Origin of the sequence: Staphylococcus sp. CWZ226 (genome assembly GCF_018986355.1) — a bacterium.
Classification (GTDB): Bacteria; Bacillota; Bacilli; order Staphylococcales; family Staphylococcaceae; genus Staphylococcus; species Staphylococcus simulans.
Window position 1 is genome coordinate 57672 of the sequence record NZ_JAHMSB010000009.1, and the last position, 49609, is coordinate 107280.

At 36.1% G+C, this 49609-nt stretch carries 48 protein-coding genes, 1 other RNA gene, 1 pseudogene and 2 other annotated features (1 of these 52 running past the window's edge); of the genes and pseudogenes, 7 read left to right on the plus strand and 43 right to left on the minus strand.

The features are described from left to right. The 13 genes from greA to KRR19_RS08500 all read right to left on the minus strand — a co-directional run. Positions 1-174, minus strand: the 5' end (the start) of a protein-coding gene (gene greA / locus KRR19_RS08440; RefSeq protein WP_002481095.1) for a transcription elongation factor GreA. It extends 309 nt beyond the left edge of the window; only the first 174 of its 483 coding nucleotides appear in the window; its start codon is at positions 172-174; the stop codon falls past the left edge of the window. 25 nt (positions 175-199) lie between these two features. Beyond that, positions 200-826, minus strand: coding sequence for a uridine kinase (gene udk, locus KRR19_RS08445; RefSeq protein WP_156666499.1), 627 nt, complete (start codon positions 824-826; stop codon positions 200-202). Further along, positions 826-2097, minus strand: a complete 1272-nt coding sequence (locus tag KRR19_RS08450; RefSeq protein ID WP_105977996.1) for a peptidase U32 family protein — start codon at positions 2095-2097, stop codon at positions 826-828. Before KRR19_RS08450 ends, udk begins: the two co-directional genes overlap by 1 nt. Positions 2098-2109: 12 nt before the next feature. Then, positions 2110-3033 carry a peptidase U32 family protein gene (locus KRR19_RS08455; protein ID WP_156666497.1) on the minus strand — a complete coding sequence of 308 codons (924 nt, stop codon included), beginning with the start codon at positions 3031-3033 and terminating at the stop codon, positions 2110-2112. Continuing rightward, the gene (locus KRR19_RS08460) at positions 3030-3671 is read right to left on the minus strand and encodes an O-methyltransferase (RefSeq protein ID WP_156666496.1); all 642 of its coding nucleotides are present in this window, start codon (positions 3669-3671) and stop codon (positions 3030-3032) included. The genes KRR19_RS08455 and KRR19_RS08460 overlap by 4 nt, the downstream gene beginning before the upstream one ends. 242 nt (positions 3672-3913) lie before the next feature. After that, complete coding sequence (locus KRR19_RS08465) at positions 3914-4225, minus strand: DUF1292 domain-containing protein (protein ID WP_002481100.1); 312 nt, start codon at positions 4223-4225, stop codon at positions 3914-3916. Positions 4226-4249: 24 nt separating this feature from the next. Next, positions 4250-4675, minus strand: coding sequence for a Holliday junction resolvase RuvX (gene ruvX / locus KRR19_RS08470; RefSeq protein WP_002481101.1), 426 nt, complete (start codon positions 4673-4675; stop codon positions 4250-4252). A 3-nt stretch (positions 4676-4678) separates the two neighbouring features. Beyond that, positions 4679-4942, minus strand: coding sequence for an IreB family regulatory phosphoprotein (locus KRR19_RS08475; protein ID WP_023015119.1), 264 nt, complete (start codon positions 4940-4942; stop codon positions 4679-4681). A 68-nt stretch (positions 4943-5010) separates the two neighbouring features. Beyond that, a complete protein-coding gene (gene alaS / locus KRR19_RS08480) occupies positions 5011-7641 on the minus strand; it encodes an alanine--tRNA ligase (RefSeq protein WP_107593443.1) in 2631 nt (876 codons plus the stop codon). A 310-nt stretch (positions 7642-7951) separates the two neighbouring features. Further along, positions 7952-10366, minus strand: coding sequence for an SF1B family DNA helicase RecD2 (recD2, locus tag KRR19_RS08485; RefSeq protein WP_119563850.1), 2415 nt, complete (start codon positions 10364-10366; stop codon positions 7952-7954). A 2-nt stretch (positions 10367-10368) separates the two neighbouring features. Continuing rightward, positions 10369-11037 carry a tetratricopeptide repeat protein gene (locus tag KRR19_RS08490; protein ID WP_057510445.1) on the minus strand — a complete coding sequence of 223 codons (669 nt, stop codon included), beginning with the start codon at positions 11035-11037 and terminating at the stop codon, positions 10369-10371. 101 nt (positions 11038-11138) lie between these two features. Further along, positions 11139-12251, minus strand: coding sequence for a tRNA 2-thiouridine(34) synthase MnmA (gene mnmA / locus KRR19_RS08495; RefSeq protein ID WP_156666495.1), 1113 nt, complete (start codon positions 12249-12251; stop codon positions 11139-11141). Between the two features lie 2 nt (positions 12252-12253). Beyond that, positions 12254-13396: a cysteine desulfurase family protein gene (locus KRR19_RS08500; protein WP_216733588.1), complete on the minus strand. Its 1143-nt coding sequence runs from the start codon at positions 13394-13396 to the stop codon at positions 12254-12256. 182 nt (positions 13397-13578) lie between these two features. On the opposite strand from KRR19_RS08500, the gene KRR19_RS08505 reads away from it, so the two are divergent. Continuing rightward, complete coding sequence (locus KRR19_RS08505) at positions 13579-14583, plus strand: LLM class flavin-dependent oxidoreductase (RefSeq protein WP_216733589.1); 1005 nt, start codon at positions 13579-13581, stop codon at positions 14581-14583. Between the two features lie 94 nt (positions 14584-14677). Here the strand turns inward: KRR19_RS08505 and KRR19_RS08510 are convergent. Further along, positions 14678-14857, minus strand: a pseudogene (locus tag KRR19_RS08510) (CsbD family protein); the annotation flags it as partial. Between the two features lie 156 nt (positions 14858-15013). Then, a complete protein-coding gene (cymR, locus tag KRR19_RS08515; RefSeq protein WP_002481110.1) occupies positions 15014-15433 on the minus strand; it encodes a cysteine metabolism transcriptional regulator CymR in 420 nt (139 codons plus the stop codon). Positions 15434-15519: 86 nt separating this feature from the next. Here cymR and KRR19_RS08520 point away from each other — a divergent pair, with 86 nt between their 5' ends. Continuing rightward, positions 15520-16800 (plus strand): replication-associated recombination protein A, encoded by a 1281-nt coding sequence (locus KRR19_RS08520; protein WP_105977990.1) that lies wholly within the window; start codon positions 15520-15522, stop codon positions 16798-16800. Between the two features lie 51 nt (positions 16801-16851). On the opposite strand, the gene KRR19_RS08525 is transcribed toward KRR19_RS08520, so the two are convergent. The 24 genes from KRR19_RS08525 to KRR19_RS08635 form a co-directional block, all read right to left on the minus strand. Next, complete coding sequence (locus tag KRR19_RS08525; protein ID WP_023016063.1) at positions 16852-17628, minus strand: tRNA threonylcarbamoyladenosine dehydratase; 777 nt, start codon at positions 17626-17628, stop codon at positions 16852-16854. A gap of 134 nt (positions 17629-17762) precedes the next feature. Further along, positions 17763-17953, minus strand: a non-coding RNA gene (gene ssrS, locus KRR19_RS08530) — 6S RNA. A 72-nt stretch (positions 17954-18025) separates the two neighbouring features. After that, the gene (aspS, locus tag KRR19_RS08535; protein ID WP_002481113.1) at positions 18026-19792 is read right to left on the minus strand and encodes an aspartate--tRNA ligase; all 1767 of its coding nucleotides are present in this window, start codon (positions 19790-19792) and stop codon (positions 18026-18028) included. Positions 19793-19807: 15 nt separating this feature from the next. Further along, positions 19808-21082: a histidine--tRNA ligase gene (hisS, locus tag KRR19_RS08540; RefSeq protein WP_002481114.1), complete on the minus strand. Its 1275-nt coding sequence runs from the start codon at positions 21080-21082 to the stop codon at positions 19808-19810. Between the two features lie 325 nt (positions 21083-21407). Further along, on the minus strand, positions 21408-22283 hold the full coding sequence (locus KRR19_RS08545; protein WP_216733590.1) for an N-acetylmuramoyl-L-alanine amidase family protein: 876 nt from the start codon (positions 22281-22283) through the stop codon (positions 21408-21410). After that, the gene (dtd, locus tag KRR19_RS08550; RefSeq protein WP_156666490.1) at positions 22280-22732 is read right to left on the minus strand and encodes a D-aminoacyl-tRNA deacylase; all 453 of its coding nucleotides are present in this window, start codon (positions 22730-22732) and stop codon (positions 22280-22282) included. The genes KRR19_RS08545 and dtd overlap by 4 nt, the downstream gene beginning before the upstream one ends. 15 nt (positions 22733-22747) lie before the next feature. Beyond that, positions 22748-24937, minus strand: a complete 2190-nt coding sequence (locus KRR19_RS08555; RefSeq protein ID WP_002481117.1) for a RelA/SpoT family protein — start codon at positions 24935-24937, stop codon at positions 22748-22750. A 351-nt stretch (positions 24938-25288) separates the two neighbouring features. Next, a complete protein-coding gene (locus tag KRR19_RS08560) occupies positions 25289-25807 on the minus strand; it encodes an adenine phosphoribosyltransferase (protein ID WP_023016066.1) in 519 nt (172 codons plus the stop codon). An 18-nt stretch (positions 25808-25825) separates the two neighbouring features. Continuing rightward, complete coding sequence (recJ, locus tag KRR19_RS08565; RefSeq protein WP_156666489.1) at positions 25826-28099, minus strand: single-stranded-DNA-specific exonuclease RecJ; 2274 nt, start codon at positions 28097-28099, stop codon at positions 25826-25828. A gap of 138 nt (positions 28100-28237) precedes the next feature. Then, on the minus strand, positions 28238-30514 hold the full coding sequence (gene secDF, locus KRR19_RS08570; protein WP_002481120.1) for a protein translocase subunit SecDF: 2277 nt from the start codon (positions 30512-30514) through the stop codon (positions 28238-28240). A gap of 432 nt (positions 30515-30946) precedes the next feature. Beyond that, positions 30947-31207, minus strand: coding sequence for a preprotein translocase subunit YajC (gene yajC / locus KRR19_RS08575; RefSeq protein ID WP_002481121.1), 261 nt, complete (start codon positions 31205-31207; stop codon positions 30947-30949). 17 nt (positions 31208-31224) lie between these two features. After that, positions 31225-32364 (minus strand): tRNA guanosine(34) transglycosylase Tgt, encoded by a 1140-nt coding sequence (gene tgt / locus KRR19_RS08580; RefSeq protein ID WP_002481122.1) that lies wholly within the window; start codon positions 32362-32364, stop codon positions 31225-31227. A gap of 18 nt (positions 32365-32382) precedes the next feature. Beyond that, positions 32383-33408, minus strand: coding sequence for a tRNA preQ1(34) S-adenosylmethionine ribosyltransferase-isomerase QueA (gene queA, locus KRR19_RS08585; protein ID WP_060804783.1), 1026 nt, complete (start codon positions 33406-33408; stop codon positions 32383-32385). Then, positions 33398-34414 (minus strand): Holliday junction branch migration DNA helicase RuvB, encoded by a 1017-nt coding sequence (ruvB, locus tag KRR19_RS08590; RefSeq protein WP_023016070.1) that lies wholly within the window; start codon positions 34412-34414, stop codon positions 33398-33400. Before ruvB ends, queA begins: the two co-directional genes overlap by 11 nt. A gap of 25 nt (positions 34415-34439) precedes the next feature. Next, positions 34440-35045 carry a Holliday junction branch migration protein RuvA gene (gene ruvA, locus KRR19_RS08595; protein WP_156666488.1) on the minus strand — a complete coding sequence of 202 codons (606 nt, stop codon included), beginning with the start codon at positions 35043-35045 and terminating at the stop codon, positions 34440-34442. A gap of 12 nt (positions 35046-35057) precedes the next feature. After that, entirely contained in the window at positions 35058-35513 is a 456-nt protein-coding gene (locus KRR19_RS08600) for an ACT domain-containing protein (RefSeq protein WP_002481126.1), read from the minus strand. Between the two features lie 10 nt (positions 35514-35523). Next, positions 35524-36816, minus strand: a complete 1293-nt coding sequence (obgE, locus tag KRR19_RS08605) for a GTPase ObgE (RefSeq protein WP_023016071.1) — start codon at positions 36814-36816, stop codon at positions 35524-35526. Between the two features lie 131 nt (positions 36817-36947). Beyond that, positions 36948-37232 carry a 50S ribosomal protein L27 gene (rpmA, locus tag KRR19_RS08610; RefSeq protein WP_002481128.1) on the minus strand — a complete coding sequence of 95 codons (285 nt, stop codon included), beginning with the start codon at positions 37230-37232 and terminating at the stop codon, positions 36948-36950. Between the two features lie 11 nt (positions 37233-37243). Then, entirely contained in the window at positions 37244-37564 is a 321-nt protein-coding gene (locus tag KRR19_RS08615; RefSeq protein WP_002481129.1) for a ribosomal-processing cysteine protease Prp, read from the minus strand. A gap of 2 nt (positions 37565-37566) precedes the next feature. Beyond that, positions 37567-37875 carry a 50S ribosomal protein L21 gene (gene rplU / locus KRR19_RS08620; RefSeq protein ID WP_002481130.1) on the minus strand — a complete coding sequence of 103 codons (309 nt, stop codon included), beginning with the start codon at positions 37873-37875 and terminating at the stop codon, positions 37567-37569. Positions 37876-37887: 12 nt separating this feature from the next. Beyond that, positions 37888-37964, minus strand: a sequence feature (ribosomal protein L21 leader region). Positions 37965-37996: 32 nt separating this feature from the next. Then, on the minus strand, positions 37997-38518 hold the full coding sequence (gene mreD / locus KRR19_RS08625) for a rod shape-determining protein MreD (RefSeq protein ID WP_060804784.1): 522 nt from the start codon (positions 38516-38518) through the stop codon (positions 37997-37999). After that, a complete protein-coding gene (gene mreC, locus KRR19_RS08630; protein ID WP_002481132.1) occupies positions 38518-39357 on the minus strand; it encodes a rod shape-determining protein MreC in 840 nt (279 codons plus the stop codon). The genes mreD and mreC overlap by 1 nt, the downstream gene beginning before the upstream one ends. Positions 39358-39572: 215 nt before the next feature. Next, entirely contained in the window at positions 39573-39698 is a 126-nt protein-coding gene (locus KRR19_RS12335; protein ID WP_002481133.1) for a hypothetical protein, read from the minus strand. Positions 39699-39792: 94 nt separating this feature from the next. Beyond that, the gene (locus KRR19_RS08635) at positions 39793-40260 is read right to left on the minus strand and encodes a DUF4930 family protein (RefSeq protein ID WP_002481134.1); all 468 of its coding nucleotides are present in this window, start codon (positions 40258-40260) and stop codon (positions 39793-39795) included. Between the two features lie 147 nt (positions 40261-40407). Between KRR19_RS08635 and KRR19_RS08640 the strand changes: the two genes are divergently transcribed. Further along, on the plus strand, positions 40408-40578 hold the full coding sequence (locus KRR19_RS08640; RefSeq protein ID WP_199183473.1) for a hypothetical protein: 171 nt from the start codon (positions 40408-40410) through the stop codon (positions 40576-40578). Positions 40579-40633: 55 nt separating this feature from the next. On the opposite strand, the gene radC is transcribed toward KRR19_RS08640, so the two are convergent. The 4 genes from radC to KRR19_RS08660 form a co-directional block, all read right to left on the minus strand. Beyond that, on the minus strand, positions 40634-41314 hold the full coding sequence (radC, locus tag KRR19_RS08645; protein WP_002481136.1) for a RadC family protein: 681 nt from the start codon (positions 41312-41314) through the stop codon (positions 40634-40636). 14 nt (positions 41315-41328) lie between these two features. Further along, positions 41329-42048 (minus strand): prepilin peptidase, encoded by a 720-nt coding sequence (locus KRR19_RS08650; protein WP_083326820.1) that lies wholly within the window; start codon positions 42046-42048, stop codon positions 41329-41331. Between the two features lie 210 nt (positions 42049-42258). After that, entirely contained in the window at positions 42259-43527 is a 1269-nt protein-coding gene (locus KRR19_RS08655) for a bifunctional folylpolyglutamate synthase/dihydrofolate synthase (protein WP_070864713.1), read from the minus strand. An 11-nt stretch (positions 43528-43538) separates the two neighbouring features. Then, positions 43539-46169, minus strand: a complete 2631-nt coding sequence (locus tag KRR19_RS08660) for a valine--tRNA ligase (RefSeq protein ID WP_216733591.1) — start codon at positions 46167-46169, stop codon at positions 43539-43541. 40 nt (positions 46170-46209) lie between these two features. Beyond that, positions 46210-46423: a binding site (T-box leader), on the minus strand. Between the two features lie 62 nt (positions 46424-46485). Between KRR19_RS08660 and KRR19_RS08665 the strand changes: the two genes are divergently transcribed. The 4 genes from KRR19_RS08665 to pcp all read left to right on the plus strand — a co-directional run bounded on the left by KRR19_RS08665 (position 46486) and on the right by pcp (position 49439). Next, positions 46486-47046 (plus strand): DNA-3-methyladenine glycosylase I, encoded by a 561-nt coding sequence (locus tag KRR19_RS08665; RefSeq protein ID WP_002481139.1) that lies wholly within the window; start codon positions 46486-46488, stop codon positions 47044-47046. A 105-nt stretch (positions 47047-47151) separates the two neighbouring features. Further along, the gene (locus KRR19_RS08670; RefSeq protein ID WP_023016078.1) at positions 47152-47850 is read left to right on the plus strand and encodes a DUF969 domain-containing protein; all 699 of its coding nucleotides are present in this window, start codon (positions 47152-47154) and stop codon (positions 47848-47850) included. Continuing rightward, the gene (locus tag KRR19_RS08675; RefSeq protein WP_216733592.1) at positions 47847-48773 is read left to right on the plus strand and encodes a DUF979 domain-containing protein; all 927 of its coding nucleotides are present in this window, start codon (positions 47847-47849) and stop codon (positions 48771-48773) included. The genes KRR19_RS08670 and KRR19_RS08675 overlap by 4 nt, the downstream gene beginning before the upstream one ends. A gap of 24 nt (positions 48774-48797) precedes the next feature. Continuing rightward, complete coding sequence (gene pcp, locus KRR19_RS08680; RefSeq protein ID WP_002481142.1) at positions 48798-49439, plus strand: pyroglutamyl-peptidase I; 642 nt, start codon at positions 48798-48800, stop codon at positions 49437-49439. Positions 49440-49609: the final 170 nt, after the last annotated feature.

A 49609-nucleotide genomic window follows, 5' to 3' on the forward strand; every position in this document is an offset into this window, starting at 1 on the left:
TTGTTCATCTTTCGCTGCATCATACTCAGAGTTCTCAGATAAGTCCCCGAAAGAACGTGCAACTTTGATTTTTTCTACGACTTCAGGTCGTTTGACAGTTTTTAATTCTTCAAGTTCTTGTTCTAGCTTTTCAAAACCTTCTTGGGTCATTGGATATTGTTTTTGGTTTTCCATATTTTCATCTTCCTTTACTCAAGTGTTACTGTTGATTTTGTATTAATGATTGGATTTTTGTCGTCATTATATCGATAGCAACTTTATTACTGCCGCCTTCAGGGATAATAATATCCGCATAACGTTTAGTCGGTTCGATGAATTGATTATGCATCGGACGTACGACAGACATATATTGATCAATGACAGATTCCATAGAGCGACCTCGCTCTTTCGTATCACGCATCAAGCGTCTTAAGATACGTAAATCTGCATCGGTATCGACATAAATCTTAACATCCATTAAATCACGTAATGTTTTGTTTTCTAGTGCAAATATTCCTTCTACGATAATAACATCTTTCGGTTGAAATGCAATGGTTTCAGGGCTTCTCGTATGATTGACATAATCATACGTCGGTACCTCTACAGGTATACCATTGCGTAAATTGATTAGATTTTGAATCAATAAATCATTATCGAACGCAAACGGATGGTCATAATTCGTTTGTAAGCGTTCTTCAAATGTTAAATGTGATTGGTCTTTATAATAGTAGTCTTGTGCAATTAATGCAACACTATGACCTTCTAAATTATGCAGAATTTCGTTTGTGACTGATGTTTTACCTGATCCAGAACCGCCTGCAATGCCTATAATGGTAGTGGCTTTCATTATCCTATTTCCTTTCGCATCATGTTGTTTGGATAAATATCATGATCCACTTTAAATTGAACAATTTGAAGTGGGTGACGTGCAGCATCTAATTCATTGCCTTCTTCGTCATAAATCGCTTCGACGACTTGTGTAAAGTTATCGATTTCAGGACCGAAGAATTCAATTTCTTGTCCAGGTTTAAAGTGATTACGCTGTTGTATTGTCGCCATTTTTGTTTCTTTGTCATAGTCTAACACTAAACCGCAGAAATCATATGGTGTTTTCTTATTAGATTCATTACCGAACATTTGTTGTTGATAACCTGGTGTGCCTTCAAAGAATGAAGAAGCAGTGTCTCTGTTAGCACATTTATCTAATTCTATTAACCACTCTGGTTTAATTTTAAAGTTGTCAGGGTCTGCTGCATAAGCATCAATCACTTTACGATAGACAGAAACAACAGTCGCAATATAGTGAATTGATTTCATACGTCCTTCGATTTTAAGTGAATCAATACCGATATCCATCATGTTTGGAATAGATTCGATTAACTTCAAGTCTTTAGGACTCATCGCAAATGGAACGACTTCTTCTTCTTTATAAAACAAGTCTAAGTCGCCATCTTCATCGACTTCTAATAAGTCATAATCCCAACGACAGCTTTGGCAGCATCCGCCGCGGTTAGAGTCACGTGCTGTCATATGATTACTTAAAGTACAGCGGCCGGAATATGCGATACACATTGCGCCATGGATAAAAGCTTCGATTTCGATATCTACTTTTTCTTTCATCTCTTTCATTTCCATTGCGCCTGTTTCACGTGCAAGTACAACACGATCTAAACCTTCTTCTTTCCAATACTCTACTGCTTTATAGTTACTTAGTGATTGTTGTGTTGATAAATGAATTTCAAGTTTAGGTGCGACACGTTTACATGTTTCAATAATCAATGGGTCCGCAACAATAATTCCTGTTGCGCCTGTGGCTTCTAGATTTCTTAAATAATCTTCTAAACCATCCATATTTTCATCATGCGCGATGATATTTGTTGTGACATAAATTTTTGCACCGTATTGTGATGCGAATTCAACGCCTTCTTTGATTTCTTCCATTGTGAAGTTATCAGCATTAGAACGGAGTCCATATTCTTGTCCGCCTAAAAAGACTGCGTCTGCCCCATAATGTACAGCAATTTTCAGTTTTTCCAAGTTACCTGCAGGTGCAAGCAACTCTGGCTTTTTCACTTGGCGTTTAGCTTGTGTTTTTACTTCTTTAACTTGAGTAACCAAGATTTTTCCTCCTTAATAAACGGTATGTTTGAATAAGAATCCTTCATCGAATGGTCGATGGTCTGGTTGAATGGCTTCAATCGGATCAACGAGCATGAATTTTTCATCTTCATAAGCTTCAGGGTCTTCATGATATAAATCAATGGCTTCTCTATATTGTTCTGTACATACGTTAATATATTCTTCTGTATGTAATACACCATCAATTTTCAAGCTGTCGATGCCCGCTTCAAGCAACGGCTCTAGCTCTTCAATCAAGCAGATATCATTCGGTGACATAATATGTGTGCCGTTATAATCTTCAAACACCGGATATTGATTTTCGCGTTCTTCATCATATAACAATAAATCCTTGTCTGTTTCATTACGTTTTATCTTCATTTGTCTGTCTTGGAATGTATAATAATTGCCGAGCAGCATACGTTTTGATTGGAACATACATGTCATACCATGGACTTGTACTTCAATTTCAACATCCGCATGTGCTTTAATGTTCAAGATTTCTTCTAAATTCAATTCGCGCGCAAGTACAGCACGTTTCGCACCACGTTTACCCCAGTAATTGCACTGGAAGTAGTTTGTGACTAATGCTTCAGCGTCCCAGTTCAAAGCAATTGGGTTTTGTTGTGCTTTAACATACATCACGACTGCCGGGTCACCGAAGATAATGCGATCTACTCTGATTTCGTGTAAGAAATCAATATAATCTTCTACAGCGTTTAAGTGATAGTTATGAAAAATACCGTTAACAGCCGCATATGCTTTTTTGCCATGTGCATGAATGATATCGACCGCTTCTATCATCGCAGTACGATCAAATTCACCTGCTAAGCGTAAACCGAACTTTTGTTCGCCTATCACAAAAGCATCAGCACCTTTTTCAATTAAAGTCTCAATATGTGCGACTGATTTAGGTGTCACGAGTAATTCTGTCATTTCGAGTCTCCTTTTACGGCTATTGCTAAACCGTCTTCTATATCTAAAAAGTTTGTTTGATATGCTTCGTTATCATTTAACCATGCGTTGAACTTTTGAATCTTCTTCACCATTTGTTTAATATTTCTGCTGCGAACTACATCAATATCAGCAACAAAATCATGATATAAAATGTTATCAATGACGACTAAACCGCCTTCTCTAAGCATGGGGGTATACAGTTCAAAGAATTTCTTTGTTTGTGCTTTTGCCGCATCGATAAATATCATATCGAACAGTGTATCAGAGACTTGGTCAAATGTTTCTCTCGCATCTCCATAAATCATATGAATTTGCGTTTGATATCCAAAGTCTTCAATGTTTTGTTCAGCTTGTTGATACATGTTTTTATCACGTTCAATCGTCCATATATGCACAGAAGGATCAACAGACGCAAAATGCATAGCGCTATAGCCAATAGCAGTACCGATTTCTAAAATACGCTTAGGCTGATGGATGCGTATCAACTGTTTGATCATATCTAATGATAAAGGATGAATAATCGGTACCTCATGTTCTATCGCATAAGGTCTTAATCTTTCTAATGGATGGGAATGCTTTTGTGATAACGCAACTAAATAACTTTCATTTTTGCTCATATTTCTCTTCCTTTATCCATACAATGTACAAAAGAATAAAAATAAATCAGTCGCAGTTTGACTGATTCTTATATCGCTGTTGCACATATCATTATTTAACTTTACATATTTTACCATAAAACCTATTGAATATTAAGTACTCAGAATGAATATCTGCAAAATACTTTGTTATGAGTCAAGTGCAAATTGTATTTCGAGGCACGAAAAAAGCGGAGGATAACCTCCGCTTCATAACTGCTCATTTATTCCATTTCAGTGTTAACGATTTCTTCAATCATGTCCCACTCTTCTTCAGTTTCAACTGGTAAGAATTTACCGCCGTCACCAGACTCATCTGGGACATTGATCATCGGAATTAATTCAATCATATCATCGTCGTCTGACGCTTCGCCTTCTTCAGCTAAAATGACATATTCTTTGTCAAATTCAGGATGATAAAATTCTAATACTTTACGATAAAGGACTTCATTGCCTTCTTCATCGAATAAAGTTAATAATTCCTCATCGTTATTGATTTGTAATTCCGCTTCTTGATTTTGATTTTTCTCTGACATAAATAACGCTCCTTTTACGGTAAATTAAAGTGAATCTAAATAGCCTTGTAAGATAAACACAGCTGCCATTTTATCGATGACCTTGCTGCGTTTTTTTCTAGAAACATCTGCTTCTAACAATGACCTTTCAGCTGCCATTGTACTTAGGCGCTCATCCCACATTACCACTTTAAGATCTGGTAATGCTTCAAGGAGTGCTTCTTTGTATTTTAACGAAGCTTCGCCTCTAAATCCAATAGAATTATTCATGTTCTTCGGTAATCCTATCACGACAGTATCTGCATCCTCTTGTTTGATGATAGCTGCCAAGCGGTCTATACCTAATTCATTTTCTTCTTCATTGATTCGGAGTGTATCTAAGCCTTGAGCAGTCCAACCCATTAAGTCGCTCACAGCAACGCCGACTGTTTTGCTGCCAACATCTAATCCGATAATTTTATGTGATAACATTGATTATTCTTTATCTGATACCTTCAAATAATTAGAAACAAGTTCTTCCATGATATCATCACGATCGATACGTCTGATTTGATTTCTTGCTTCGTTATGACGTGGGATATACGCAGGATCTCCTGAAAGTAAATATCCTACAATTTGGTTTACTGGATTGTAACCACGTTCTTCAAGGGTACGATACACATTAGTCAGCACGGATTTAACATCATCTTTTGGTACTTCTTCAATATTGAAACGCATTGTTTTATCAAAATTGTTCATTTTACTACACACTCCTTCTACTATAGTAGGCTGATACATCCTCTATTCTACATGAGAGTGCAAGGAGATTATAGTGATTTAATGTAGTTTTTAATGAATTGTAATGCATCTGTTATCTTACTTGGCTCGCTGCCGCCGCCTTGTGCCATATCTGGACGACCGCCGCCTTTACCGCCGACAACAGGTGCCATTTCTTTAATAATGTCGCCTGCTTTGACTTTATTTGTCTCTGATTTCGGTACCGTCGCAACTAAAGCAACTTTACCACCGACATCACTTGCTAAAATGATGACCGCATCTTGTAATTTAGATTTGAAATCATCCATAGTTTGTCTTAAGGCTTTCGCATTGTCTGCTTCTACTTGTAACGCTAATACTTTCAACCCGTTAATGTCTTCAACTTGATCATCTAAGCTGCCCATTTTTAGTGCAGTGATTTCTTGGTTACGTTGTTCTAATTGTTTGTGTAATTGTTTTTCGCTGTCAATCACGTGCGTTACTTTTTCAGCCACTTGTGTATCGTCTTTAGCTTTCACTAAGTGTTTCACTTCATTGAATTTATCTTGGATACCTTCAAGGTATAAGAATGCTGCTTTACCTGTTAAGGCTTCAATACGTCTGACACCAGCACCTGTACCTGATTCGCTGACAATTTTAAATAAACCGATTTCTGATGTGTTTTGAACATGAATACCGCCGCATAATTCAATTGAGAATGGTTTCATATCTACAACACGGACAATATCGCCATATTTTTCACCGAATAATGCCATTGCACCTGAAGCTTTGGCTTCTTCAATCGGCATTTCTTTGATTGAAACATTGATGCCGTTCCAGATTTGTTCATTGACACGACGTTCAATTTGTTCTAATTCTTCTTTAGTCACAGGACCGAAATGTGAGAAGTCAAAACGTAAACGTTCGCCTTCAACGAGTGAACCTGCTTGATTGACATGGTCACCTAACACTTCTTTCAGCGCAGCATGTAATAAGTGGGTTGCACTATGGTTTTTCGTAATAGCACGGCGTTCTTCTTGGTTAACTGAAGCGTCGACTTGTGCACCTTTTGTGACTTGACCGAATTGCACGATACCTTTATGCAAGTTTTGACCATTTGGTGCTTTCGTTACTTCAGTCACTTCAATTTCGAAGTTGTCATTGCCGACTGTACCTTGGTCAGCCACTTGTCCGCCTGAAACAGCATAGAATGGTGTTTGTCTTAAAATAAAGTAAACTGTTTCACCCGCATCTGCTTGTTCTACCGCTTCGCCATTATAAATTAAGTCTGTTAACTCCGTTTGATAATCTGTATGTGTATAACCGACAAATTCACTATCTGTCGTGATATTTTTCAACACTTCACTTTGAATCTGCATTGATTGTGAATTTTGACGTGCTTGACGTGCACGATCTCTTTGTTGCTGCATTTCTGTTTCGAATGTTGCCATATCGACACTTAAACCTTCGTTACCAGCGATTTCTTCAGTCAATTCAACTGGGAAACCATACGTATCATATAATTTGAACGCATCTTCACCTTTAATCATTTTATCGCCGTTTTTAGCTGTTTTGATAAATTGATTTAAAATTGCTAAGCCTTCTTCTAATGTTTCGTGGAAACGTTCTTCTTCAGATTTAATGACACGTTTAATGAAATCTGCTTTTTGTTTTACTTCTGGATAGTAAGGTTCCATAATGTCTGCCACTGTATCGACAAGTTCATACATAAATGGTTTGTTGATATCTAAAGATTGGCTGAAACGAACTGCACGACGTAATAAACGGCGTAAGACATAACCGCGACCTTCATTTGCTGGTAAAGCGCCATCACCGATTGCGAATGCGATGGTTCTGATATGATCCGCAATGACTTTGAATGCAACATCTTGCGTAGCATCTTGTTGATATTTCTTACCTGAAATTTGTTCAACTTCTTCAATGATTGGGATAAATAGGTCAGTTTCATAGTTAGTACGTACATTTTGCGCAATCGATGCCATACGTTCTAGACCCATGCCGGTATCAATGTTTTTATTTGGAAGTGGTGTATACGTATGATCTGGATTATGGTTGAATTCACTGAATACTAAGTTCCAAACTTCTAAGTAACGTTCGTTTTCGCCACCTGGATACATTTCTTCAGCCGGATCATCTTGACCATAGTCTGGACCACGGTCATAGAAGATTTCTGTGTTCGGACCTGATGGACCTTCACCGATATCCCAGAAGTTGCCTTCAATACGAATAATACGGCTTTCATCTAAACCGATGACATCGTGCCATAAATCGAAAGCTTCCATATCTTCAGGGTGAATGGTCACGTATAATTTTTCAGGTTCCATACCCATCCAACGATCACTAGTTAAGAATTCCCAAGCAAATTCAATCGCTTCACGTTTGAAATAATCACCAATAGAAAAGTTCCCTAACATTTCAAAGAAAGTATGGTGGCGTGCAGTAAAACCAACGTTTTCAATATCGTTTGTACGAATCGCTTTTTGCGCGTTCACGATACGTGGTTTTTTTGGAATTTCTCGTCCATCAAAGTATTTTTTTAATGTCGCAACACCTGAGTTGATCCATAATAATGAATCATCATCAATCGGTACTAAAGGTGCAGAAGGTTCGACCATATGTCCATTTTCTTTAAAGTAATCAATGAAATTTTGTCTGATTTCACTCGCTTTTAATCGCTTCATAAATAACTCACTCCTAATATACATATTTAAAACATTGCCGTATAGGTTCTTTCACAAAATAAAAATGCATTCATCCTCAAAGGGACGAATGCATCGCGGTACCACCCTAGTTATGCAGCAAATTATCCTGCATCACTCTTGTTCTTATACGGACTGACATAAAGTAGCGTTCAGCAAATGATGCGATACCTTACACCACCCGGTACCTCTCTTAGGCATAACGATTTGCTTACTCGGCTTTATGCGAATTAATTTTATTTTAGTCTGACAGACTTTAAAAGTCAACATATATCATACTTCACACAACACTTTATTCATGATTAAAAGTATAAGGTGTGACCTTACCCATACCAATCATCGGGTCAATTTCATAAATCGTTGCTTCTGTTAATTCTACGAGTTGTTGTGCAGGTGCTGAGGTTGTTTGATCATTTATTTGTTCATCTGCTTGTTCTTCATTTGTTTCACTCTCATGACCGAAGTAATCTCTGAGCAATTGTGCGAGTCTCGTCATACGAACTTGGCCATGGGTCTTCATACCGATGTCAAAGGCTTGGCTGTCACCAAGAAAAACTAAAGATTGTTTGGCACGTGTAAGTCCTGTATAGATAATCGGACGCTGCAACATGCGATAATATTGTTTTACAATCGGCATAATAACAATTGGAAACTCTGAACCTTGTGCTTTATGAATGGAAGTGCAATAAGCATGTGTTAACTCCATCATATCTTGTTTGGTAAATGTAATTTCATTGCCTTCAAAATCGACGACAAGTATATCTTTATTTAATTCGTTTTCACGTGCCCAGAAGATACCGACAATCACACCGATATCGCCATTGAAAATATTATCATTAGGACGATTCACAAGTTGTAAGACTTTGTCGCCCTTTCTAAAGACCGCTTCTCCGAACTCAATCTCTCTTGCATCTTCAGCTTTAGGATTCAAGATATCTTGTAATACTTTATTTAAACGCTTAATGCCGGCACTGCCGCGATACATCGGAGCCAAGACTTGAATATCGCTCATATCGTAGCCTTTTTTAACAGCAGAACTCACCACTTTATTGACTACATCTGGTATTTGTTCAGCTGTACAAGGAATAAAGCTGCGATCGTGGAATCGCTCAGTAATGTCTATCGGCTGACCTAATTTCATTTTATGTGCGAGTTCAATGATACTAGAACCATCTTGTTGACGGTAAACTTCAGTTAAATTAACACGTGGAATGACTTTCGCATCAATTAAATCTTTAAACACTTGTCCTGGGCCGACTGATGGTAATTGGTCTTCATCTCCGACTAAAATGATTTGTGCATCAATCGGTACTGCATTCAAGAACTGATGAAACAACCATGTATCTACCATTGACATTTCATCAATAATGATGAGCTTAGCAGTAATTTCATTTTCTAAGACATCTTCAGGCTTGGTATCTTGACTCCAGCCGATTAAACGGTGGATAGTCATTGCTTCAAGTCCAGTTGATTCTTGTAAACGTTTGGCTGCACGTCCTGTAGGTGCAGCAAGCGCTATCGGATAATCATCTTCTTGGTAATCGTCATAGGATAAGGATAAACCATGCGTTTCCGCATAGAGTTCAACGATGCCTTTGATAACCGTTGTTTTACCGGTACCTGGACCACCTGTCAGCAGCATGACTTTTGAATTAATCGCTGTTTCAAGTGCTTCTTTTTGAGAAGATGCGTAGTTGACTCCATTCATTTCCTCGATTTCACCAATATTGATTTGTAAGTCAGATTGTTCAATATTCTCTAATTTAGCTTGATGTGACGCAATACGATACAGGTTCTGCACACTTTTGACTTCTGAATAATATAAGCTTGGGATAGAAAGTGTTTCATCCGCTTCCACCAACTTACTTTCTTCTGTCAATTCAAGTATCATTTTTTCTAACATACTGGCATCTATCGTTTGGTCATATCCCTTGCTTAACATCTCTAACGAAGTTTCTAATACATAATCTTTAGGTAAAAATGTATGACCTTGTTTAATACACTCTTCTTCTATCGTATAAAGCAGACCTGCTTTTAAGCGTTCAGGGGCATTATATTCTATGCCTAAATTCTTAGCTAAAGTATCTGCTTTATGGAAACCGACACCACGTACATCATAGACAAGATCATATGGATTTTTCTCTATCGTTTGTAAGGTGTCACTTTGATAAACTTGATAGATGCTCATCGCTAATTTCGGACCGAAGCCTAAATCATGAAGTCTGATCATAATTTTTTCTACTTCTTGATTACTGTAGATTTGATCTGCGATTTGACTTTGTTTCTTTTTAGATAAATTCGGTACATCTTCTAAGACTGAACGATCATCTAAAATTTTATTGATGGTATTTTCACCAAGTGTATTTACGATATTTTCAGCCGTTTTCTTACCGACACCTTTAAATAAATCACTTGATAAGTAACTGATAATCGCATCTTTTGTTTGCGGTACTTCTTTTTCGAAAGTTTCAGCTTTTAATTGTTTGCCGTATCTAGGGTGTGTCACAGCTTGACCTTTGAAGGTATAAACATCGCCTTCAGCAATTTCAGGAAAGAACCCCACAATTGTAGGCATATTATCAAAATCTTCATTGGTTTCAATCGGATCTACTTTTAATACGGTATAGAAATTATCTTTATTTTGAAATAAGATTGCTTCTACTGTTCCTTTGACCATCGAATAGTCAAACAATGTAGGGTTCTCCAAATTTATTCCTCCTCTGCATCAAATTGGGTGAATGTTTTAAGTGCATGCTGACTTAATAAATGTTCTGGATCAATCTCTATTGCTTTTTCAAAGTATGGGATTGCTTCATAGATTTCTTCAGTAAACATATAACCCGCTAAACCACGGTTATATAATGCGTCTGTATGTTTGGGATTTATATTTAACACGATATCTAACTGTTTGACAGCTTGGTCAAACAATTCCAAATGACATAGGACTAAACCGTATTGGAATTGAATTTCTTCATCTTTATTTTGATCTAATTCTGCAGCACGCATAAGGAAAGGTAATGCAGATTTATAGTCACCTAAGTTATTAAATGACATCCCTATCATATAATTGGTATCCGCTTCATCGACACCTGTTTTGAGTGCTTGTTGATAAAGTTTAATCGCATCATTAAAACTTTCTGCATTATAATAAACATTAGCTAAATTATAATAAATCGCACCGTTGTTCGGATCGATAGTTAAAGCTTTTTGGAAAAATTTCTCAGCTTTTTCAATTTCACCTGCTTCCGCAAGCAGAATACCTGAATTAATGTAGTTTTCAATGTCTTCAGGATGTGCATCAATATTTTCAAACAGTGCTTTTAACGCTGTTTCAAATTGACCTTCTTTAATTAACTGATAAATTTCTTCTTGTTTCATGCTTAGTCCTCATTTCTTTCTTATTCAACTCTTTATTTTATCAGAAAAACTTGAAACTATGTAAAAAAGAGACTAGGAAAGTCCTAGTCCCTGATTAAAATTTAGACAACATATGTGAGTTGACCTTCATTTTTATAAACATCATCAATTGTTGCGCCACCTAAGCAAACGTCGCCATCATATAATACAACGGCTTGTCCAGGTGTGATTGCACGTACTGGTTCATCAAAATCAACACGGATTTGATCATCACCGATTTGTGTCACTGTCACCCCTGTATCTTTTTGACGATATCTAAATTTTGCGGTACAACGATAACCTTGTGATAAGTCGATATCGTTCACAAGTGAAACGTCAGAAGCGATCAAATAATCACTGTACAATGCATCATGATGGAAACCTTGTTCTACATATAACACATTATCTTCAAGGTTTTTACCTACAACAAACCATGGATCTCCATCGCCGCCGATACCTAGACCATGACGTTGACCGATTGTGTAATACATTAAACCGCCGTGTGTTCCCATTTTTTTACCGTTTAATGTGCGCATATCACCAGATTTTGCTGGTAAATAATTAGATAAGAAATCTTTGAAGTTTCGTTCACCGATAAAGCAGATTCCTGTCGAATCTTTTTTCTTCGCAGTTGCTAAATCTTGTGCTAACGCGATTTCTCTGACTTCTGATTTCTCCATGTCGCCAAGTGGAAACATTACTTTAGATAGTTGTTCATGTGTCAGTTGATTTAAGAAATATGTTTGGTCTTTATTATTATCCACACCACGCAGCATTTCTACTGTGCCATCTTCATTGCGTCTTACTTGTGCATAATGGCCTGTCGCCACATAATCTGCACCGAGTTTCATAGCATGGTTTAAAAATGCTTTGAACTTAATTTCTTTATTACACATCACATCAGGATTTGGTGTGCGTCCTTTTTTATATTCATCTAGGAAGTAAGTAAAGACTTTATCCCAGTATTCTTTTTCGAAGTTTACCGCATAATACGGTATACCGATTTGGTTACAAACAGCAATCACGTCATTATAGTCTTCTGTCGCGGTACAAACGCCATTTTCATCAGTGTCATCCCAGTTTTTCATGAAAATGCCGATGACGTCATAGCCTTGTTCTTTTAAAAGATAGGCAGTCACTGAGCTGTCTACGCCGCCAGACATTCCTACTACAACACGAGTATCTTGGTTGCTCACGCTTATTCCTCCTTAAATTTCAAATAAATTTTCTGTATTTCTGCTACGATATATTTAATGTCACGTTCAGTTGTTAATTCGTTAAAACTGAACCGGATAGATTGTTTTGTTCTAGGGTCGTCATCACCATACATGGCTGCTAAGACATGTGATGGTGTAGTTGAACCTGCAGTACATGCAGAGCCTGATGAGACTGCAATATTCGCTAAATCAAGCAAAGTTAACATCGTTTCCACATCGATGAATGGGAAGTACAAGTTTAAGATATGTCCTGTTGTATCGGTCATTGAACCGTTCACTTCAAATGGAATACTGCGTTCTTGCAAGTTAACTAAAAATGTTTCTTTAAGATTCATTAAATGAATGTTGTTTTCATCACGATGTTCTGTAGCTAATTTTAATGCTTCAGCCATTCCCGCAATTTGCGGTACATTTTCTGTTCCTGCACGACGTTTTGTTTCTTGTTCACCGCCAAGTTGTGAAAATTGAATAGGTGTCTTCGGTTTAACTAACAATGCACCGACACCTTTAGGTCCACCGAATTTATGTGCTGTTATACTCATTGTATCGAATTTAAAATCATCAAATTCAATCAGCAGATGTTCAACTGCTTGTACAGCATCCACATGTAAATAAGCATCATGTGCTTTAACGATGTCTTCTATATCATACATCGGCTGTACGGTACCTACTTCATTGTTCACAAACATGATAGAAACAAGAATAGTTTCATCACTCATAGCTGCCTTTAATTGTTCTAAATCGATGATACCTTCACGATCAACATCTAAATACGTAACGTGAAAGCCTTCACGCTCTAGTTGTTCAAATACATGCAAGACAGAATGATGTTCAATTTTTGATGTAATTAAATGCTTTCCTTTATGTTGATTAGCATATGCTAACCCTTTAATCGCAGTATTATTAGATTCAGTTGCCCCACTAGTGAAAATCACTTCATTAGGCATTGCGCTTAATAATGACGCAATTTCTCTACGTGATGCATCTAAATATTGTCTGGCATCTCTACCTACACGATGAATGGATGAAGGATTGCCATAATGCTTCGCATACAATTCCATCATCTTATCAATTACTTCTTCTTTTACTGGAGTTGTTGCTGCATAATCTGCATATACTTCCATTTGTCAGACACTTCCTCACAATTTTATCAATGTTCCAATTCTAGCACCAACACTACAATTTTTCTAGTACTCTGTTCCACAAATATTATAACATGCAAAGCACATGCTTTAAGCAATAAAATTCTTTCTAATATTTGTTCTTGTTATAATTAATATATCATTCAAAACGAGGAGGTCTTTATGTGAGTGAAATTAAAGTTTCTGCACTCAATTTAGTACCTGTTAAATCAGGTGAAGATGAGAAGCAAGCCATCGATAATATGGTGGACTTAGCTCAACATCTAGATGAATTAGGATATGAACGATATTGGATTGCAGAACATCATAACGCTCCGAATTTAGTGAGTTCTGCGACAGCGTTATTGATTCAACACACATTAGAACATACGAAAAACATCCATGTCGGTTCAGGCGGTATTATGTTGCCAAACCATGCACCATTAGTCGTAGCTGAACAATTCGGTACATTAGAAACAATGTTTAAAAACCGAGTCGATTTAGGCTTAGGCCGTGCACCGGGTACAGATATGATGACAGCGAGCGCATTACGCAGAGATCAACATAATGGTGTTTATGCGTTCCCTGAAGAAGTTGCACAACTACAAAAATACTTCGGACCAGAAAACCAACAAGACTACGTACGTGCATATCCTGCTGTTGATAAAAACGTTCCGTTATATATTTTAGGTTCTTCTACAGACTCTGCACATCTCGCTGCAAGAATGGGCTTACCTTATGTATTTGCTGGTCACTTTGCACCGCAACAAATGAGAGAAGCTATGTCCATTTATAAAGAATTATTCGAACCATCTGAAGTATTAGACAAACCATATATGATTGTATGCTTGAATGCGATTGTTGCTGAAACAGATGAAGAAGCTGAAAAATTAGCAACAACATTAGCACAAGTTACAGTGAGCATTACACGCGGCAGAATGGAACCGCTGCAACCACCAATTGATAATTTAGCAGATGTGCTTACTCCTGCAGAATTACAAATGGCAAAAGGTCGCTTAGGTGTTTCATTAGTAGGTTCAGAAGAAACTGTTAAACAACAAATCGAAAAATTCATGGATATCTACGGCGAGTTTGATGAATTGATGGCAATCAGTTATATCTATGATCAAGAAAAACAAAAAGAATCATTCGAACGCTTACAACGTGTTATGAAACAAGTTCGTAAATAAATATATATACGTTGATCAGTATTTTGGTTAAAACACAAATAACGGGCAGAACCTTAAATGATTCTGCCCGTTATTTCTATTTATTGATTGATAATTATTTATCTTTATTGAATTTATCTTTTAATTTGCCAGCTGCATCTTTTGCTTTGTCTGCAGCATCATTGATTTTTTCATCAACTTTACCTGAAGCTTTATCTGCTTTACCTTCATTTTCTAATTTTTTATTATCAGTAGCATTACCTACTGTTTCTTTAACGTTGCCTTTTGCTTGTTCTTATTTGTCTTCACCTTTATTTGCCATAATCGATTCCTCCAATTATTTCAAATCTAGTTATATTATATGAATACCACATGTGAAATTGAATAAACATATCCATATTACGCATTAAAAAATGCAGTCCAACAACCTGTAGTTGAACTGCAATACTTATTAAATATAGAACATGTAATTATCGCGTTTATCAGTATCGTTAAAGTCTGCTAAATATTTTAACGTTGTGCCATCTAATACTTCTCTGACTGCGTCTCTCATGCGCAACCAAAGTTCTTGTTGTGCTGGCGGCTCTGAATCTATACTTTCAACGAATGAAATCGGACCTTCAAGCAGGCGAATAATATCTCCGGCTTTAATTTCATCAGCTGGGACACGGAGTTGGTATCCACCTTTAGCACCGCGTACACTACGAATCAATCCGGCATTTCTTAAAGGTCCTACTAATTGTTCTAGGTATAGATCACTTAATTTATTTTCTTCTGCAATAGTTTTTAACGATACGCAACCTTGACCTTCCCTCTTAGCAAGAGAAATCATTAAGGTTAAGCCATATCTCCCTTTTGTTGAAATTTTCATTTTATTACCTCGCTTAATCCGATTTTATTTTATTCAATTCTAGCATTTTTTACGTTAATATAGTAATAGAAAGGTGTGACTCTATCTTGACTAACGAACCTTTAGCATCTAGAATGCGTCCGCAAAACCTAGATGAAATCATATCACAACAACACTTAGTTGGTCCAAAAGGTATCATTAGAAGAATGGTTGAATCCAAACGACTGACTTCAATGATTTTTTATGGACCTCCTGGTATTGGAAAAACCAGTATTGCGAAAGCCATCGCAGGTTCTACACAGTTTAAGTTCAGACAATTAAACGCTGTGACAAATACCAAAAAAGACATGCAAATGGTGGTTGAAGAAGCGAAAATGTCTGGTCAAGTCATTTTACTGCTTGATGAAATCCATCGTTTAGATAAAGCTAAACAAGATTTCTTGTTACCTCACTTAGAGAACGGAAAAATAGTACTTATTGGTGCGACAACATCAAATCCGTACCATGCGATTAATCCTGCTATTCGTTCACGAGCACAGATATTTGAACTCTATCCTCTGACAGAAGAAGATGTTGCTGTAGCATTAGAACGCGCTTTAGCTGATGAAGAACGCGGTCTTGCTTCCTATCATGCAACAGTTGATCATGATGCAATGCAATACTTCTCTACTCAAAGTCACGGTGATGTGCGCAGTGCTTTAAACGCCTTAGAACTTTCAGTACTAAGTGCAAAACCTGATGAGAATGACAAAATTCACGTTTCTTCAGAAGATGCCAAAGATTGTATGCAAAAAGGCAGCTTTGTCAGTGATAAAGATGGTGACATGCACTATGATGTCATGAGTGCTTTCCAAAAATCAATTCGAGGCAGTGATACTGATGCCGCATTACATTATCTTGCACGACTGATTGAAGCAGGAGATCTCCCAACCATCGCGAGAAGATTACTAGTGATCAGCTATGAAGATATCGGTTTAGCATCCCCTGGTGCCGGGCAACGTACACTCGCTGCAATTGAATCTGCAGAACGTTTAGGATTTCCAGAAGCACGCATTCCGCTCAGTCAAGCAGTTATTGAATTATGCTTATCACCTAAATCAAATTCAGGTATCAAAGCCATTGACGCTGCTTTATCTGATATTAGAAAAGGTCATGTCGGCCAAGTGCCTAATCATCTTAAAGATGGTCATTATAAAGGCGCTAAAGAATTAGGTCATGCAATTGGTTATCAATATCCGCATGATTCTGAGAATGGCTTTATACCACAGCAATATCTGCCGGATAAACTTAAAAACAGACATTATTACCATCCTAAAACAACATCTAAAACTGAACAGCAACTTAAACAAATCTATGACAATATTACTAAGCAGCAAAACAAGCGTTAATTAAGGTTGATAGAAGAATCGTAGTCAGTCTACGATTCTACATCAGCCTTTTTATTTTTGGTTTTTATCTTTAATTCTAGTCACAGGTATATCTTTTAAGACATCGTTGATGACATAACTTGCACAAATTAAGCCTACTACACTTGGCACAAATGCATTTGAAGATGGTGGCATTTGACCTTTACGCGTTGCCGCATTTTTATCGCCGACTGTTTCTTTAACATCTTCTCTGATGACGATTGGACTTTCATCTGAAAAAACAACTGGAATCCCTTTTTTAATACCTTCTTTTTTCAATTTTTGTCTAATTATTTTTGCGATAGGATCTGTATTCGTTTTAGAAATATCGGCAATTTGGAAACGTGTTGGATCTGTTTTATTTGCAGCACCCATACTAGAAATGATTTTAATGCCGCGTTTCAAACATTCTTTCATCAAATGCACTTTATAAATAATTGTGTCGCTCGCATCAATAATGTAATCAATATCATAATCATTGAACAGTTGTTCATACGTTTCTTCGGTATAGAACATATGTAAAGAAGTTACTTTACAATCTGGATTGATTAATTTGATACGTTCTTCCATCAATGTCACTTTACTTTGACCGATAGTCGTTGTAAGTGCGTGTAATTGACGGTTCACATTAGTAATGTCCACATCATCTTTATCAATTAAAATGATATGGCCGATATTTGTTCTAGCTAAAGCTTCTGCTGCAAAAGACCCAACGCCCCCAACGCCAAGTACTGCAACTGTTTGTTGTTTTAATAAATCAAGTCCCTCTTTACCGTATGCCAATTCATTACGTGAAAATTGATGTTTCATCAAATCTATACTCCTTTAATCTAACTTTACTACCATATACCATTATAACAAATTTAGATAATATTATTTCGTGAAAAAAGCCAAACTTTGAAAAGAAAATAAAAAAAATACGTAGGACCGAAGTCCTACGTACGATAGAATCCGTTGTACCGTAGTTATTAGAGCTTGATCATTTTGGCCTGCTAATTACAGGTGGGTGCCCTGTTTCTTGTTTTGCAAGTCCTCCTTAAGAGGCGTGTGCGCTGCAAGAAAACCTATTGGACTCCCTGATCAAAGAGTGTTAGGTCAAAATACATACAGCAAACTACGAGTATTTCAGACGACTATCTTATACTTAGATATTACCACATAAAATGGTAATTGCAAATATAAACACTCTCAAAGTGTAATTTTTCTATTAATGACGAATGCGCAATGCTAATTCTTCTAATTGTTTATTAGAAACTTCACTTGGTGCTTGTGTCATTAATGATACAGCTGACGCAGTTTTAGGGAATGCGATTGTATCACGTAAGTTTGTACGTCCTGTTAATAACATGACGAAGCGGTCAAGACCTAATGCGATACCGCCATGTGGTGGTGCACCATATTTGAATGCATCAAGTAAGAAGCCGAATTGATCTTGTGCTTCTTCTTTTGTAAAGCCTAAGACTTCAAACATTTTTTCTTGAATATCACCATTGTGGATTCTGATTGAACCGCCGCCTAATTCATAACCGTTTAATACGATATCGTACGCTTTCGCTTGTGCTCTTTCTGGTTCAGAATCTAATTTGTCTAAATCTTCATCTTTAGGTGATGTGAAAGGATGGTGCGCTGCTACATAGCGTTTTTCATCTTCATCATATTCAAGTAACGGCCAATCTGTTACCCATAAGAAGTTTAATTTATCTTCATCAATTAAGCCTAACTCATGCGCTAATTTTACACGTAATGCACCTAAACTTTGTGCGACAACACTTGGTTTATCTGCAACAAATAATACTAAATCTCCTGCTTCTGCATCTGTTAAAGATTTTAATGTTTCAACATTTTCATCTTCAAAGAATCTTGCGATTGGTCCGCTTAAGCCATCTTCAACAACTTTGACCCAAGCTAATCCTTTTGCGCCATAGATATTCACAAACTCAGTTAATTTATCAATATCTTTACGTGTATATTTGTCTGAAGCACCTTTCGCAACTAATGCTTTTACTTCTCCGCCTTTTTCTACTGTATCTTTAAAGACTTTGAAGTCCATTGTTTCTCCTAGTTTTGAAACATCCAATAACTCCATGTCAAAACGTGTATCTGGTTTATCAGAACCATAACGTGACATAGCTTCTGCGTATGTCATACGTGGGAATTGTTCAGTCAATTCAACACCTTTAACATCTTTTACAACACTTTTCAGCATATCTTCACCAAGTTCCATAACATCTTCTTGGTCTACGAAACTCATTTCAATATCGACTTGCGTGAATTCAGGTTGTCTGTCTGCACGTAAGTCTTCGTCACGGAAACATTTTACGATTTGGTAATATTTATCGAAGCCGCTGATCATCAATAATTGTTTGAACAATTGTGGTGATTGCGGTAGCGCATAGAATTTACCTTCATGCACACGAGATGGTACTAAATAGTCACGTGCACCTTCTGGTGTTGATTTAGTTAAGAAAGGTGTTTCGATATCTAAGAAACCTTCTTTATCTAAATATTCATGAATTGCGCGTGTAATGTGATGACGCATTTTAATTGTTTGCGCAAGTTCTTGTCTTCTTAAATCTAAATAACGATATTTTAAACGGATATTTTCATCCACTTGTTGTGAATCATCATTTATTGAAAATGGCGGAGTTTGTGCTTTGTTGATGATATTGATTTTATCAACTTGTACTTCAACATTACCTGTTTTAATTTTAGGGTTTACAGTTTCAGGATCACGTTTTGTTACTGTACCTTCAACTTCAATCACGTATTCAGAACGGATAGATTCCGCAACTTCTAATGCCTCTTTAGAAAAGTCTGGGTTGAAGACGATTTGTACATAGCCTTCACGGTCACGTAAATCAACAAAGATTAATCCACCTAAGTCACGACGATTGTGTACCCATCCTTTTAAAGTGACGTGTTGTCCTAAAAGGTCTTCCGTTACAAGACCACAATAAGTTGTTCTTTTACTCATAATTACTCTCTCCTCTTATTTCGCTTTCTTCTCTTCAAAATATGAAACTAAATCCGTGAGTTGAATCGCTTCTGATTCTCCGCTCTCCATATGTTTGATATTGATATTTCCATCTTCAAGTTCTTGGTCGCCGATTACAATCGTATATTCAGCTCCTACACGGTTCGCTTGCTTCATTTGACCTTTAATTTTACGTTTCAAGTAATCTTTATCTGCTTTAATACCGTGATGGCGTAAATCATTTAATAATTTAACTGCGTAACGGTCCGCTTTCTCACCCATCGTTACAATAAATAAATCTAAATGATCTTCATCTTCGATTTCGATACCTTCTTCTTCTAACGCCAGTAGTAAACGTTCAATGCTTAATGCGAAACCAATACCTGTTTGTTTTGGTCCATCTAGTAATTCTAATAAACCATTGTAACGTCCGCCGCCGCAAAGTGTTGTGATTGCACCATCATAATCTGGACTGTCAATCATTAATTCAAAAGCCGTATGTGTATAATAATCTAGACCACGAACTAAGTTTGGATCTTCCACATAAGGAATACCTAATTCATCTAAATAACTTTTAACTTGTTCATAATAAGCTTTTGATTCTTCGTTTAAATATTCTGTGATGCGTGGTGCAGTTTTAACCGCTTCTTTATCTCTATCCACTTTACAATCCAAAATACGCATTGGATTCGTATACAAGCGAGATTGGCAGTCACTACAGAACGTATCAATGACAGGTTCAAAGTGCTTAATTAACGCTTCGTTATATTCCTTACGAGAATCAAAGTCACCCACACTATTAATCACAAGTTTCAAGTGTTTTAAGCCGAATGATTCATAGATATGCATTACCATTGCTAAAACTTCAGCATCAATACTTGGATCTTCGGCACCGATTGCTTCTACACCGAATTGATTAAATTGACGATAACGCCCTTTTTGTTTACGTTCATATCTGAACATCGGACCATTATAGTAAAGCTTAATCGGTTGGTTCGGATCACCTTGCATTTTATTTTCAATGTATGAACGAACTACTGCTGCAGTACCTTCTGGTCTTAATGTAATACTGCGATCACCTTTATCTTTGAATGTATACATTTCTTTTTGTACAACATCTGTTGAATCGCCGACACCTCTTGCGAATAAGTCAGTGCTTTCAAAAATAGGTGTGCGAATTTCTTTATAATTATAAAGTTCCATTAATTCATCTAATTTTGTTTCAATATATCTCCATTTTCTGCTTTGATCAGGCAGAATATCTTGTGTACCACGTGGGATTTTAATCATATCGTCACTTCCTTTTAGAAATAAAAAAGCCCCTTGTATGATATCACTATCACACAAGGGACGAATTTTCCGTGTTGCCACCCTAATTGAACTGTATAGCACAGTTCCACTTTAAACATTTAACGTATGTTGTACGGAAGATAAACAGTAACTATTTACCTTCACCTCTTCTTGTGTTCAATAATGACAAAATTACTCTGAATAATCTTTCAGCCTAGGATTATTTCTCTTGTATCATTTCGTAATGTCTATTCAAGAATCGTAACGGTTTTAATTATTTTATTCAGATACTATCATAACGATTTTAAGCATTGATTGCAACTATTTAAGCTGAAAAATACATACGTAAACCATCAACAATAGACTGTTCTAATATTTGACGATGCAATTTATCTCGTATCATCATCTCATCTGTTGGATTACTGATATACCCTAGTTCAATTAACACAGCTGGTATTTTAGATTGACGCAATACTTGATAATTTTCCTGTCTTGCACCTTTTGGTGACAGCAAACCTTTTTTCTGTATACTCCTACTTAAAACTTGTGCTAAATCTTCTTGTTTTTTCTTGTACCAATATACTGTTGCGCCATTTGCTTCAGGAGACTCCAAAGCGTCATTATGTAAGCTGATAAACGCATCACCTTTAAGTTTTCTATCTTTCAGTTTGACGTAATTATCATTGTCACGCGTCATTTTAACAGTTGCGCCTTCTTGCTCAAGTTTCTTTTTTAACTCCAATCCAGTTTTTAAAGTATAAACTTTTTCTAAAGATTTATACTTAGTGCCACTGGCTGCTCCCTGGTCACCACCGCCATGACCAGGGTCCAGTACAATCACTTTGCCTTTTAACGGCTTAGCATTCGGATCATTATCTGGCGGAATATCTAAATCCGTATGCCATCCAGCCACCCATCCTTTTTGCTTGCCATTACTCGTTTCAACATAAATCCATTTACCTTTTTTATCAAGTTTATGGAATGTTTCACCTTTTTCAGCAGGAAAAATCTCAGGATAGACGGCGTTAGGACCCGTTCTTAATTCTGCATCTTCTTTCATTGTTACACTATCATCATGTTTATCTTGATAATTGGCAACGAGAATTATCGTAAATACAACAATAATAATTAAGAGTGCAGCAATGAGTACGGGAATCGGTTTAAGTCTATGCTTTTTAAACCACCGTTCTATTCGGTTCATATCACTTTGCCGTCCTGACTTTCATAAATAATCGTCACAGGACCGTCATTTGCGATATCCACTAACATATCAGTACCGAATTCACCTGTCTTAACTTCTAAGTCATAAGTACGTAATGTATCGTTCAATTCTTCGTATAAGCGATTTGCTTCATCTGGAGATTTAGAATTTGAAAAGCCAGGTCTATTGCCTTTTTTAACATCAGCATATAACGTGAATTGAGATATAGATAATATCTCACCCCCGATTTGCTGAACATTCAAATTCATTTTTCCTTCTTCATCTTCAAAGATTCTTGCATTGGCTATCTTTTTTGCCACTACTTGCACATCTGCTTCAGTCGAATCTTTACCGACACCAACTAACAAACATAAACCTTTTCCAATTTGATTATTTAACGTTTCATTTGTTACAGATGCTTGTTTGACACGTTGTACTACTACTCTCATTTATATACACCTCAGTTAGTTCCAAACTCTTGTTACTGTATAGACGTCTCCTAGTTGTTTAATACGTTCTACGACTTTAAATACTTCGTTGACGTTTTTAACCATCACACTTAAATTAATAATAGCATTTTTTTCAACATCAGATTTACCTGATACTTTAACTAAATTACTGTCAGTTGCGTTAACCGCTTGCAGTACTTCATTAAGTAATCCGTTGCGGTCATAGGCAGTGACTTCTAAATCAACTTGATAACGTTGTGTAGAGTCTTTAGATTTCACCCACTCTACGCTGATCAAACGTTCTTTTTCATTTCGGATATTCGGACAATCTGTACGGTGTACTTTAATACCATGGCCTTTAGTAATATAACCTACAATATCGTCACCTGGAATCGGATTACAGCATTTAGATAATTTGATCAATACGTTTTCAATACCTTCAACATAAACACCGCTGTCTGTGGTGATATTGTCTTTAATCGGTACAGATTTTGTGACTTCTTGCGCTTCATTCAATGCACGTTGCTTGTCAAGAATACGTTGTTTTTCCGTTAACTTGTTAACGATTTGTGATGATGTCACACCGCCAAAACCTACTGCCGCAAATAAATCATCTTCATTTGAGAAATTATATTTTTGATTGACGATATCTATATTCGCTTCTGTCAATACTTCATCAACTTTAAAGCCTTGTTCCTTAATTTCCGCTTCTACCATAAACTTACCTTTTTCAATGTTTGAAGAACGGTCTTGTTTTTTGAAGAAGCTTTTAATTTTGCTTTTTGCACTGGAAGAACGAACAATTTTCAACCAGTCTCTGCTTGGTCCATAGGAATGTTTGCTTGTTCGTATTTCAACAATATCTCCAGTTTGCAATACGTAATCAATCGGTTCGATTTTACCATTGACCTTTGCACCGATCATTTTGTTGCCGACTTCACTGTGTACGGCATAGGCGAAGTCAATCGGAACTGCACCATAAGGTAATTCAATCACATCACTTTGTGGTGTGAAGGCATATACTTTATCACTTTGTAAATCGAACTTCAATGATTCCATAAATTCTTGTGCATCATTCGCTGTTTTATCCGCTTCTGCCAAGTCTTTCAACCATGATAGTTTCTTAGCATAACTTGAATTATCATCAGTGACTTTCTTGCCTTCTTTATAAGCCCAATGCGCCGCAACCCCGTGTTCAGCAATTTCATGCATTTCATGTGTTCTGATTTGAATTTCTAAAGGATCGCCATTAGGACCTACAACAGTGGTATGCAACGATTGATACATGTTTTGTTTAGGCATCGCAATATAGTCTTTGAATCTGCCAGGCATCGGTTTCCATAAAGTATGTACTAAACCTAATACCGCATAACAATCTTTAATTGAATCAACAATAATACGCACTGCTAATAAATCAAAGATTTGATCGAATTGTTTCTTTTGTTTCATCATTTTACGATAGATACTGTAAATATGTTTAGGACGGCCGTTAATCTCACCTGAAATATGCATTTTATCCATTTCAGCACGTATATTGTCTATCGCGTTTGCAATATAAGCTTCACGCTCACTACGTTTTTTCTTCATGAGATTGACGATACGGAAGTACTGTACACCATCGATATAACGAAGCGCTATATCTTCAAGTTCCCATTTGATTGTATTAATCCCTAAACGGTGTGCAAGAGGTGCGTAAATCTCTAATGTTTCTTTAGAAATTCTAATTTGTTTTTCTCTCGGCATCGCTTTTAAAGTACGCATATTATGCAGTCTATCTGCTAATTTAACTAAGATAACACGTACATCTTTGGCAATCGCAATAAATAACTTTCTATGGTTCTCAGCTTGTTGTTCTTCTTTAGAACGATATTTGACTTTCTTTAATTTCGTAACCCCTTCAACAATCATGGCTACTTCATCGTTAAACATCGCTTTTACGTCATCAAATGTGTAAGGAGTATCCTCAATTACATCATGTAAGAAGCCTGCAACAATAGTCGGTCCGTCAAGATGCATCTCAGTTAAAATACCAGCTACTTGAATCGGGTGCATAATATAAGGCAAACCATTTTTTCTGAATTGGCCTTGATGCGCTTCATATGCGATATGATAGCTTTTCAAGACATGTTCATACTCCTCTTTGGATAAGTAGGATTTTGCTTTATATAAGACTTCATCTGCGCTGTATGGATATTCATTATTCACATTAGACACCCCCACATCTTCTTTTTAAGTACATTTTATTTTATAAACTGCTTGTCAGTTTGTTTGAATATTTCGTATTTCGACAATAGTTATATAGGTTACCAGCCTATTTTCAACTCGTTCCTTTTATCACAACTTACATTTATATTAAATAATATATCTATTCTACTATACATTGACAGATAATTGAACCACTATACTTCGACGTATTGTGTGAACTTTCGCAATTATCTTGTCAGTGTCGTTTACAAGCTTACCTTGTAGAATTAACTTTTATTTTAAAAACAAAAAACAAATTTTGCAAATAAATAAATGTATCGCTTACCCTTCACTAGTAAGCGATACATTATTTTACTCATCATATGAAATTAAGCTTAATACTTCGTAGTCTTTAATCTTTTCATAACCATGTAAATATTTTAATTCGATGATAAAGGCAATACCAGCCACAATACCTCCTAGTTCTTCAACGAGTTTGATTGTAGCTTCAATCGTGCCGCCTGTCGCTAGCAAATCATCAGTAATTAAGACGCGTTGTCCTGGTTTAATAGCATCCTTATGCATAGTTAAAACGTTAGTACCATATTCCAAGTTGTACTCATATTTGATGACTTCTCTAGGAAGTTTACCTTCTTTACGTACTGGTGCAAATCCGATTCCCATTGAATATGCTACAGGACAACCGATGATAAAGCCACGTGCTTCAGGACCTACAACGATATCTACTTCTTTTTCTCTAGCAAATTCAACGATTTGATCTGTCGCATAACCATAAGCTTCCCCATTATCCATAATCGTTGTGATATCTTTGAAATTGACGCCTTCTTTAGGCCAATCTTGTACTTCTGAAACATATTGTTTTAAATCCATTTATTTATTTCCTCCTAATTACTTAGCTAGCTGTTCTTTAATCCAAAGTTTCACCTTTGAAAAGTCATCATATAACAAGAATTTCTCAACATCTATCCGTTTAAGTCTTGCTTGATAAAGCTTACTAGAAGTAATGTCCTTTTTATCTACATTTTTATTCACTTTAATTATACCATGATTATTCTCAATAAAATCTAATTCATTAAAGACTTTGAGCATAAATATCAATAAAGGCGGTTTGATTTTTAAATAGTTGCATAACTGCATTCCATCTTGTTCTAAGTTGATTTCATCTTTCATAAATAAGGCTTTATAGCACGCCTTAAAATGGTTCATTTGCGGCATGCCGTCAAAATAAATAGAGTGTTGATGGTTCAACTCTAAAATAATTTGACTGGCTTGAATTGACTTTAATGTTTGTGCCATGGTTTCTAAATCCAATGGTAACTCTTTAAAGATATATCTGTCATAAACTTGTTCAATTATATCTCCATAGAAATATTGATGTTCATGTGCTTTTTCAGCCTGTGCATTGATAATTTCTGCAGTCGATGCATTATCATGCATCTCATGTTGACGTGCTTTGCCTCTGAAGTCTAAAATTTGCAGCTGTTCTGAAGCCATATCTTGTACCATGAATTGAGGTGATTGATTACCATTCCATTCATTTATTTGTAAGGTCCCGATTAAATTTAAGGGCTCGTTCGGTTCTAGTTGGTGTGCATATGCACCATTTTGCCAATAAAGGGCTTGTAACTTAGAATCACCTAGTGTCATTTTTAAATGTTTGCCTTCTTGACCAATCCCTTTAGATTGTTTGACTTGAATCCCATCTAATTCAAACACAGGACTAGTAAAGTCTGTACCGAATGGTCGTAACTTTTCAATATCTGAAATATTTTTAACCGTAATATCAGATTCGCTTAATACTAAATCTACTTTTTTCCTAGGTGTTAAATCTTCGTGTTTTGCGAGTTCTGCCATATGAGCATTTAACGCTGTTTTAAGCTTTTCTATATTCTCAATTGGTAAAGTCATTCCCGCTGCCATATGATGCCCACCGAATTTTGAAATCAATGGTCTTTCTTTATCTAGCATCTCATACATTGAAACTTGTTCAATACTGCGTGCAGAACCTTTCGCAAAATCTTGTGCAGTATCAATATTTAGAATGATCGTCGGCAAGCCATATGTTTCAACAATTCGTGAGGCAACGATGCCAAGAACACCTTCATGCCAATTTTCTTGGGCAAGGATTAAGAAGCGGTTTCCAGCTTCTACTTCCGCTTGTGCCATTTCAAGTGCTTCGTCTGCAATCTCTTGAACAATATCTTTTCGTTCTTGATTAAAATGTTCAACTTGCTCAGCTAAGAATTCCGCTTCTTCCGCACTTTCACACATTAACAATTCCGCTGCTAAACTTGCATCATCTAGACGGCCTACTGCATTCAAACGCGGTCCTATTATAAAACCAATCGTTTCTTCGTTTATCGCGTCGTTATACCCTGCTTGACTTAGCAGCGCTTTGATGGCAACTGATGGATGATTGTTCATAACTTTTATACCTTGTTGTACAATAGCACGGTTTTCGTCTGTTAATGAGACCAAATCAGCAACTGTACCGATGGCTGCCAAAGCTGTAAATTCAGGTGCAGGATGATCAAGTAATGCTTGAGCAATTTTTAATGCGACCCCTGCACCGCTTAAGTATTTAAATGGATAGTCAAAATCTGGATGCATCGGATGCACAATCGCATAAGCTTCCGGTAACGTTTCACCAATTTCATGGTGATCTGTAATAATCACATCTATGTCTAATTCTTTAGCCACTAGCATTTCATGATGACCTTGGATACCATTATCAACTGTAATAATCAAGTCGATACCTTCATCCGCTGCATTTCTAAAGGCTGCTTCATTTGGTCCATATCCTTCAGTAAATCGATTTGGAATATACCATCCGACTTCTGCACCAAGTTCTCTTAATGCACTGACTAATATAGATGTAGATGTTACCCCATCAGCATCATAATCTCCATAAACTAAAATACGTTCTTTTTTATCAAGTGCTTGATTGATACGTTCGATAGCTTTCTTCATATCACTTAACGCATAAGGGTCATGCTGAATTTGAGATGGTTCTAGTAATTGTTTGATTTCAGAAGACGCTATTACACCTTTGCTTTGTAATATTTTTTGTACGATAGGTGTAAGCTTTAATGCTTTAGCGTCATCTGATGTGATTTCTGATATATTCGATTGTAAATCCCATTTATACTTAGCTTTAATCATATAACGACTTCCCTCTTTTCCACATGTCATTATACAGAAGAACTCATAAAATAAAAAGCAACTTCTACCAAACATAGCGTTTTACATCATAAAAAAACTCCCAGACTAAAAAGTCCAGGAGTTAATACTCTCGTTCTATTAAACCAGAATTTTATCTTCGTTTTTACGTTTTTCACGATAAACGACAAGTTTATGATTTGGTGCTTTTTTAAGCTGTTGTTTTTTCATCATGCCCCATAAAGGTACAGCGATGAACACAGATGAGAATACACCAGAAACTAAACCAATTAATAATGCAAGTGCAAAGTTGAAGATACTTGATGCACCGAAGATTAATAATGCGACTACAACAATCACAACTGTTAATACAGTGTTGATTGAACGTGTCAGTGTTTGTCTGATTGAACGGTTTACAATTTTGTCAATCTGTTCTGGTTTAGTAATCACCCTGATTTTATGCAAGTTCTCACGTACACGGTCAAACGTAACGATTGTATCGTTAATAGAGTAACCGATAATTGTTAGAACTGCTGCGATAAATGTTACATCTACTTCAATTCTGAACAAGCTGAATACCGCTACAATCATAAAGGCATCATGCAGTAATGCGATGATAGATGATAAGCCCATTCGCCATTCGAATCGTAATGAAATGTATATAATCATACCGATTGATGCGTAAATCAATGAAAGTAATGCGTTTTTCGCAATTTCTTGACCAATCACCGGTGAAACTGTGTTAACAGTAGGTTCATTACCGAATTCTTTTTTCATCACATTTTTAACTTTAGCAACTTCGTCTTTGCTCAAATCATTTTTAAATTGAACAGAAGCGCTATCGTTATTACCAGATAATGAAATACGGTCAGGCTTCATATGCGCTTTGTCTAATTGTTTTGTAACATCTTCTTGTGTAATCTTATGATCTGCTTTCATATCAACACGTGTACCACTTGTAAAGTCGATACCTAAGTTTAATTTGAATATAAACAGAATCACTACACCAGCAGCAATCACAATACCACTGAACCAGAATAATGGTTTCGCAAGTTTCATGAAGTTCCAATGATCATAAGGTGTTTTTAATTGATACACATCAATACCTTCATTGATATCATGTCTATCTTTCTTCTTAATACCAAATAACCAGAAACTTTTCTTGAAGTAATTTGATTGTACTAACAATGATAATAAGATACGTGTTAAGAATACTGCTGTCACGAAACTCATTAAGATTGCGAGTAATAACATCGTAGCGAAACCTTTAACCGCACTTTCACCAAAGAAGAATAACACAGCTGCCGCTAAGACAGTTGTTAAGTTCGCATCTAAAATCGTAATAAAGGAACTCTTATTCGCTTTGTGGAAAGCTTGTTTCAATGTTCGTCCGATTCTCAACTCATCTTTAATCCGTTCATACATGATGATGTTCGCATCAACCGCCATACCGACACCAAGTACCAGTGCCGCTAAACCTGGCAATGTAAGTACACCATGAATGAAGTTGAAGGCTACTAAAGTTAAGTAGATATATGTTGTTAATGTAATTACGGCAATAATACCAGGTAATCTGTAGAATCCTACCATAAATAAGTAAATGACTCCGACACCTAATAATGAACCGAAGATTGTTTTATCTAATGCATCTTGACCGAACTGTGCACCTACAGAGTTAGAGTAAATTTCTTTAAGATGTACTGGTAAAGAACCAGAGTTCAATAAGTCAGCAATTTGTTTTGCTTTTTGAACGCCTTCTTCGCCATTAAATCCACCAGAAATTTCTACACTGTCAGAGTTGATAGGTTGATCAACTGACGCTGCTGAAACATATTTCGGGTCTTTTTTCTCTTTTTCTTTTTGGTAACTATCGCCTTTTTCGTAGTCTAACCAAACAACCATCACGTTTTCTTTACGTTTTGAAATCTCTTCTGTGACTTTCTTGAATTTTTTACTATCTTTCAATTTGAAAGTAACAGCCGGTTGGTTGGTATTCTGCTTAAACTCTTGTTTTGCAGAACCTTGAACTAAATCCTTACCTGTTAATTTAACGTTATCGTCTGAGTCACGAATCGTTAAATTCGCTTGTGAAGATAAAATGTCTCGAGCTTCATTTTGGTTTTTAACACCAGCAAGTTGTACTCGAATACGGTTATTATCTTCAACAGTAATCTTAGGTTCAGATACCCCTAAGACGTTGACCCTGTTTTCTAACGTTTTGGCTGTGGCTTGAACAGCCTTATCGTCTATCTTATCACCCTTTTGTAATGGATTAACTTGGTAAAGTACCTCAAATCCACCTTGAAGGTCCAAGCCTAAACGAACGTCTTTAATTACATTCTTGTAAGTTGCTGCCATGCCAGCAAAAAGCAACACAACAAGTAACAAGAATGCAATTATTCTACTGTTTTTCTTCACATGAACACCTCATTATTTACTTATGTAAATAGCATACTTGATTTTTCAAATGAACTGCAAGCTAAAACCAAACGTTTCGGTTTGTTCTTACACTGCACTTCAATTGAATGAACCTATATAGCTTACTACATCCTTACTCAGCTTTCAAAAATTCGAACAATACTTTGTGTGATGCATAGCGTGTACAATTGATTAAAATCAACATTAAATCACGTTAATACTATGCAAAACCTTATAAAATCGTATTCCAATATTGAATTATACACGCTCCTACACTAATTTAAAACAACTTTTCATGCATTTAAAGTAATTCAAACAAAATTAAAACATCCTAAAACAATCTATATCGGATCGCTTTAGGATGTTTATTGGGTTAATCTATGTACAGGTAATTCGCTTACGCTTGCCTATACTATGTCATACTAACATTAATTAGTCTGGATTAACTTGTTTTACAGCACCTTTTTCAAATGTGATTTGAGTGCCTTTGTCGTTAACTGAAATGACAACTGTTGTTTCATCAACTGCACGTACGACACCTTTGATGCCGCCGATTGTTGTAACGTGTTGTCCTGATTCCAAACGGTTCACCATTTCACGGTGTTCCTTTTGACGCTTTTGTTGTGGTCTGATCATGAAGAACCACATTAAAGCTAATAATGCAATAGGTAAAATAAGACCGGTTAAATTCACAAACATTACTCCTTTAATTAAAAGTTTTTAGGATTTTCTTCATTCAATCCATATTGTTCAAAGAATTCCTCTTTAAAATCTAAAAGACGATCCTCCCGAATGGCCTGTCTGATATCCTCCATTAATTTTAACAGAAAATATAAGTTATGATAAGTAGTTAGGCGTATACCAAAAGTTTCTTCTGCTTTTATTAAATGACGTAAGTAAGCTTTTGTATAGTTACGGCATGTATAACAATCACAGTTTTCATCAAGCGGACTTAAATCGTCTGCATATTTTGCATTTTTAATAACCACACGACCATTAGAAGTCATACATGTACCATTTCGTGCTATACGTGTTGGTAATACGCAATCAAACATATCCATACCACGAATACTACATTCGATTAAAGCATCTGGTGAGCCGACACCCATTAAATAACGCGGTTTATCCTTAGGCATGAATTGTTCAGTAAATTCAACCATGTCATACATGACTGGTTTAGGTTCACCCACAGATAATCCGCCAATCGCATAGCCAGGAAAATCTAACTTCACTAATTCTTCAGCACTTTGCTGACGTAAATCTTTATATTCTCCACCTTGGATAATTCCGAATAAAGCTTGGTCTTCAGGTCGTTTATGTGCTTTCAGACAACGCTCTGCCCATCTTGTTGTTCTTTCGATAGAGTCTTTGACATATTTATATTCAGCAGGCATTGGCGGACATTCATCAAATGCCATCATAATATCTGAACCTAAATCATTTTGAATCTCTGTCGCTTTCTCAGGACTCAAGAATAATTTAGAACCATTTTTATGATGTCTGAAATGAACACCTTCTTCTGTGATTTTACGTAAATTACTTAAACTGAATACTTGGAAACCACCTGAATCAGTCAGAATTGGGCCGTTCCAATTCATAAATTTATGCAAACCACCCGCGCGTTTAATAATGTCATTACCGGGTTGCAACCATAAATGGTATGTGTTGCCTAGAATGATTTGTGCATTAATTTCCCTTAGTTCTTCAGGACTCATAGTTTTAACGGTTGCTTGTGTTCCTACTGGCATAAACATAGGTGTTTCAAATGAACCGTGCGGTGTATGCACGATTCCTAACCTTGCACCGGATTGTTTACATGTTTTGATATGTTCATAAGTTACTGCAGGCATAACTTTTTCACGACTCCCTTAAATAATTAACATTGCATCACCAAAGCTGAAGAATCGATATTTCATTTCGACAGCTGTTTGGTATGCATTTAAAATATATTGTTTTGAACTGAATGCTGAAACTAACATGACAAGTGTGGACTTCGGCAGATGGAAGTTCGTAATTAAAGCATCAATAGCTTTAAACTCAAAGCCTGGATAAATAAAGATATCCGTCCATCCGCTTTGTGCTGTAAATTGGTCATGGTCTCTGCGAATCGTTTCTAATGTTCTTGTTGATGTGGTACCAACTGAAATAATACGATGTCCTTTTTGTTTTGTTTCATTTAACAAATCAGCTGTAGCTTGAGACATCTGATAATATTCACTATGCATTTTATGATCATCTATATTATCAACGCTGACAGGTCTGAAGGTACCTAAACCGACATGCAATGTTACAAATGCAAGGTTCACTTGTTTCACTTTTAATTGTTCTAACAGCTCATCTGTAAAGTGTAAGCCGGCTGTTGGTGCAGCGGCAGAACCTGTTTCCTTCGCATAGACTGTTTGATAGCGATCTGGATCATCTAAACGTTCTTTGATGTAAGGCGGTAATGGCATTTCACCTAATTCATCTAAACGTTCTTGTAAAATACCTTCGTAATATAAACGCATAATGCGTCCACCTTGTTCTAATTCCTTAATACATTCTGCGATGATTTTCCCTTCACCAAATGATAATTTTTGGCCCACTTTGATACGTTTCGCAGGCTTCAATAATACTTCCCAATCATTACCTTCGATTTGTGTCAGCATCAACATTTCTACTTTAGCTTTTGTATCTTCTTTTAAACCAAATAAGCGCGCAGGCATGACTTTAGTATCGTTTAAGACAAGCGTGTCACCTGGATTAAAATATTCAATAATGTCTTTAAAATGACGATGTTCAATGTCGCCATTCTTTCTATTTAATACTAATAAACGACTTGTATCTCTATCTTTTAACGGCGTTTGTGCGATTAGTTCTTCCGGTAAATGATAATCAAACTCTTCAATATTCAAAATTGTCCCTCTTTCCATGTTCAGTGCCAAAGTGTTCATAAGCTAGGGGTGTCGCTTTTCTTCCTCTCGGTGTGCGTTCTAAAAAGCCTTTTTGAATTAAGAAAGGCTCATAAACATCTTCGATTGTAATACGTTCTTCACCGATAGAAACAGCGATTGTGTCTAAACCGACAGGTCCCCCATTATATTGATTAATAATACAGCGCATCATTTTATGGTCGATATAATCTAAACCATAATCATCAACTTGTAGAAGTTGTAATGCACGTTTTGTTGTTTCAATATATATTTTGTCGTCTTCATTGACTTGTTGGAAATCTCGAACGCGTTTAAGAAGACGGTTGGCAATACGTGGTGTACCTCTACTACGTTTCGCAAGTTCTGCAGCACTCTCTTCATCAATTTCTGTTCCTAGTACTTCTGCAGTTCGCTTAATAATATCTTCTAGTTCATCCTCATTATAAAACTCCAAACGTAAATGAACACCAAAGCGATCACGTAAAGGGCCCGTTAAGCTGCCGGCTCTTGTCGTTGCACCTACTAATGTAAATGGAGGCAAATCAATACGAATACTGCGCGCTTCTTCTCCTTTGCCGATCACGATATCTAAATAGAAATCTTCCATTGCAGGATATAAAACCTCTTCAACTACACTGCTTAAACGATGAATTTCATCAATAAACAAAACATCACCTGGTTGCAAACCTGAAAGGATTGCCGCTAAATCACCAGGTCGTTCTATTGCTGGTCCAGTGACTGTTCTGATGTTTACACCCATTTCATTCGCAATGATGTTTGACAAGGTTGTTTTACCAAGTCCAGGGGGGCCGAATAATAAAACATGATCTAATGGCTCCTCACGCATCTTTGCTGCTTTTATAAAGACTTCTAAATTAGCTTTAATTGATGCTTGACCGATATATTGTCTTAGTAAATGTGGTCTCAATGATAATTCAAAAGAATATTCATCATCATGGACCGTTTGATCTACCATTCTGTCATCCATTGTGTCCCCTCCTTTTGACTTATTTTTAAGAAACTAATATTTTCAAACCTGCTTTAACCGCTTCATCCACAGATTCAAACTGCTCTGTACTCAATTTCTTTTCAACTTTTTTCAATTCACGCTTAGAATAACCTAATGCTTCTAATGCAAGCAAGGCTTCTTCTAGGACTGGTGAATTGCCGGATACAGTTGTATCAGGTTGCTGTAATAAAGTATCTGCACTATCATCTGTGATTTGAACTTTACCTTTTAAATCTAAGATGATTTGACGTGCGGTCTTCTTACCGATACCTGGGAATTTTGTTAAATACGCTTCATTTTCATTTTCTATACCGATTTTCACTTCATTAGGCGTACTTGCAGCTAAAATTGCCAATGCTGATTTTGGACCAATACCTGTCACTTTATTCAAGCTTAAAAACATTTCTTTTTCTTCTTCTGATATAAAACCATACAACAACTGTGCATCTTCTCTAACAACTAAAGACGTGTAAATTACTACTTCTTGTTGAAATGAAGATTGAAAACGATAAGAGTTCGGTGTTTGGATTTCATAACCGACACCATTCGTTTCCACCACCACGTGTGTTGGGAACAATTGTGTTAATTGACCTTTAATATATGCGTACACGCCGTCACTTCCTTACATTGACATACTGATTATTTCTACTTTATAAACATTTTCAATGTTTCGTAATGCAAAAATCACATCTTCAATCGAAGTCTGACTGCCTGCAGTATTTAAAGACAGGGTGATTGTTGCTTTATCTTCCATCGGAATACTTTGATGAATCGTTAAAACAGACATGTGAATTTGAGAAATCGTATTAAGAACTTGTGCAAGCATACCAACCTTATCATGTACATAAAGAATGATAGTGAATTCTCTTGTATCTTCTACCTTTTCATCAATTGGAAATATAGTATCTTTATACTTGTAAAAGGCACTACGAGATAAACCGTATTGTCTGACTGCTTCATAAATAGACAAATGCGGATTTTCTTTTAATGCATCTTTAATTTGCAATGTTTTAATGACAGACTCTGGAAGTACATCTTCTCGTATCAGATAGAACTTTTTCACTTGTTTATCGTTCACTTAGACACCTCTATTCAACGAATTCAAATTCTCCGCCTAAAATTCTTACGATATCTCCATTTTTCGCACCACGTTCTCTTAATGCATCATCAATACCCATTGAACGCATTTGACGCGCAAAACGTCTAACTGCCGGGTCACTATTGAAATCAGTCATATGGAACATTCTTTCAATTGCTTTACCGCTGACCACAAATGCTGCATCATCATCACGTGTAATTGTGAATGCATCTTGTGATGGTGTGTGTTTGTATAATACACGGTTCACACCTAATGCTTCATCATCTTCTTTAGAGAAATCAACATCTTTATACTCTTCTAGTTTATCAGCAATCGCATAAAGTAATTGATCAAGATTTTCTCGTGTATAAGCAGAAATTGGAATAATCTCTACATCGTCACCAACTTCAGACTTAAAGAGTTCTAAATTATCTTGTGCGTCTGGCAAGTCCATTTTATTTGCGACGATGATTTGTGGACGATCTTCTAAACGTTGACCGTAAGATTTTAATTCATTGTTAATAGTTTGGTAATCTTCATAAGGATCTCTGCCTTCTGATCCACTCATGTCAATCACATGTACAATGACTTTAGTTCTTTCGACATGACGTAAGAATTGATGTCCTAAACCAACACCCTCTGAAGCACCTTCAATTAATCCAGGTAAATCAGCCATAACAAAGCTACGACCGTCAGGTGTTGAAACAACACCTAAATTTGGTTTAATCGTTGTGAAATGGTATGCTCCGATTTTAGGCTTTGCTTTTGAGACTGTTGAAAGCAATGTAGATTTACCTACACTTGGGAAACCAACTAAGCCAACATCTGCCATTAATTTTAATTCTAATGTGACTTCAATTTCTTCACCAGGTTCACCATTTTCACTGAAATCAGGTGCTGGGTTTCTTGGTGTTGCAAATCGAGAGTTGCCTCGACCGCCACGTCCACCTTTAGCGACAACGGCACGTTGTCCATTTTCTACTAGGTCAGCGATGACTTCATCCGTTTCAACTGCTTTAATAATTGTGCCTGGTGGGACTCTTAATACTAAATCTTCCGCATTTCTACCATGCATGTTACTACTTTGGCCGCCTTCACCACGTTTGGCTTTGAATTGGCGTTGATATCTGAAATCGAGTAATGTACGTAACCCTTCGTCTACTTCAAAAACTATAGATGCACCGCGACCGCCGTCTCCGCCTGCCGGGCCTCCGAAAGGAACATATTTCTCTCTTCTATATGCAGTGATACCGTTACCGCCATCGCCTGCTTTTAATAATATTTTAACTTGATCGACAAACATGTTTCTCACCTCTTTTATATATATTTTCTAATGCAATATCTAGATTATTATATCATTCTTTATGTACGCTTAGAAATAAAGACAAAAATAAAACACCAGAAGTTAAACTTCTGGTGTTGCGTCAACAAAAATTACTCAGCTGCAGCGTATACTGAAACTTGTTTTTTGTTACGGCCTTTGCGTTCGAATTTAACAACGCCGTCAATTTTAGCGAATAATGTGTCATCGCCGCCGCGACCTACATTTTCACCAGGGTAGATTTTAGTTCCGCGTTGACGGAATAAAATTGATCCACCTGTTACGAATTGTCCGTCAGCACGTTTAGCGCCAAGACGTTTAGATTCAGAGTCACGTCCGTTTTTAGTAGAACTTACCCCTTTTTTCGATGCGAAGAATTGTAAGTTTAATTTTAACATCTGGATACACCTCACTTATAATTTAATTTTATATTATCGTGGTACTCGTCTTCAATAGTTTGAAGTGATACGAGCATTGCTTGCAAAATCAATTGCGCTTGTTCATCGTTTACGTTTACACTTCTGAGATGGAAATAGCCTCCATCATCGTCATAATCTATGTCAGGTCTTTCAGATGTTAATCCGAGGATAGCATTGACACTTCCGAATAAAACCGCTGAAGCGCCAGCACAGACAATATCATGACCATACTCGCCATGTTCAGCATGACCATCCATGATGACATCTGTTACTTGACCCTCTTCATTAAACGAAACGTCTATCTTAATCATGATTAAGCGTTGATTGCGTCGATTGTTAATTTAGTGTATGGTTGACGATGGCCTTTTTTACGTTTATAGTCTTTACGACGTTTGTAAGTAAATACAGTGATTTTCTTACCGCGACCTTGTTTGTTTACTGTAGCTGTTACTGTCGCACCTTCAACTGTTGGCGCACCAACTTTGACTGCGTCTCCACCTACAAATAAAACTTTGTCAAAAGTGAAAGTGTCACCTTCGTTTACATCTAATTTTTCAACGTAAATTTCTTGACCTTTTTCTACTTTAATTTGTTTACCGCCTGTTTCGATAATAGCAAACATACTTTGCACCTCCTATAAAATAAGTCACGCCATATATAGGTGATACACTTGGTATACTTAAACCTATATTTGAGCGGTTGTATGTAGCTATAAACTACTCAACTGCTAAAGCTTACCATCCCTAGGCTTTCCTGTCAATTGGCAAATCTAATTTTTTGATTAATTTTTTAATCAAGCTAAAAACAATCACCAATAACAGTAAATTTACGAAAGCGGTTGGTAATAACCGGAATAATAAAAAGTCCCAAAGATTAAATTTAATTAATCCTAATAAACCATAAATTAATGCTTGGTAAATTTCAAAGATGATTGTAAACAGCCAAACACCAATGAATACCATCGTATGATCTCGATAGTATACTTTGAAAAAGAAATCCATCAAAATCACAAACAATAAATAACCAAATGTATTTAAACCATAGATTGTTCCATAATATAAATCAGTAGTTAATCCGAAAATTATCGCAAGTACAACTGCGATACTTGGTTTTTTATAGATGGTAATAATCAACAAATACATCAGCAATAAATGCGGTACGAAGATAATCCCTCTTCCACCGATTTGCATCGGTATCACTAAAGCGATTAATGAATCAAGATAGAACAATACAGCCCCAATTAAAAAATAGTAAAACGCACGCATTATTCATCACCGCTTTCATCAGGAAGTGTTTTCGGATCGCGTTGTGCAACGTAAACATGATCTAAGTCACTTAAATCTGCCGCTGTTTTTACTCTCACTTCTTTTGAAAGCCCATATTGATCATTTTCTACTTTAGTAACTTCACCGATATATAAGTTGCTTGGTATTTGATTCGCTAAACCACTTGTCACAACTTTATCGCCTTTTGCGATTTTATCCTTATTATCAATATCACTGATAACTAATTCATTTGTTTTTCTATCATAATGGTTAATCAACCCGAAGATTTTTTTAGAATCATGTTGAATATTAACTGAAAGTTTACCATTACGAGATGAAGTTGAAAGCAAATCTACTTGAGCAGAAAACTGATTGACTTTGACAACTCTGCCGACTAACCCTTCAGCTGTAATAACAGCTTGGTTTTGTTTGATTCCGGCTTTTTTCCCTTTATCAATAATCGCTTTATTCATCCATTGGTCTGGATTTCTAGCAATTACTGTTGCGCTGAGAGGTTCGTATTTAGAGATGTCTTTAATATCTAATTCTTTACGAAAACCTTCATTTTCCGCTTTCAATCTCTCATTTTCTGCCTCTAATTGTTTGATTTTATTTTTATCCTCTTTTGATGTTTTTCCATTGAATAAACCGTCAATTGAACCTGTTACTATATGTAATGGATAAGATAATACGCGTTGAGGAACGGACACGGTATCACCGACATATTGTTCCACAGGCGATTGGTGATGTGATCTGATCGATAACCCTATTAACGATATAAATAGAATCAGGGAACAGAAAATAACAATCAATTTGTTATTTTTAAAAAACTTGGACAACCTGAACACCTCTATTAACTCAATTTTTCATATCTCACTATATTTTATATTATTATACACCTTAGTTAAAGTGCCAACTGTACCTGGCAAAAAATACTTAAAAAAAGAGCATCAGCAATTCATTTGAAATCGGCTGATGCCCAAAAAATATCTTCATTCTATTTTAATTAAAAATCAGCTGTAAATGTTCATATACACTGTCTAAGTCTGAATCATTATTTCTTGTTGCTGTCTTCTTTTTCATCTTCTTTATACAGGGTTTCTTCTTTTCTCCAGTTCTCAAACAGCTTTTGCGCTTTTGATTGTTCAGCAGCGTTTTTTCCATTTGTTTGTTTACTCATTAAAGAACACCAAACCTCTCTATCAATGATTCAACACAAGGGTAACGTAAGACTGTATTATTTTCAAGATAATGCACTATAGAAACAACTCGATTTATTTAAAATAAGCTACAGGGTGCATTTGTATATTTTGCTGCATCGCTTGTAAGTCTTGATGCAGTTCAATTTCCGTTGCATAAATACGTAATTCATCAGAACCGAATTTGTACATGATAAACTGATTGCCACGTTGCCCAATTAAATAATTTTCATTATAGCCCATTCTGCTTAATCCGCTGACATCCATAAACTCTTCTTTATTCAACATGTTAAAGATGTTCTTAGTCTGACTTGCGGGCATATTATTCAAAATATCATTTTTTTCTACAACATAACGTTGGCCAGGTTTGAAATCTTCAATTGGTACATTACCGCCTTGATAAGATGAATAGGTAGTTTTATTGCTGATTGGATTCCATTCTTGTTCTTTTAAAAACGGTGCATATTTCAACGCAAAAAAGACAATTACAATGATGCATCCGACTGCTATAATATTTTTAATGATGTTAAATAGAAAACGCATCCTCACACCGTCCCATTCTTAATGATTTCATTGTACGCTTTTTTACGAGAATTTTCATCAGACTAGAGAACGACACTTGATTTAAATCCCAAGACCGATGCATCCACAATACATTTCAGTTACACTATATGTAAAGGAGTTGCAGCCATGTCAATTTTAACAATTATTTTACTCGTATTATTGATTGGTCTACTCTTCAGAGTAGGTGTTTCATTACTACGTTTTATCATAAAAATTGCGATTTTCGCTTTAATTATTTATTTAGCTTATCAAGGGATTCTGTGGATTCTGAACTATTTTCAAATGCATCCATTTTAAATCAAAGCATATTTACTACATTCCGATAACACCTTCATGTCGTGTTATCGGTTTTTTAATCATCAAAATACCCCGCTTCAACCAAACTCAAATACTTCGCATCTCCAATAATTATATGATCAAGCAATTCAATGCCAAGCACTCTGCCACACTCTTGCAATCGTTTTGTTGTATGAATATCTTCTTTTGAAGGTGTCACATCACCAGACGGATGATTATGTACCACAATAATCGCATTGCTCGACCACTTAATAGCTGCTTTAAATACCTCTCTAGGATGCACCACAGAAGAATTCAAAGTTCCTACAAAGATGACTTCATGACGAATTACAATATTCTTTGAGTTCAAAAATAATACCTCAAACTGTTCATGTGTTAAATGCATCATCCTCGATAAAAAATAATCCGCCGCATCTTGGGGTGAATTAATTTTTACTTTCTCTTTTTGATCCGGCGCATTCATACGTTCACCTAGTTCAAACGCTGCCTTTAAAATCACCGCTTTATACATACCGATACCTTTCACATCCATCAAGTCATTTAAAGACAATAGTTTTAAATCTTTAAGCTTCGTTGTTAAATTTAATAAATCTTGCGCAACTTCGACACTAGACCGCCCTTTTCTGCCAGTATTAATCAATATGGCAAGCAACTCGGACTCAGATAAGTGTTGCGCTCCTTTAGCTATAAGCTTCTCTCTAGGTTTATCACAATCAGGTAAGTGTTTTATATTCAAAATGAAACCTCCGTTTAATAAAAGTGAAGTATAAATAATAAGTTAGGATAAAAGATAGAAATAGTTAAAAAGCTGATAAAAATAAAGGGGATAAGTGGCACTTCTAATATTCTACGCTTCGTGAACAAACGAAACATTATCATAAATAAACCACCAATAATAAAAGTCATACAGAATATCATGAGGAAAAATAAATAAGGAAAGACGAGACTGAGTAAAGTGAAAATTAAAATGTCTCCGTACCCTATCGCATGAGGTGCAAGTATAAATAAAATGTGAAGCAAAATTACAATACCAATTTGCGTTATAAACACCTTTGGCGCTAAGGCTATGACAACTATAATAAAAATTAAAACAAAGTGGACGGGAATCGTATGTGTATGCATATCATACAGTGCAGCAACGAGCAGAAATAAATATAAAGCAAGAAATAATGCAGAAGATGGGTAAATTACATTGAAAACAAGCAAACCGATTGGCAATAACGCACATAATTCACCTATAACATGTAATTTAGAGAGTTTGTGCCTACAATACCGGCATTGACCTTTTAATATCACAAAACTAATAATCGGAACTAAATCATACCATTTTAAATCATGATGACACGTTTCACATTTTGAACGTTGTTTCATATAACTGAAGTTTAATGTTTTAACAAAACACAGTTGATACAAAAAACTTTCAAGCACTGAAGTGATTAGGACAGCTACAATAACGTGCAGAAGCTTCACCTACTTTCTGAAATATCAACGTTATTATACGTGCTAGGAAGGTCATTTTCAAATAGTATGTATAAAATATTTTATTTTAATTTTTTACGAACAAACACCATATATAATTGTCATTTTTACATGCAGAAAACATTAAAAACTCCTTCTGAAATGGCCGTGAATAAACGTCATCTCAAAAGGAGTTTAGTATTTAATATTTAATTAAAGCCATTAAGCTTCAAAGTTCACTTTTGCTTTCACTTCACTGATGAAGTATAAGCTGCCAGTAATAACCAATGTATCGCCTTCATAATTCTCTACAAAGTCTACATAGTCATCAATTAAAATTGGATCAAAATGTTCTGCTTCATTTGCGATTTCTTCTTTTGGCTTCGCACGATAGAAATCAAAGTCTGTGATATAAACATGATCTGCAATTTGTCCTAAATCTTCTAACATATGATGAATCGGTTTGCCGCTTACAGCTGAGAACAAAATATCAACCTTATCTTTATGATAATAATTTTGAATTGTACTCACTAATGCATCGATGCTTTCATTATTATGAGCGCCATCAATAATCATAAGCGGTTTTTCTTTAACTTCTTCAATACGCCCTGTCCAGCTGACTTCTTCCATAGCTTTAATCATTTTATTGAAGTCTAACTGAATTTGTCCCGCTTCAAACATCACAATTAACGCTGTAATCGCTAAAGCTGCATTTTCTTTTTGATGTTCGCCAAGCATATGCAACGCTATGTTTTCTAATTCATAATCTTTAAAGCGATACGTAAATTCATCTTCTTCTGAAACAACAGAAATATCTTTATCCAACTCATAAGCAGGCGCTTGTTGTTTTTCTGCATATTCACTTAAGTATTTTAAAGCATCATCTTCTTTAACAGAATAAACAAACGGCGTATCCGCTTTAATAATATCACCTTTATCTTTAGCAATATCCAAATAAGTAGAACCTAATAAATCTGTATGATCTAAACCAATGCTCGTTAGAATTGTCAAAATAGGTGAAAATACATTTGTCGAATCATTTTTAATACCAAGTCCTGCTTCAACAATCACAAAGTCTACAGGTCGGATCGCGCCGAAGTATAAGAACATCATCGTTGTTATAATTTCAAATTCAGTTGCTGTTCCATATTCAGTTTCCGCTTCCATCTCTTCACTTACCGGCTTCACACGAGCAACCAGGTCAACGATAACATCATCGCTGACTGGCATCCCGTTTAAGCTGATTCTTTCATTGAACGTTTCAATATAGGGTGAAGTAAATGTACCGACATCATAACCATTCTCGACAAGTGCAGCACGTAGATATGCGACTGTAGAACCTTTGCCATTTGTTCCGCCGACATGGATGCCTTTAATGTTTTGTTCTGGATGACCTAGGCGTTCTAGCATCCACTCCATGCGTTTTGTGCCTGGTTTGATACCAAACTTATTTCTTTCGTGTATCCAATATAAGCTGTCTAGGTAATTCATTATCAGGACTCCTATGCTTTTAATTGTTCAATTCTAGCTTTGACGCTATCATATTTTTCTTGATAATCTTCTTTTTTGGCACGTTCTTCATTGATAATTTTTTCAGGCGCTTTATTAACGAAGTTTTCGTTTGATAATTTTTTATCGACACGATCAAGTTCGCTTTGCCATTTATCTAATTCTTTTTCTAAACGTGCAATCTCTTTATCCATATCGATTAAACCTTCTAATGGTAAAATCACTTCACCTGCACCGACTACAGAAGTCATTGCTTTATCAGGTGTTTCGATATCTGTTGAAATGATTAACTCACTTGGGTGGCCGAAGCGGTCAATGTAATGTTTATTTTCTTCAAGCATTTGAGTGATTTCCGCATTTTTCGTTTTAATATAAATCGGAATTGCTTTTGAAAGCGGTGTGTTCACTTCTGAACGAGCTTGACGGACAGCTTTAATAATTTCTACGACATATTGCATCGCTTGTTTACTGTCTTCATACATAAATTCAGTTTGAACTTGTGGCCAAGCGCTTGTCACAATTGTTTCACCTTCATGCGGTAAGTTTTGCCAAATTTCTTCTGTCACAAATGGCATATAAGGATGCAACATACGCATTGTACGGTCTAATACATAAGATAAGACTGAACGTGTAACTTGTTTTTGCGCTTCGTCTTCACCATTCATTGGAATTTTACTCATTTCGATATACCAGTCACAGAATTCATCCCAAATAAAGTTATATAAAGCACGTCCAACTTCACCAAATTCATATTTATCACTTAAGTCAGTTACCGTTTTAACTGTTTCGTTTAATCGCGTTAAAATCCATTTATCAGCAAGTGATAAGTTTTGAGATAAGTCGATATCTTCAAATTTGAAGTCTTCACCAATATTCATCAAGCTGAAACGTGCAGCGTTCCAAATTTTGTTAATGAAGTTCCAAACTGATTCTACTTTTTCAGTTGAGTAACGTAAATCGTGACCTGGAGATGAACCTGTAGCTAAGAAATATCTTAAGCTATCTGCACCATATTGGTCGATAACATCCATAGGATCTACACCGTTACCTAATGATTTACTCATTTTACGGCCATCTTCAGCACGAACTAAACCATGTAATAATACATCGTTGAAAGGACGTTGATCTGTAAATTCTAATCCTTGGAAAATCATACGTGCAACCCAGAAGAAGATAATGTCATAACCTGTAACTAATGCATTAGTTGGATAGTAGCGTTCAAAATCTTTTGCTTCAGTATCTGGCCAACCAAGTGTTGAGAATGGCCATAAAGCACTAGAGAACCATGTATCTAGTACATCTTCATCTTGTGTCCAGTTTTCAATATCTTCTGGTGCTTCTTCTCCTACATAAATTTCGCCTGTTTCATTATGATACCAAGCTGGGATTTGATGACCCCACCATAATTGACGTGAAATTGTCCAGTCACGGATATTTTCCATCCATTGATTAAATGTATGTTCAAAACGTTCAGGTACAAAATTCACACGATTATCTGTTTTTTGATTATCAAGTGCACGTTTTGCTAGAGGTTCCATATTTACGAACCATTGTGTAGATAAGTAAGGTTCTACGATGGCACCGCTTCTTTCAGAATGTCCAACAGCATGTGTGTGATCTTCAATTTTAATCACTAAGTCTTCTGCTTTTAAGTCTTCTACTAATTGGTCACGACATTCGAAGCGGTCCATACCTTCGTATTTACCAGCTTTGTCGTTCATTTTACCTGATTCATCCATGACGATAATAGATTCAAGGTTATGTCTTTTACCTAATTCAAAGTCATTAGGATCATGTGCTGGTGTTACTTTCATAGCACCACTACCAAATTCAACGTCTACATATTCATCTGCTAAAATTGGCAACTCACGACCGACAATCGGCAAAATAACTTTTCTGCCAATAACATCTTTATAACGTTCATCATTAGGGTTAACGACAATTGCAGTATCCCCTAACATTGTTTCAGGACGTGTTGTAGCAATTTTAATATATCCTTCGCCATCAGCGTAAGGATATTTAAAATGATAGAATTTACCTGGTGTGTCTTCGTGAATAACCTCAATATCTGAAATCGCTGTTTTCGCAACAGGGTCCCAGTTGATAATACGTTCGCCACGATAAATTAAACCTTTGTTATACATATCTACAAAGACTTTTTTAACCGCTTTACTTAAACCTTCATCTAATGTGAAGCGTTCTCTATCATAATCAAGTCCAAGACCTAATTTCGCCCATTGTTGACGAATAAATGAAGCATATTCTTCTTTCCAGCTCCAAACTTCTTCTAAGAATTTCTCACGACCTAAGTCATGTCTTGAAATACCTTGTTCTTGTAATTTTGCTTCAACTTTTGCTTGTGTCGCAATACCCGCATGGTCCATACCAGGCAGATACAATGTATCGTAACCTTGCATACGTTTCATACGTGTTAAAATGTCTTGTAACGTTGTATCCCAAGCATGACCTAAATGTAATTTACCAGTTACATTCGGAGGTGGGATAACAATCGTATACGTTTCTTTTGATGTGTCTCCGTTAGGTTTGAAATAGCCTTTCTCTACCCATTCTTGATAGCGTCCAGCTTCAACCTCATTCGGATTGTATTTTGGTTTCATTTCCATAGGACAATTCCTCCTTAAAATAAAAAACACCCGTTCCTATACATAGGACGGATGTTCCGTGGTACCACCTAAATTCAACATAGTTCATCTATATTGCACTTCATAATGATTAACGCTCAATACACGCTTTAACCTACTGTACTGTTCAGCTAAAGATCTAAGCGGGCTACCTTCAACAGCATCAATTATGTATTTTCACCAACCATACATTCTCTTTGAAATTAATCAACTGTCTACTCTTCCCGAAATCATATTCTCTACTAATTTATAGTATAATAGAACTCTAAAATAAGTCAATGCGAAGGAATGAAATTTTATGAATGAATGTGCATTCAACACAACTGATCCACTCTATATTGAATATCATAATAAAGAATGGGGTCAGCCGCTTTATGATAGTCAAAAATTATTTGAACTAATGGCTCTAGAATCACAACATGCGGGACTTTCTTGGTTAACGATTTTAAAGAAACGTTCTGCATATCGTGATGCTTTCTATCAATTTGACCCTCATAAAATTGCACAAATGACAGAAAAAGATATTGATGAACTCATGGAATTTCCTAATATCGTTCATTATAGAAAGAAGTTAGAAGCAATTGTCAGCCAAGCAAAAGGCTATATTCAAATTGAAAAAGAACATGGCAGTTTTAGTGATTTTCTGTGGTCATACGTTGATAATCAGCCGATTGATTTGCGATATCGTTCATCTAAAGACCGTATCACCGTCGATGAACGCGCTAAAAAAATGTCTAAAGACTTAAAGAAATATGGCTTTAAGTTTATGGGTCCTGTAACGATGTTTTCATTTTTAGAAGCAGCAGGTCTCTATGACGCCCACTTGATTGGTTGTCCTTATAAGCCATCAAAACAGTAGGAACACGGTTGTGTTCCTATTTTATTTTAAAATTTAAAATTGTCGTAAAATTCTCTCTATTTTATGCTAGAATATCAAATATATTAAATTTTAAGGGGGCATTTTATGGAATGGTTAAAATTAATAGGTATTCTAGTTATTATTATCGGATTCCTATTTAAGTTTGATACGATTGCGGTTATTTTAGCTGCTGCAATTGTAACCGGACTTGTATCCGGTATGGATTTCTTTGAAATATTAGACGTCCTCGGCAAAGCTTTTGTCGATAATCGCCTGGTATCTCTTTTCTTATTAACCTTACCTATGGTTGGTTTAATTGAACGATTTGGATTAAAAAAACAAGCAACCGTATTAATCGGAAAGGTTAAATCCATGACCAGCGGACGTTTATTATCCTTATATTTATTAATTAGAGAAATTGCAGGACTCGCTTCCATTCGGATCGGAGGTCATCCTCAATTCGTACGTCCGTTAATTAATCCGATGGTTCAAGGGGCATTGAAAACAAAATATAATTTAAAACCTGAACAAATCGATGAAAAAGATGTGGAGAAAATTAAAGCAGAAGCTTCGGCTATGGAGAACTACGGTAACTTCTTTGGCCAGAATTTATTTGTAGGTGCTGCTGGCGTACTTTTAATGGTCGGTACATTTAATTCACTTGATATTAAAGTCAATGCGGTCAGTTTAGCGCTTGCTTCTGTACCAATCGCAATCATCACAATTCTGATTGTCGTAGTTAAAAATATTTTGTTAGACCGTTACTTAGAACGTAAATACAGAAACAAGGAGGATCAAGCATGAGTCAACATACATTAGATACTATCCTTGAGTTCTTTTATATTTTAATTGGTATCCAATTACTTTATACAGCCTACCGTGTATTGCGAGATCCAAACAAAGAAAAACGTATTGGCACTGCACTCTTTTGGGTATTGCTTGCGATAACATTTATTTTTGGACCTTATATACCAAACGTAATCAATGGTGCACTTATCTTGTTAATGGGACTATTAACATTAACACGTCAAGTTACTATCAAAAACATTGTGGACGTTACTGAGGAACAAGGTAATCAAGGTGCTGAACGTTTTGGCAATAAACTCTTTTGGCCAGCAGTTGTTTTAGCTGTTGTAGCTGTCATCATTTCAAACTGGACACCTCTTGGTGGCGCTATTGGCTTAGGAATTGCTTCAGTTGTCGGTTTGATTGCTGCGTATTTCATTATCAAGCCTAAAGCAAAATACATGTTATATGACAGTGATAGATTGACACAACAAGTTGGAACAGTTGGTATCTTACCGCAATTCTTAACAGCATTAGGAGTACTATTTACAGTCAGCGGTGTTGGCAAAGTGATTTCTAACGGTATTTCAAGTTTCTTACCTGAAGGCAATCACTTAATTGGCGCCACTGCGTATATATTAGGTATGGTCATTTTCACAATGTTGATGGGTAATGCATTTGCAGCTTTTACTGTTATTACCGCAAGCATTGGTATTCCTTTCGTCATTGCACAAGGTGCTGACCCTGCAATTGCTGGTGCACTAGCGATGACTGGTGGTTTCTATGGTACTTTATTAACGCCAATGGCCGCAAACTTCAATACATTACCTGTTGCTTTATTAGAAATGAAAAATGAATTCAGTGTCATCAAAGCACAAATCCCAGTTGCTTTCATATTAATCTTAGTACATATCGGATTAATGTATTTCTGGGCATTTTAATAAACAGATAAAGGAGAAGATAACATGAATATTTTAGTTACAGCTTTTGATCCGTTTGGTAAAGAAAAAACAAATCCAGCTTTAGAAGCAGTGAAGTTATTACCAGAAACAATCGGTGAACATACGATTACGAAATTAGAAATCCCTACTGTATTCAACGAATCGGTTGAAGCTATTAAACAACAACTTAAAATTGAAACATATGATGCGGTACTTGCTATTGGACAAGCTGGCGGCAGATTTGATTTAACACCCGAACGTGTCGGCATTAATGTAGATGATGCAAGAATTGCAGATAATAAAGGTAATCAACCCATTGATGAAGTTATTCAAGAAGATGGCGCACCTGCTTACTTTTCAAATATGCCAGTAAAACGCCTTACACAAGCGATTAAAGATGCAGGTGTTCCTGCTTCACTTTCAAATACTGCAGGAACTTTTGTATGTAATCATGTACTCTATCAATTAGGATATTTGCATGCGACTACTTTCCCTTATATTCAATTTGGTTTTATTCATGTACCGTTCATTCCTGAACAAGTCACGAATAAACCGAATACACCTTCTATGGCGCTAGATACTATTGTTAAAGGGTTGGAAGCGGCAATCTCAGAGTTATCAGCAGATAATCGTGATGAAACTATCGCATTAGGTGAAACACATTAATTTAATAAGATGTATACAAAATAACCGCCTCATCGGGCGGTTACAGACTGTCGACAAAGTCCTACGGACTTGTCGGCATTTTTTATTTTTTAACATTTTACATAATAACCTTTTCCCCATTTCTTGTATAATGATAGTAATAAGATAATGAGGTGATAGTATGCTAAATA

Excerpts from the sequence above, each read along its gene's own strand:
- KRR19_RS08500 (WP_216733588.1), bottom strand. The coding sequence starts at position 13,396 with ATGGAAGTATATGCAGATTATGCAGCAACAACTCCAGTAAAAGAAGAA.
- KRR19_RS08455 (WP_156666497.1), bottom strand. The coding sequence starts at position 3,033 with ATGACAGAATTACTCGTGACACCTAAATCAGTCGCACATATTGAGACT.
- alaS (WP_107593443.1), bottom strand. The coding sequence starts at position 7,641 with ATGAAGCGATTAAAAGCGAGTGAAATCAGACAAAATTTCATTGATTAC.
- KRR19_RS08545 (WP_216733590.1), bottom strand. The coding sequence starts at position 22,283 with ATGAACCGAATAGAACGGTGGTTTAAAAAGCATAGACTTAAACCGATT.
- KRR19_RS08670 (WP_023016078.1), top strand. The coding sequence starts at position 47,152 with ATGGAATGGTTAAAATTAATAGGTATTCTAGTTATTATTATCGGATTC.
- tgt (WP_002481122.1), bottom strand. The coding sequence starts at position 32,364 with ATGCCTGCAGTAACTTATGAACATATCAAAACATGTAAACAATCCGGT.
- rpmA (WP_002481128.1), bottom strand. The coding sequence starts at position 37,232 with ATGTTAAAATTAAACTTACAATTCTTCGCATCGAAAAAAGGGGTAAGT.
- KRR19_RS08665 (WP_002481139.1), top strand. The coding sequence starts at position 46,486 with ATGAATGAATGTGCATTCAACACAACTGATCCACTCTATATTGAATAT.
- cymR (WP_002481110.1), bottom strand. The coding sequence starts at position 15,433 with ATGAAAATTTCAACAAAAGGGAGATATGGCTTAACCTTAATGATTTCT.
- KRR19_RS08615 (WP_002481129.1), bottom strand. The coding sequence starts at position 37,564 with ATGATTAAGATAGACGTTTCGTTTAATGAAGAGGGTCAAGTAACAGAT.
- KRR19_RS08560 (WP_023016066.1), bottom strand. The coding sequence starts at position 25,807 with ATGGATTTAAAACAATATGTTTCAGAAGTACAAGATTGGCCTAAAGAA.
- KRR19_RS08525 (WP_023016063.1), bottom strand. The coding sequence starts at position 17,628 with ATGAAACATCAATTTTCACGTAATGAATTGGCATACGGTAAAGAGGGA.
- KRR19_RS08635 (WP_002481134.1), bottom strand. The coding sequence starts at position 40,260 with ATGCGTTTTCTATTTAACATCATTAAAAATATTATAGCAGTCGGATGC.
- rplU (WP_002481130.1), bottom strand. The coding sequence starts at position 37,875 with ATGTTTGCTATTATCGAAACAGGCGGTAAACAAATTAAAGTAGAAAAA.
- aspS (WP_002481113.1), bottom strand. The coding sequence starts at position 19,792 with ATGAGTAAAAGAACAACTTATTGTGGTCTTGTAACGGAAGACCTTTTA.
- recJ (WP_156666489.1), bottom strand. The coding sequence starts at position 28,099 with ATGATTAAAGCTAAGTATAAATGGGATTTACAATCGAATATATCAGAA.
- KRR19_RS12335 (WP_002481133.1), bottom strand. The coding sequence starts at position 39,698 with ATGAGTAAACAAACAAATGGAAAAAACGCTGCTGAACAATCAAAAGCG.
- KRR19_RS08460 (WP_156666496.1), bottom strand. The coding sequence starts at position 3,671 with ATGAGCAAAAATGAAAGTTATTTAGTTGCGTTATCACAAAAGCATTCC.
- KRR19_RS08465 (WP_002481100.1), bottom strand. The coding sequence starts at position 4,225 with ATGTCAGAGAAAAATCAAAATCAAGAAGCGGAATTACAAATCAATAAC.
- hisS (WP_002481114.1), bottom strand. The coding sequence starts at position 21,082 with ATGATTAAAATCCCACGTGGTACACAAGATATTCTGCCTGATCAAAGC.
- KRR19_RS08640 (WP_199183473.1), top strand. The coding sequence starts at position 40,408 with ATGTCAATTTTAACAATTATTTTACTCGTATTATTGATTGGTCTACTC.
- KRR19_RS08490 (WP_057510445.1), bottom strand. The coding sequence starts at position 11,037 with ATGAAACAAGAAGAAATTTATCAGTTAATTAAAGAAGGTCAATTTGAA.
- pcp (WP_002481142.1), top strand. The coding sequence starts at position 48,798 with ATGAATATTTTAGTTACAGCTTTTGATCCGTTTGGTAAAGAAAAAACA.
- udk (WP_156666499.1), bottom strand. The coding sequence starts at position 826 with ATGAAAGCCACTACCATTATAGGCATTGCAGGCGGTTCTGGATCAGGT.
- ruvX (WP_002481101.1), bottom strand. The coding sequence starts at position 4,675 with ATGTTATCACATAAAATTATCGGATTAGATGTTGGCAGCAAAACAGTC.
- mreD (WP_060804784.1), bottom strand. The coding sequence starts at position 38,518 with ATGCGTGCGTTTTACTATTTTTTAATTGGGGCTGTATTGTTCTATCTT.
- KRR19_RS08655 (WP_070864713.1), bottom strand. The coding sequence starts at position 43,527 with ATGAATTACCTAGACAGCTTATATTGGATACACGAAAGAAATAAGTTT.
- obgE (WP_023016071.1), bottom strand. The coding sequence starts at position 36,816 with ATGTTTGTCGATCAAGTTAAAATATTATTAAAAGCAGGCGATGGCGGT.
- dtd (WP_156666490.1), bottom strand. The coding sequence starts at position 22,732 with ATGAGAGTAGTAGTACAACGTGTCAAACAAGCATCTGTAACAAATGAA.
- ruvB (WP_023016070.1), bottom strand. The coding sequence starts at position 34,414 with ATGGATGACAGAATGGTAGATCAAACGGTCCATGATGATGAATATTCT.
- KRR19_RS08475 (WP_023015119.1), bottom strand. The coding sequence starts at position 4,942 with ATGAACAATTTTGATAAAACAATGCGTTTCAATATTGAAGAAGTACCA.
- KRR19_RS08660 (WP_216733591.1), bottom strand. The coding sequence starts at position 46,169 with ATGGAAATGAAACCAAAATACAATCCGAATGAGGTTGAAGCTGGACGC.
- KRR19_RS08675 (WP_216733592.1), top strand. The coding sequence starts at position 47,847 with ATGAGTCAACATACATTAGATACTATCCTTGAGTTCTTTTATATTTTA.